General features: G+C 73.3%; 54 protein-coding genes and 1 tRNA gene (1 of these 55 cut by a window edge). 28 read left to right on the top strand and 27 right to left on the bottom strand.

Translation table 11 applies throughout. The features are described 5' to 3' along the window. Nucleotides 1-81 precede the first annotated feature (81 nt). Nucleotides 82-390, bottom strand: coding sequence for a hypothetical protein (locus ACPFP2_RS22410; RefSeq protein WP_424091130.1), 309 nt, complete (start codon nucleotides 388-390; stop codon nucleotides 82-84). Between the two features lie 706 nt (nucleotides 391-1,096). On the opposite strand from ACPFP2_RS22410, the gene ACPFP2_RS22405 reads away from it, so the two are divergent. Beyond that, nucleotides 1,097-1,909 carry a helix-turn-helix domain-containing protein gene (locus ACPFP2_RS22405; RefSeq protein WP_424091129.1) on the top strand — a complete coding sequence of 271 codons (813 nt, stop codon included), beginning with the start codon at nucleotides 1,097-1,099 and terminating at the stop codon, nucleotides 1,907-1,909. After that, a complete protein-coding gene (locus ACPFP2_RS22400; RefSeq protein ID WP_424091128.1) occupies nucleotides 1,900-2,082 on the top strand; it encodes a DUF397 domain-containing protein in 183 nt (60 codons plus the stop codon). The genes ACPFP2_RS22405 and ACPFP2_RS22400 overlap by 10 nt, the downstream gene beginning before the upstream one ends. 157 nt (nucleotides 2,083-2,239) lie before the next feature. On the opposite strand, the gene ACPFP2_RS22395 is transcribed toward ACPFP2_RS22400, so the two are convergent. Continuing rightward, nucleotides 2,240-2,902, bottom strand: a complete 663-nt coding sequence (locus ACPFP2_RS22395; RefSeq protein ID WP_424091127.1) for an HAD family hydrolase — start codon at nucleotides 2,900-2,902, stop codon at nucleotides 2,240-2,242. A 63-nt stretch (nucleotides 2,903-2,965) separates the two neighbouring features. Between ACPFP2_RS22395 and ACPFP2_RS22390 the strand changes: the two genes are divergently transcribed. Further along, nucleotides 2,966-3,544: a GNAT family N-acetyltransferase gene (locus ACPFP2_RS22390; RefSeq protein ID WP_424091126.1), complete on the top strand. Its 579-nt coding sequence runs from the start codon at nucleotides 2,966-2,968 to the stop codon at nucleotides 3,542-3,544. On the opposite strand, the gene ACPFP2_RS22385 is transcribed toward ACPFP2_RS22390, so the two are convergent. Continuing rightward, nucleotides 3,504-4,049, bottom strand: a complete 546-nt coding sequence (locus tag ACPFP2_RS22385) for a CGNR zinc finger domain-containing protein (RefSeq protein ID WP_424091125.1) — start codon at nucleotides 4,047-4,049, stop codon at nucleotides 3,504-3,506. The genes ACPFP2_RS22390 and ACPFP2_RS22385 overlap by 41 nt on opposite strands. An 84-nt stretch (nucleotides 4,050-4,133) precedes the next feature. Between ACPFP2_RS22385 and ACPFP2_RS22380 the strand changes: the two genes are divergently transcribed. The 3 genes from ACPFP2_RS22380 (at nucleotide 4,134) to ACPFP2_RS22370 (ending at nucleotide 7,563) form a co-directional block, all read left to right on the top strand. Next, a complete protein-coding gene (locus ACPFP2_RS22380; RefSeq protein ID WP_424091124.1) occupies nucleotides 4,134-5,093 on the top strand; it encodes an EamA family transporter in 960 nt (319 codons plus the stop codon). Nucleotides 5,094-5,106: 13 nt separating this feature from the next. Then, on the top strand, nucleotides 5,107-5,799 hold the full coding sequence (locus ACPFP2_RS22375; RefSeq protein WP_424091139.1) for an HAD family hydrolase: 693 nt from the start codon (nucleotides 5,107-5,109) through the stop codon (nucleotides 5,797-5,799). 84 nt (nucleotides 5,800-5,883) lie between these two features. Then, on the top strand, nucleotides 5,884-7,563 hold the full coding sequence (locus ACPFP2_RS22370) for a S8 family serine peptidase (RefSeq protein WP_424091123.1): 1,680 nt from the start codon (nucleotides 5,884-5,886) through the stop codon (nucleotides 7,561-7,563). A gap of 140 nt (nucleotides 7,564-7,703) precedes the next feature. On the opposite strand, the gene ACPFP2_RS22365 is transcribed toward ACPFP2_RS22370, so the two are convergent. After that, entirely contained in the window at nucleotides 7,704-8,144 is a 441-nt protein-coding gene (locus tag ACPFP2_RS22365; protein ID WP_424091122.1) for an endonuclease domain-containing protein, read from the bottom strand. 902 nt (nucleotides 8,145-9,046) lie between these two features. Further along, on the bottom strand, nucleotides 9,047-9,694 hold the full coding sequence (locus ACPFP2_RS22360) for an IclR family transcriptional regulator (protein WP_424091121.1): 648 nt from the start codon (nucleotides 9,692-9,694) through the stop codon (nucleotides 9,047-9,049). Between the two features lie 63 nt (nucleotides 9,695-9,757). On the opposite strand from ACPFP2_RS22360, the gene cysS reads away from it, so the two are divergent. Then, complete coding sequence (cysS, locus tag ACPFP2_RS22355) at nucleotides 9,758-11,173, top strand: cysteine--tRNA ligase (RefSeq protein WP_424091120.1); 1,416 nt, start codon at nucleotides 9,758-9,760, stop codon at nucleotides 11,171-11,173. Then, complete coding sequence (gene rlmB / locus ACPFP2_RS22350; RefSeq protein ID WP_424091119.1) at nucleotides 11,173-12,309, top strand: 23S rRNA (guanosine(2251)-2'-O)-methyltransferase RlmB; 1,137 nt, start codon at nucleotides 11,173-11,175, stop codon at nucleotides 12,307-12,309. The genes cysS and rlmB overlap by 1 nt, the downstream gene beginning before the upstream one ends. Before the next feature lie 66 nt (nucleotides 12,310-12,375). Here the strand turns inward: rlmB and ACPFP2_RS22345 are convergent, their stop codons facing one another. After that, nucleotides 12,376-13,467: an ABC transporter ATP-binding protein gene (locus tag ACPFP2_RS22345; RefSeq protein WP_424091118.1), complete on the bottom strand. Its 1,092-nt coding sequence runs from the start codon at nucleotides 13,465-13,467 to the stop codon at nucleotides 12,376-12,378. Nucleotides 13,468-13,834: 367 nt separating this feature from the next. On the opposite strand from ACPFP2_RS22345, the gene ACPFP2_RS22340 reads away from it, so the two are divergent. After that, nucleotides 13,835-13,911 (top strand) — tRNA-Thr (locus ACPFP2_RS22340). 61 nt (nucleotides 13,912-13,972) lie between these two features. On the opposite strand, the gene ACPFP2_RS22335 is transcribed toward ACPFP2_RS22340, so the two are convergent. Further along, nucleotides 13,973-14,128: a hypothetical protein gene (locus ACPFP2_RS22335; RefSeq protein ID WP_424091117.1), complete on the bottom strand. Its 156-nt coding sequence runs from the start codon at nucleotides 14,126-14,128 to the stop codon at nucleotides 13,973-13,975. A gap of 165 nt (nucleotides 14,129-14,293) precedes the next feature. Continuing rightward, complete coding sequence (locus ACPFP2_RS22330; RefSeq protein ID WP_424091116.1) at nucleotides 14,294-14,695, bottom strand: DoxX family protein; 402 nt, start codon at nucleotides 14,693-14,695, stop codon at nucleotides 14,294-14,296. A gap of 193 nt (nucleotides 14,696-14,888) precedes the next feature. Here ACPFP2_RS22330 and ACPFP2_RS22325 point away from each other — a divergent pair, with 193 nt between their 5' ends. Continuing rightward, on the top strand, nucleotides 14,889-15,884 hold the full coding sequence (locus tag ACPFP2_RS22325) for an LPXTG cell wall anchor domain-containing protein (protein WP_424091115.1): 996 nt from the start codon (nucleotides 14,889-14,891) through the stop codon (nucleotides 15,882-15,884). Here the strand turns inward: ACPFP2_RS22325 and ACPFP2_RS22320 are convergent. From ACPFP2_RS22320 to ACPFP2_RS22305, 4 genes are all read right to left on the bottom strand, one after another. Continuing rightward, a complete protein-coding gene (locus ACPFP2_RS22320; protein WP_424091114.1) occupies nucleotides 15,841-16,305 on the bottom strand; it encodes a carboxymuconolactone decarboxylase family protein in 465 nt (154 codons plus the stop codon). The two genes, ACPFP2_RS22325 and ACPFP2_RS22320, sit on opposite strands and share 44 nt — an antisense overlap. A 172-nt stretch (nucleotides 16,306-16,477) precedes the next feature. Continuing rightward, nucleotides 16,478-17,890 carry an FG-GAP-like repeat-containing protein gene (locus tag ACPFP2_RS22315; RefSeq protein ID WP_424091113.1) on the bottom strand — a complete coding sequence of 471 codons (1,413 nt, stop codon included), beginning with the start codon at nucleotides 17,888-17,890 and terminating at the stop codon, nucleotides 16,478-16,480. A gap of 101 nt (nucleotides 17,891-17,991) precedes the next feature. Next, complete coding sequence (locus ACPFP2_RS22310) at nucleotides 17,992-18,252, bottom strand: hypothetical protein (protein ID WP_424091112.1); 261 nt, start codon at nucleotides 18,250-18,252, stop codon at nucleotides 17,992-17,994. Then, nucleotides 18,252-18,434 (bottom strand): hypothetical protein, encoded by a 183-nt coding sequence (locus ACPFP2_RS22305; RefSeq protein WP_424091111.1) that lies wholly within the window; start codon nucleotides 18,432-18,434, stop codon nucleotides 18,252-18,254. The genes ACPFP2_RS22310 and ACPFP2_RS22305 overlap by 1 nt, the downstream gene beginning before the upstream one ends. A 261-nt stretch (nucleotides 18,435-18,695) precedes the next feature. Here ACPFP2_RS22305 and ACPFP2_RS22300 point away from each other — a divergent pair, with 261 nt between their 5' ends. The 7 genes from ACPFP2_RS22300 to ACPFP2_RS22270 all read left to right on the top strand — a co-directional run bounded on the left by ACPFP2_RS22300 (nucleotide 18,696) and on the right by ACPFP2_RS22270 (nucleotide 23,386). Continuing rightward, a complete protein-coding gene (locus ACPFP2_RS22300) occupies nucleotides 18,696-19,667 on the top strand; it encodes a LuxR C-terminal-related transcriptional regulator (protein ID WP_424091110.1) in 972 nt (323 codons plus the stop codon). Nucleotides 19,668-19,869: 202 nt separating this feature from the next. Next, the gene (locus ACPFP2_RS22295; protein ID WP_424091109.1) at nucleotides 19,870-20,751 is read left to right on the top strand and encodes a sigma-70 family RNA polymerase sigma factor; all 882 of its coding nucleotides are present in this window, start codon (nucleotides 19,870-19,872) and stop codon (nucleotides 20,749-20,751) included. A 29-nt stretch (nucleotides 20,752-20,780) separates the two neighbouring features. Then, nucleotides 20,781-21,149 (top strand): helix-turn-helix domain-containing protein, encoded by a 369-nt coding sequence (locus tag ACPFP2_RS22290; RefSeq protein ID WP_424091138.1) that lies wholly within the window; start codon nucleotides 20,781-20,783, stop codon nucleotides 21,147-21,149. 35 nt (nucleotides 21,150-21,184) lie between these two features. Beyond that, nucleotides 21,185-21,604: a VOC family protein gene (locus tag ACPFP2_RS22285; protein ID WP_424091108.1), complete on the top strand. Its 420-nt coding sequence runs from the start codon at nucleotides 21,185-21,187 to the stop codon at nucleotides 21,602-21,604. A gap of 11 nt (nucleotides 21,605-21,615) precedes the next feature. Then, nucleotides 21,616-22,257, top strand: coding sequence for a DUF998 domain-containing protein (locus tag ACPFP2_RS22280; protein WP_424091107.1), 642 nt, complete (start codon nucleotides 21,616-21,618; stop codon nucleotides 22,255-22,257). Nucleotides 22,258-22,322: 65 nt separating this feature from the next. After that, a complete protein-coding gene (locus ACPFP2_RS22275; RefSeq protein WP_424091137.1) occupies nucleotides 22,323-22,937 on the top strand; it encodes a histidine phosphatase family protein in 615 nt (204 codons plus the stop codon). A gap of 29 nt (nucleotides 22,938-22,966) precedes the next feature. Then, nucleotides 22,967-23,386, top strand: coding sequence for an ASCH domain-containing protein (locus ACPFP2_RS22270; protein ID WP_424091106.1), 420 nt, complete (start codon nucleotides 22,967-22,969; stop codon nucleotides 23,384-23,386). A gap of 28 nt (nucleotides 23,387-23,414) precedes the next feature. On the opposite strand, the gene ACPFP2_RS22265 is transcribed toward ACPFP2_RS22270, so the two are convergent. The 4 genes from ACPFP2_RS22265 to ACPFP2_RS22250 form a co-directional block, all read right to left on the bottom strand. Beyond that, the gene (locus tag ACPFP2_RS22265) at nucleotides 23,415-24,014 is read right to left on the bottom strand and encodes a hypothetical protein (protein WP_424091105.1); all 600 of its coding nucleotides are present in this window, start codon (nucleotides 24,012-24,014) and stop codon (nucleotides 23,415-23,417) included. Between the two features lie 50 nt (nucleotides 24,015-24,064). Further along, entirely contained in the window at nucleotides 24,065-24,661 is a 597-nt protein-coding gene (locus tag ACPFP2_RS22260; RefSeq protein WP_424091104.1) for a TetR/AcrR family transcriptional regulator, read from the bottom strand. Continuing rightward, the gene (locus ACPFP2_RS22255; protein WP_424091103.1) at nucleotides 24,658-26,232 is read right to left on the bottom strand and encodes a succinic semialdehyde dehydrogenase; all 1,575 of its coding nucleotides are present in this window, start codon (nucleotides 26,230-26,232) and stop codon (nucleotides 24,658-24,660) included. The genes ACPFP2_RS22260 and ACPFP2_RS22255 overlap by 4 nt, the downstream gene beginning before the upstream one ends. Before the next feature lie 241 nt (nucleotides 26,233-26,473). After that, nucleotides 26,474-27,136 (bottom strand): type 1 glutamine amidotransferase domain-containing protein, encoded by a 663-nt coding sequence (locus ACPFP2_RS22250; protein WP_424091102.1) that lies wholly within the window; start codon nucleotides 27,134-27,136, stop codon nucleotides 26,474-26,476. Between the two features lie 72 nt (nucleotides 27,137-27,208). Here ACPFP2_RS22250 and ACPFP2_RS22245 point away from each other — a divergent pair, with 72 nt between their 5' ends. Then, nucleotides 27,209-28,093 (top strand): LysR family transcriptional regulator, encoded by an 885-nt coding sequence (locus ACPFP2_RS22245; RefSeq protein WP_424091101.1) that lies wholly within the window; start codon nucleotides 27,209-27,211, stop codon nucleotides 28,091-28,093. 4 nt (nucleotides 28,094-28,097) lie between these two features. Here ACPFP2_RS22245 and ACPFP2_RS22240 read toward each other — a convergent pair whose 3' ends face one another. Next, on the bottom strand, nucleotides 28,098-28,589 hold the full coding sequence (locus ACPFP2_RS22240) for a hypothetical protein (RefSeq protein WP_424091100.1): 492 nt from the start codon (nucleotides 28,587-28,589) through the stop codon (nucleotides 28,098-28,100). A gap of 208 nt (nucleotides 28,590-28,797) precedes the next feature. Between ACPFP2_RS22240 and ACPFP2_RS22235 the strand changes: the two genes are divergently transcribed. The 3 genes from ACPFP2_RS22235 to ACPFP2_RS22225 all read left to right on the top strand — a co-directional run bounded on the left by ACPFP2_RS22235 (nucleotide 28,798) and on the right by ACPFP2_RS22225 (nucleotide 33,732). Then, the gene (locus tag ACPFP2_RS22235; protein ID WP_424091099.1) at nucleotides 28,798-31,188 is read left to right on the top strand and encodes a M4 family metallopeptidase; all 2,391 of its coding nucleotides are present in this window, start codon (nucleotides 28,798-28,800) and stop codon (nucleotides 31,186-31,188) included. 114 nt (nucleotides 31,189-31,302) lie between these two features. Beyond that, complete coding sequence (locus ACPFP2_RS22230; protein ID WP_424091098.1) at nucleotides 31,303-32,076, top strand: enoyl-CoA hydratase/isomerase family protein; 774 nt, start codon at nucleotides 31,303-31,305, stop codon at nucleotides 32,074-32,076. A 105-nt stretch (nucleotides 32,077-32,181) separates the two neighbouring features. Further along, nucleotides 32,182-33,732, top strand: coding sequence for a protein kinase domain-containing protein (locus ACPFP2_RS22225; RefSeq protein ID WP_424091097.1), 1,551 nt, complete (start codon nucleotides 32,182-32,184; stop codon nucleotides 33,730-33,732). A 7-nt stretch (nucleotides 33,733-33,739) separates the two neighbouring features. Here the strand turns inward: ACPFP2_RS22225 and ACPFP2_RS22220 are convergent, their stop codons facing one another. Then, nucleotides 33,740-34,333, bottom strand: coding sequence for a peroxiredoxin-like family protein (locus ACPFP2_RS22220; RefSeq protein ID WP_424091096.1), 594 nt, complete (start codon nucleotides 34,331-34,333; stop codon nucleotides 33,740-33,742). A gap of 68 nt (nucleotides 34,334-34,401) precedes the next feature. Between ACPFP2_RS22220 and ACPFP2_RS22215 the strand changes: the two genes are divergently transcribed. Continuing rightward, nucleotides 34,402-35,013: a TetR/AcrR family transcriptional regulator C-terminal domain-containing protein gene (locus ACPFP2_RS22215; protein ID WP_424091095.1), complete on the top strand. Its 612-nt coding sequence runs from the start codon at nucleotides 34,402-34,404 to the stop codon at nucleotides 35,011-35,013. 84 nt (nucleotides 35,014-35,097) lie between these two features. Here ACPFP2_RS22215 and ACPFP2_RS22210 read toward each other — a convergent pair whose 3' ends face one another. Then, nucleotides 35,098-35,541, bottom strand: coding sequence for an HNH endonuclease (locus ACPFP2_RS22210; protein WP_424091094.1), 444 nt, complete (start codon nucleotides 35,539-35,541; stop codon nucleotides 35,098-35,100). Nucleotides 35,542-35,768: 227 nt separating this feature from the next. Next, on the bottom strand, nucleotides 35,769-36,941 hold the full coding sequence (locus ACPFP2_RS22205) for a hypothetical protein (RefSeq protein ID WP_424091093.1): 1,173 nt from the start codon (nucleotides 36,939-36,941) through the stop codon (nucleotides 35,769-35,771). 198 nt (nucleotides 36,942-37,139) lie between these two features. Between ACPFP2_RS22205 and adhE the strand changes: the two genes are divergently transcribed. Then, nucleotides 37,140-39,728: a bifunctional acetaldehyde-CoA/alcohol dehydrogenase gene (adhE, locus tag ACPFP2_RS22200; RefSeq protein ID WP_424091092.1), complete on the top strand. Its 2,589-nt coding sequence runs from the start codon at nucleotides 37,140-37,142 to the stop codon at nucleotides 39,726-39,728. Between the two features lie 54 nt (nucleotides 39,729-39,782). On the opposite strand, the gene ACPFP2_RS22195 is transcribed toward adhE, so the two are convergent. Beyond that, a complete protein-coding gene (locus ACPFP2_RS22195; RefSeq protein ID WP_424091091.1) occupies nucleotides 39,783-41,312 on the bottom strand; it encodes an FAD-dependent oxidoreductase in 1,530 nt (509 codons plus the stop codon). Nucleotides 41,313-41,351: 39 nt separating this feature from the next. Then, nucleotides 41,352-41,843, bottom strand: a complete 492-nt coding sequence (locus ACPFP2_RS22190) for an MSMEG_6728 family protein (protein ID WP_088976355.1) — start codon at nucleotides 41,841-41,843, stop codon at nucleotides 41,352-41,354. Nucleotides 41,844-41,930: 87 nt separating this feature from the next. On the opposite strand from ACPFP2_RS22190, the gene ACPFP2_RS22185 reads away from it, so the two are divergent. Further along, a complete protein-coding gene (locus ACPFP2_RS22185) occupies nucleotides 41,931-43,763 on the top strand; it encodes a potassium channel family protein (RefSeq protein WP_424091090.1) in 1,833 nt (610 codons plus the stop codon). Between the two features lie 10 nt (nucleotides 43,764-43,773). Here the strand turns inward: ACPFP2_RS22185 and ACPFP2_RS22180 are convergent, their stop codons facing one another. Both ACPFP2_RS22180 and ACPFP2_RS22175 read right to left on the bottom strand, forming a co-directional pair. Continuing rightward, on the bottom strand, nucleotides 43,774-45,009 hold the full coding sequence (locus ACPFP2_RS22180) for an APC family permease (RefSeq protein WP_424091089.1): 1,236 nt from the start codon (nucleotides 45,007-45,009) through the stop codon (nucleotides 43,774-43,776). A 10-nt stretch (nucleotides 45,010-45,019) separates the two neighbouring features. Continuing rightward, the gene (locus tag ACPFP2_RS22175; protein ID WP_424091088.1) at nucleotides 45,020-45,787 is read right to left on the bottom strand and encodes a phosphatase PAP2 family protein; all 768 of its coding nucleotides are present in this window, start codon (nucleotides 45,785-45,787) and stop codon (nucleotides 45,020-45,022) included. Between the two features lie 115 nt (nucleotides 45,788-45,902). Here ACPFP2_RS22175 and ACPFP2_RS22170 point away from each other — a divergent pair, with 115 nt between their 5' ends. Continuing rightward, nucleotides 45,903-47,114 carry a DUF4032 domain-containing protein gene (locus ACPFP2_RS22170; protein ID WP_424091087.1) on the top strand — a complete coding sequence of 404 codons (1,212 nt, stop codon included), beginning with the start codon at nucleotides 45,903-45,905 and terminating at the stop codon, nucleotides 47,112-47,114. Between the two features lie 546 nt (nucleotides 47,115-47,660). On the opposite strand, the gene nagA is transcribed toward ACPFP2_RS22170, so the two are convergent. From nagA to ACPFP2_RS22155, 3 genes are read right to left on the bottom strand one after another with little or no spacing between them, the layout of a single operon-like run. Further along, nucleotides 47,661-48,770, bottom strand: a complete 1,110-nt coding sequence (gene nagA / locus ACPFP2_RS22165) for an N-acetylglucosamine-6-phosphate deacetylase (protein ID WP_424091086.1) — start codon at nucleotides 48,768-48,770, stop codon at nucleotides 47,661-47,663. 2 nt (nucleotides 48,771-48,772) lie between these two features. Next, a complete protein-coding gene (locus tag ACPFP2_RS22160; RefSeq protein ID WP_424091085.1) occupies nucleotides 48,773-49,711 on the bottom strand; it encodes an ROK family protein in 939 nt (312 codons plus the stop codon). Next, nucleotides 49,708-50,637, bottom strand: a complete 930-nt coding sequence (locus tag ACPFP2_RS22155) for an SIS domain-containing protein (RefSeq protein ID WP_424091084.1) — start codon at nucleotides 50,635-50,637, stop codon at nucleotides 49,708-49,710. Before ACPFP2_RS22155 ends, ACPFP2_RS22160 begins: the two co-directional genes overlap by 4 nt. A 199-nt stretch (nucleotides 50,638-50,836) precedes the next feature. On the opposite strand from ACPFP2_RS22155, the gene ACPFP2_RS22150 reads away from it, so the two are divergent. The 3 genes from ACPFP2_RS22150 to ACPFP2_RS22140 form a co-directional block, all read left to right on the top strand. Further along, complete coding sequence (locus ACPFP2_RS22150; protein WP_424091083.1) at nucleotides 50,837-51,622, top strand: DeoR/GlpR family DNA-binding transcription regulator; 786 nt, start codon at nucleotides 50,837-50,839, stop codon at nucleotides 51,620-51,622. 142 nt (nucleotides 51,623-51,764) lie between these two features. After that, the gene (locus ACPFP2_RS22145) at nucleotides 51,765-52,775 is read left to right on the top strand and encodes an ATP-binding cassette domain-containing protein (protein WP_424091082.1); all 1,011 of its coding nucleotides are present in this window, start codon (nucleotides 51,765-51,767) and stop codon (nucleotides 52,773-52,775) included. Beyond that, nucleotides 52,772-52,863, top strand: the 5' end (the start) of a protein-coding gene (locus ACPFP2_RS22140) for an ABC transporter permease subunit (RefSeq protein ID WP_424091081.1). 922 nt of this gene lie beyond the right edge of the window; the window shows 92 of its 1,014 coding nt (coding positions 1-92); the start codon lies at nucleotides 52,772-52,774; its stop codon lies off the right edge, out of view. Before ACPFP2_RS22145 ends, ACPFP2_RS22140 begins: the two co-directional genes overlap by 4 nt.

The raw sequence follows: 52,863 nt of genomic DNA, 5'->3' as shown, positions 1-52,863 counted from the left end.
TGTTGTTTTTTGTCTTTTTTGTTTTTTTGTTTTGTTTTTCTTTGGCTGTACCCCCCCCCCACGCCGCATTCCGGGGCGGGGTCAACGGTCCTCCGGTCCGGCGCGGAGGCGCGGCACCCAGGCGAGGAAGCGCCGGAAGAGGGCCGTCGGGTCGGGGCCGTCGTGCGGATTGAGCCGGTACAGGTCCCCGGCGGCGTCGTGCAGCACCGCGCAGAGGTAGACGCTGAGCGCGACCCGGTCGTGCGCGTACTCGGCGACCAGGGCGAGACGTGCCGTCGCGCAGGGCCACGGCAGGGCGCAGCTCCGGCAGAGCCAGATGGGGCGTAGCGGCAGGTGCGGGCGCGGCTCGCCGTCGCGCCCCGATCCGCCGGGCCAGGGGCCGGGGTTCACCAACGGCCGCCGTTGGCCCGCCACTGCTGCGCCGGCGTGAGCCAACCGGCACGCCCCACCCTCGGGTACGCCACGGTGACGTCGGCCCAGGCCGGACGGCTCGTAACGGGCGGGCCGGCGACCGGTTCGGTCGGGACGGTGACGTGCCGGGAGGGGCAGCTGTGCCACCGCAACCCGCACGAACACCACCGGCGAAGACCACGCCAGGTCCGGCGATGGCAGGGCGCGAGCGGTACTGGCGGAGGCGGGGGCGGTGCCGGCGTTCGGCGGTGGTGGGACGTGGGCGGTGCCGGCGTCCGGCGGTGGTGGGGTGTGAGCGGTAGCGGACCTCGGTTGCGGGCGGGGTCCTGCCACCCGCCCGAGTGACGGCGGTCCAGCAGGGCCGGCGCGGGCCGCTCGGTGGGTCGGGACAGGACAGGCTGGTGTCGCCGGGTGGGCCGGGGCATCTCGTCGTCTCCCTCGAAGCTGGTCGGTGGCGTCGTCTCCCCCGGCTGGTGGGACCGCCGGCCGGGGGAGCGGGCGGTCCCACCGCGACACCGCGCCGGCCGGAGGGTGGGCCGGGTGCTGTCGCGCTTCACAGTGTGGTGACGACACCACTACGGTGTGAAGGGTCCGCGCCCGCTGCCCGAGACGCCCTGCGATCACGGCTCGTCGGATCGGCGCGGCGCTGGAATGGACCACCCGGGGCGCTGGAGGACGGCTGGAGATGGCGGACGGGCGGATGACGGCGGCGGCCTTCCTGGTCGCCGAACTGCGCCGGGCGCGGACGCGCCGGGGCCTGAGCCAGGACGAGCTGGCCAAGGCGGTCAACTACTCGGCGTCGATGGTGAGCGCGGTCGAGCTGGGCCAGCAGCAGCCCACCGCGAAGTACCTGGAGCTGGTCGACCGGGCCCTGGACACCGGCGGCATCTTCGGCCGCATGCTCACCGAACTGGTCGCCCTCGACACCGCACAGGTGTGGTTGCGTGGCTGGCGGAGGATCCTGGCCGAGGCACGGATGCTCCGCTGGTACGAGTCGCGTTACGTGCCGGGCCTCTTCCAGACGGAGGCTTACGCCCGAGCGGTGTTCGAAGCCGGTGACCTGCTCGACCAGCCAGAGGTCGAGCGTCGGCTCGCCGAGCGGATGGAGTTTCAGGACTGCCTCTACGGTGACCGGGTTCTGAAGGTCGTCGCAGTCCTGGACGAGGGGGTGTTGCGCCGCTGCGTGGGCGGTCGCAAGACGATGGCCGACCAGGCTCTGCATCTCGCGCGGATCGCCACCGAGCATCCGCATGTCCGGTTGCAGGTGGTGCCGTTGTCGGCCGGGGAATACCCGGGCCTCGGCGGACCCTTCATCCTGGCGGCCCTGACCGACGACAGTGAACTCGGCGTCATCAGTGGGCAGGGGCGGGGCGAGGAGCTGCACGATCCGGCCAATCTCCGCCGGCTGCAACAGGTCTGGGAAGTTAGCCTTGGTGCGGCCCTGCCGGCGCAGGAGTCCGTCGAGCTGCTGAGGGAGATTGCCGAGTCATGGATCTGACCGGCGCCGTGTGGCGGAAGAGTAGCCGTAGTGACCAGACGACCCAGTGCGTCGAGGTGGCGATCAACCTGCCCGGGGTGGTCGGGGTGCGGGACAGCAAGGACCCGGCCGGGCCGGTGCTCACCTTCGACCCGTACGCCTGGCGGGCCTTCCTGGCCGCGCCGCCGCGCTGACCCGACCGGCCCACCTGCCGCGGACCTCTCCGCCTGTACCTGCCCGTGCCGCCAGTTCCGGCCGGCACACCGCCAGTGCGCGGTCAGTGCACGCCAGTGCTCCGCCAGTCCGTACCCTCGTGCCGCCAGTGCTCGGCCGGCCATGACGGAGTGCCGATCAGCGGATGATCGCGGCCAGGCCGGTCAGGTCGGTGATCTCGTGGCTGACCGGGGCGCCGGGCGGTGCCGGCCGCCCGTGCCGGTTGACCCACACCGCGCGGATGCCCGCCGCGTGCGCCCCGGCGACGTCGGTACGCAGCGAGTCGCCGACGTGCAGCACCTCGTCGGCGGCCAGTCCCAGCGCGGCGAGCGCCCGGCGGAACATCGCACCATCCGGCTTGTACGCTCCGACGTCCTCACTGGTCACCACGGTGGTGAAGGTCAGGCCGTGGTGAGCGACGACGGCCGCCAGGTCGGCCCGGTCGGCGTCGGAGACCACGCAGACCGGCAGTCGGAGGCCGGCGAGGAACTCCCGGGTGCCGGGGCGCAGCGGTGGTGGTCCCCAGCGGGCCGTCTCGGCCGCGTGGAGCGCCGCCGGGTCGCCGGGGCAGCCGAACTCGGCCATCACCCGGGCCAGGCTCGCCGGTGCGCTGTCGCGCAGCAGCCGGAACGGCGGGCCCTCCGCGACCCTGGTGTACTCCCGCATCCACGCCGCCGCGACGGCCTCGGCGGTGACCGGTGTGCTTGCCTCGGCTGCCACCCGGGCGGCGATCGCGGCCACCGCCGCGTCGTCGTCCTCCACGACGGTGCCGTAGAAGTCGAGCAGCAGGCCCTTGACCACGGCCGCAGTGTAGGCCGGATAACCCGTGGAGCGGCCGGCCCGGGTGCCGGCATGATCCGGGGCATGACCGGATCTGACGGGGTGCTGCTGGAGACCGCGCGGCTGCGACTGCGCCGGTTCACCGCCGACGACGTGGACCACCTGGTCGCGCTGGACGCCGACCCGGAGGTCATGCGCTTCCTGACCGGCGGGGTGGCGACGCCGCGCGAGACGGTCCGCGACGAGCACCTGCCGCGCATCCTCGCCCGGTACGACCACACCCCGGGCCTGGGCCGCTGGGCGGCACAGGAGCGGTCGACCGGCGAGTTCCTCGGCTGGTTCGCGCTCGACCCGTCCGACGACGGCACCGAGGCCGAGCTGGGCTACCGGCTGCGCCGTGCCGCGTGGGGGCGGGGCCTGGCCACCGAGGGCTCCCGCGCGCTGGTGCGGCACGCCTTCGACACGGTGGGCGTGCGGCGGGTGTGGGCGCAGACCATGGCGGTCAACGTCCGGTCCCGCGCGGTGATGGAGAAGGCCGGCCTGCGGTACGTGCGTACCTTCCACCCGCACTTCGACGACCCGATTCCGGGCACCGAGCACGGCGAGGTGGAGTACGAGCTGCTCAGGACCGACCGGCCGCCTTCCGCGCCCGGTACGCGGTGACAGCTGCCCGGTTGCCGCAGCCCGCGTCGCAGAACCGGCGGGACCGGTTCTTCGACAGGTCGACCAGCACGCTGTCGCAGTCGGCGTCGGCGCAGGTGCCCAGTCGGGCCAGCTCCCCGCCGCGTACCAGGTCGGCGACGGCCATCGCCGCCTCGACCGCCATCCGGGTCGCCAGCGGCGCGTCCCGGGGCACCGCGTGCAGGTGGTACGGCTCGTCGTCGTGCCGGACGAGCTGGGGCAGCGCGTGGGACTCGCGCAGCAGCTCGTTGACGATGGCGACGATCTCGTCGACGTCGGCGTACCAGATGCGGCGCAGCCGGGGCCGCAGCGCGCGGACGGCGCGCAGCTCGGCCTCGGTCCGTTCGTGCCGACCGGTCCAGCCGTGGGTGACGAGGAAGTCGCCCAGCGCGTCGACGTCCGGCAGCCCCTCGCCGTCCCGGCTGTCGGTGTTGACCAGGGCGGTCGCGGCGATCAGCCCGGCCTCGGTGTCATGAGCGAAAAGCAACTTGACTCCTGTCTCGACCGGCCGTTAGCGTCACCAGCATAAGCGCAGTTCGCTCATGACGACCACGCCGGCGAGGAGAGCCCGATGCACCAACGATCCACCGGCGTCGGCCTCGGCCTGGCCCTGCTGTCGGCCGTCACCTTCGCCACCTCCGGCACCTTCGCCCGCTCGCTGATCGAGGCCGGCTGGTCCGCCGAGGCCGTGGTCGTCGCCCGGGTCGGCAGCGCCGCCCTGGTGCTCGCCGTGCCGGCCGTGCTGTCCCTGCGCGGCAAGGGGGCGTTGCTGCGCCGCACCCTCGGTCCGGTCGGCGTCTTCGGCCTGCTCGGCGTCGCCACCGCCCAGGCCTGCTTCTTCAACGCCGTGCGCTACCTGCCGGTCGGCGTGGCCCTGCTGCTGGAGTACCTCGGCATCATCCTCGTGGTGGCCTGGATGTGGCTGGTGCACGGGCAGCGGCCCCGGCGGCTCACCGTGGTCGGCTCGGTCGCCGCGCTCGCCGGGCTGGCCTTCGTGCTCGACCTGGCCGGTGCCGGGCGACTCGACCCGGTCGGCGTGCTCTGGGGCCTCGGGGCGGCCGTCGGCCTCGCCGGGTACTTCGTGCTCGCCGCCCGGGTCGACGCCGGCCTGCCGTCGGTCGCCATGGCCAGCGGCGGCATGGCCGTCGGCGCCGCCGTGCTCGCCCTGCTCGGACTCGCCGGGGTGCTGCCGCTGCGGGCCACCTTCGGCGAGGTCGACTTCGCCGGGCAGCGCACCAGCTGGCTGGTCCCCATCGTCGGGCTGTCCCTGGTGGCGGCGGTGGTCGCGTACCTGGCCGGGATCGCGGCCACCCGCGTTCTCGGCGCCCGACTGGCGTCGTTCGTGGGGCTGACCGAGGTGATGTTCGCGGTGCTCATCGCCTGGCTGATGCTGGGCGAACTGCCGACCCTGGTGCAGCTGCTCGGCGGCGCGCTGATCGTCGCCGGGGTGGCGCTGGTCCGCCTCGACGAGCTGCGCGGCGTCCGGGTCGAACCGCTCACCGAGCGGACGGACGAACCGGCCCTGACGTGAGACGGTGTCCGTCGTGCTGAACGTGGTGGTGTTCGACGCCGACGAGACCCTGCTCGACCTGCGCCCGGCAGTCACCGGCGGGCTGGTGGGCGTACTGGAGGAGATGCGGCGGCTGACCCCGGCGGCGGCCGGCGTCTCGCTCGCGGACCTGGAATCCGACTGGGGTGCGGTCTTCGGTGCGCTGTCCGCCGCGCCGGTGGCGGAGATCCGGCGGGCGGCGCTGGCCCGCTCGCTGGCCCGGGCCGGGCTCACCGACCACCTCGACGAGCTGGCGGCGCTCTTCTTCGCCCGGCGGTTCGCGCTGACCCGGCCGTTCGCCGACGCGCTGCCCGCGCTCGCCGCACTGCGGCCGGGGTACGCGCTCGGCTACGCCACCAACGGCAACAGCCGCGCGGAACGCTGCGGCCTGGCCGGCGAGTTCGCCTTCGAGTTGTACGCGCACGACGGCGGCCTGCTCAAGAAGCCCGCGCCCGAGTTCTACGCCGCCGTGGTCGAGGCCGCCGGGGTGCCGGCGGAGCAGATCGCGTACGTCGGGGACTCGCTCGCCCACGACGTGGTCGGCCCGCAACGCGCCGGCCTGCGGGGGATCTGGCTCAACCGGGCCGGCCTGCCGTGCCCGCCCGAGGTACGCCCCGACGCCGAGCTGTCCACACTGGCCGAGCTGCCCGCCTTGCTACGTCAGCTGCAAACCGCGAGTACTGGATAACCGGCTCTTTCGGACTTCCACTGGCGCAATTCCTCCGGGTGCGGTCTGATGCTGCCACGTCCCTCAACGAGAGGATCTGATGTGGTGAGCAAACGCTTCACCGCCGGAGCCGTCGCGACCGCGGCGGCTCTGGCATTGACGGTCACCGGCACGGTGGCTCCGGCGAACGCCGAGCCGACCAGCAGCCGGATCTTCACCGTGGTGGCCGAGGACGGAGTGTCGGCAGACGCGGCGATCGCCGCGATCCGGGCGGCGGGCGGGACCGTCGTCTCCCGCACCGACGACGTCGGCCTGTTCCGGGTCACCAGCGACCGGGCCGACTTCGCCAGCCGGGCGACCGCCGCCGGCGAACTGATCGGTACGGCCGAGCAGAAGGCCATCGGCCGCAAGCCGAAGCTGGACCGGGTCGAGCAGGAACACCTGCTGACCCAGGCCAAGGGCATCGCCAAGGGCAAGGGCAAGAAGCTCGACCCGCTGGACGACAAGCTGTGGGGCCTGGACATGATCCGCGCCGACAAGGCCCGCAAGATCGAGCCCGGTGACAAGCGGGTGACCGTCGCCATCCTCGACACCGGTGTCGACGCCAGCCAGCCGGACCTCGCGCCGAACTTCAACTGGTCGCTGTCCCGCAACTTCGCCCCCGACATCGTCGACATCGACGGCCCGTGCGAGGTGGCGAGCTGCCTCGACCCGGTCGGTACGGACGACGGCGGGCACGGCACCCACGTCGCCGGCACCATCGGCGCGGCAGCCAACGGCTTCGGGCTCTCCGGCGTCGCCCCGAACGTCTCGCTGGTCGAGCTCAAGGGCGGCCAGGACTCCGGGTACTTCTTCCTCGACCCGGTGGTCAACTCCCTGGTGTACGCCGGCAAGGCCGGTATCGACGTGGTGAACATGTCCTTCTACGTCGACCCGTGGCTCTACAACTGCACCGCCAACCCGGTGGACTCCCCGGAGGCGCAGGCCGAGCAGCGGGCCATCATCAAGGCCATGAAGCGGGCCCTGAACTTCGCCCACCGCAAGGGCGTGACCCTGGTCGGCTCGCTCGGCAACAACCACGAGGACCTCGGTGCGCCCCGGACCGACGTCTCCAGCCCGGACTACGGCTCCGACCCGTACCCGCGGCCCATCGACAACGAGACCTGCTGGGACTTCCCGGTCGAGGGTCCGCACGTGATCGGCGTCTCCGCCGTCGGCCCGTCCGGCAAGAAGGCCGACTACTCCAACTACGGCACCGAACAGATCTCGGTCGCCGCACCGGGCGGCTGGTTCCGGGACGGCTACGGCACCGACACCTTCCGCACCGACGCCAACATGATCCTCTCCACGTACCCGAAGAAGGTGCTCCAGGAGGAAGGCTCGGTCGACGAGAACGGCGACATCGTCGCGGGCTTCGAGGAGTCGGTGTTCAAGCAGTGCACCACCAAGGGTGAGTGCGGGTACTACACCTACCTGCAGGGCACCTCGATGGCCTCGCCGCACGTCAGCGGCGTCGCCGGGCTGATCGTCAGCAAGCACGGCAAGAAGCAGGGGCGCAACGGCTTCGGCCTGGCGCCCGAACTGGTGGAGCAGCACCTGTACCGGACCGCCGCCGAGCACGCCTGCCCGGAGCCGCGCCTGCAGAGCTACACCGACGAGGGCCGTTCGGTCGAGTTCGACGCGTACTGCGCCGGCTCGCTGAACTTCAACGGCTTCTACGGCTACGGGATCGTCGACGCGTATGCCGCCGTGAAGAGCCCGCTCAAGCCGCACGTCCAGCCGTAACACATTTCCAGGGAGGGCCCGGGCGACCGCCGTCGCCCGGGCCCTCTGGCGTCCGGGGCGCTGTCCACTCGCCGTTTGCGGCGTGTCGCGGTATCCGGGGTGGGTGGATGCCGCGACACGCCGCAAACGGTGGCGCGCCGTCACCGCCGCCAGCCGCGGGAGGCGAGGGCGGTTCGGACCTCGCGGAGGACTGCCGGGAAGTCGCCCCGGAGGCGGCGGCTCGTCACGTGCAGCACGAGCCAGCCGGCGGCCACCATCTGGTTGAGTCGTCGACGGTCGCGGTGCAGTTGGTCGGGGTCGGCGTGCCACTGGCCGTCGTACTCCACCGCCACCCGGAACTCCGGCCAGGCCAGATCGGGGTGCAGGACCAGGCCGGACGACAACCGGACCGGGTGCTGGGTGACCGGTCGGGGCAGGCCGGCGAGGATCAGGCGTACCCGCAGGTGGGACTCCGGCGGTGACTGTGCTCCCGGGTCGGCCAGCCCGAACACACGGCGGGCCCGCCGACCACCGGGACGGTCGGCGAAGCGGTCGGCCACCTCGGCGAGGGCAGCCAGGTCGGTCAGACCGCCGGCCAACAACGAGTCGACGATGCCGACCGCCCGGAGCGGATCGAGCCAGGCTCCCGATTCCCAGGCGGCGACGGCCGGCTGCGACCAGGGCGAAAGGCCGCCCGCACGAAAGGACGGTGCGCCGCTCGGCGGAGATCCATCGGGCGGCATGGGCAGGCCGTCGGTCACCGCATCCTGCGTGGCCGCGCCGGTCGTCACATCCGGCGCTGAGTCGTCGCCCGAGTCGACCTGACGCGACGGCGTCGCCCGCCCGCCGTGGTGACAGCGTCGTGTGGACCCGTACGCCCCGCTGGCTGCGGACGCTCGTCGCCCACGGGGCCAGGACGTGGACGTCGTCGACGAATACCGCCGCGTGCTCGACGCCGTGCAGGTACGCCGCCGACGGTCCGGCGAGCACCGTCCCGGCCGGCATCCGTAGGGACACTGCCCGGCAGGCCAGCCGGTGGTCCCGGTCGAGGCGGGAATCGGCGTAGACGTCGCGACCCAGCCGCACCCAGGCGGCGCTGCGCAGCTGATGGGGGCTCAGCAGCCCGTGGCGGATCGCATCCGAGCCGCGGAATACCTGCCAGGCCAGCATGCTGGGCCGGTGCGCGAGAGGAGGCATGCCGGTCAGCGTGGCGACGACGAAGCCCCCGGCGGCACCCCCTGTGGACAGCCCACGCGCCGCCCGCCGGACCCCTTGTGGAAAACCCCCACCCACCACACCCGCTCTGCTAGGGGCCATTCCTCGGTCCACTTGCTTTGCGGCGTGTGGTGGGGGTTGGGGAAAAAAGAAAAAAAGAAAAAACACAAAAAAAGGCCTTTTTTTTTTTTTTTTTTCGTTTTTCCCACCCCCCCAACCCCCCCCCCCCACGCCGCAAACGGAGTCGATCGCGGCGGGGCGGCGGGGCGGAGGGGCGGTGGCGGCCCGGTCAGGAGAGGGCGGCGGCGATCGCGGTCGCGGCGGCGGCGACCTGAGGGCCGACCGTGTCGACGTCGAGCGGGGCCAGCGCCACCACGCCGACGCTCGCCTCCAGCCCGGGCACCCCGAGCACCGGCGCCGCCACCCCGTACGCCCCGGACTGCAACTCCCCGGCGCTGCCCACCGGGCGCGCGTCGCCGGAGCGGCCGGCGAGGATGGCCCGCCCCGCCGCCCCCCGCTCCAGCGGATGCCGCGCCCCTGTCCGGTACGCGACGTGGAACGACGTCCAACTCGGCTCGACCACGGCCAGGGCCACCCCCTCGCCGCCCTCGACCACGGTGAGGTGCGCGGTCGCGCCGGCCTGCTCGGCGAGCCGGCGCAGCGCGGGCAACGCCCCCTCGGCGAGCAGCGGCTGGGCCCGGCGGGCCAGGTGCAGCACCCCGGCGCCGAGGCGCAGCCGCCCGTCGCCGTCCCGGCGGATCATGCCGTGCCCGGTCAGCGCGCCGACCAGCCGGTAGACCGCCGCCCGGCCGATGCCCAGCCGGTTCGCCGCCTCGGTGACCGTCAGGCCGGACGGGGCGTCGGCCACCAGGTGCAGCAGGCGCAGGCCCCGGTCGAGGGTCTGCGCCGTCTCTCCGCCGCGCGCCTGCGTCTCCACGACAGGCAGCGTACGGCCCGGCTCCGGCCAACCACGAAATGCGGGGACGGCTACCCTTGTACGGTGACGCTACGCCTGTATGACACCGCCACCCGATCGGTGCGGGACTTCGTCCCGCGGGAAGCCGGCAAGGTGGGGGTCTACCTGTGTGGTCTCACCCTCCAGGCACCCCCGCACATCGGCCACCTTCGCTCCGGCGTCAACTACGACGTGCTGCGCCGCTGGCTGGTCGCCGCCGGCTACGAGGTCCGGTTCATCCGCAACCTCACCGACATCGACGACAAGATCCTGATCAAGGCGCAGGAGCAGAACCGGCCGTTCTGGTCCATCGCGTACGCCAACGAGCTGATCCTGGCCGAGTCGTACCGGGCGTTGAACGTGCTCGCGCCGACGTACGAGCCGCGCGCCACCGGGCACATCCCGGAGATGCACGAGCTGATCGCCAAGCTGATCGCCGACGGGCACGCCTACCCGGCCACCGACGGCTCCGGCGACGTCTACTTCGACGTGCGTTCCTGGCCGGCGTACGGGTCGCTGTCCGGTCAGTCGCCCGACGACATGCAGTCCGCCGGGGACGCCCCCGACCGGGGCAAGCGCGACCCGCGCGACTTCGCGCTCTGGAAGGGCGCCAAGCCCGACGAGCCGGCCGACGCGTACTGGCCGTCGCCGTGGGGCCGGGGCCGTCCCGGCTGGCACATCGAGTGCTCGGCGATGTGCTGGCGCTACCTCGGCCCGGAGTTCGACATCCACGGCGGCGGGCTCGACCTGACCTTCCCGCACCACGAGAACGAGATCGCCCAGTCGCAGGCCGCCGGCCTGCCCTTCGCCCGGTACTGGGTGCACCACGGCCTGCTCAGCATCGGCGGGGCGAAGATGGGCAAGTCGCTCGGCAACACCCTCGACCTGACGTACGTGGACTCGCTCGGGGTGCGCCCGGTGGAGCTGCGCTACTACTACGCCGCCGCGCACTACCGCTCCCGGATCGACTACTCCGAGGACGCGCTGCGTGAGGCCGCCGTGGCGTACCGGCGGATCGAGGGCTTCGTGCAGCGCGCCGTCGAACGGGTCGGCGGTGGCCAGCTCGGCGACCTGCCCGCCGGCTTCGTCGCGGCGATGGACGACGACCTCAACACCTCCGCCGCCCTCGCCGTGCTGCACGAGGTGGTCCGGGACGGCAACACCGCCCTGACCGCCGGCGACGATGTGACCGTCCGCACGACCCTCGCCTCCGCCCGGGCCATGCTGGATATCCTCGGCGTCGACCCCCTGGACCCGGCCTGGACGGGCGGCGACCGCGCAGACGACCTGCGCGGCGTGGTGGACTCCCTGATCGCGCTCGCCCTGGAGCAGCGCGCCCAGGCCCGCAGCCGCAAGGACTGGGCCGCCGCGGACGCCGTACGCGACCAGCTCAAGCAGGCCGGCGTGGTGGTCGAGGACACCCCCCAGGGCCCCCGTTGGACTATTGGAGAGCAGGACTGATGGCCGGCAACTCGCAGCGCCGTGGCCGGCGACTGACGCCGAAGGCGGGCGCCCCCAAGGGCTCCGGTGGCAAGAACAAGGACTCCCTCGCGGGCCGGGGCCGGACCCTGCCCGCCGACGAGCGACCCTGGCACAAGGCGTACTCGGGCACCGAGAAGCTGCCCCAGCGCACCGCCTGGAAGCAGGACAAGGAGCGCCGCGCGGCGGCCGAGGAGGGGCGCGCCCCCAAGATCGGTCAGCCCGGCAGCAAGGACACCACCTGGGGCAAGGGCACCCGGGGTGTCCCCGCCGGTCGGGGCGGCGGGGGCGGCGCGGGCGGCCGGGGCGGCAAGCCCACCGGCCGCACCGGTCCCCGGGTCGCGCCGGGGCGCAAGTCCAACCCGGCGAAGGACACCCCGGAGCTGCTGGTCGGCCGTAACCCGGTGCTGGAGTCGCTGCGCGCGCACGTGCCGGCGACCGCGCTCTACACCGCGCAGGGCATCGACGCCGACGACCGGGTCAACGAGATCGTCCGGACCGCTGCCGACCGGGGCATCGCCATCCTGGAGATCAGCCGCGCCGAGCTGGACCGGATGACCGGCGGGGTGCTGCACCAGGGTGTCGGCCTCCAGGTGCCGCCCTTCGCGTACGAGCCGTTCGAGGACCTCGTCGCCGCCGCGCTGGAGCAGCCGGCCCCGCTGCTGGTCGCGCTGGACGGGGTCACCGACCCGCGCAACCTGGGCGCGGTCATCCGGTCCGCCGCCGCGTTCGGCGCGCAGGGTGTCTTCGTACCGGAGCGGCGGGCCGCCGGGATCACCGCGACCGCCTGGCGCACCAGCGCCGGCGCGGCCGCGCGGGTGCCGGTCGCCCAGGTCACCAACCTGACCCGCTCGTTGAAGGCCTGCCAGGACGCCGGCTTCATGGTGGTCGGCCTCGACGCCGACGGCGACACCGACCTGTACGACCTGGAGGCCGCGGTCGGCCCGCTGGTCGTGGTGGTCGGCTCCGAGGGGCGCGGGCTGTCCCGGCTGGTCGGCGAGACCTGCGACCTGACCGTCAGCATCCCGATGATCTCCGACGTCGAGTCGCTCAACGCCAGCGTCGCCGCTGCGGTCACCCTCGCCGAGGTGGCCCGCCGCCGCGCCGCCGAGGTCTGACCCGACCCCGGGCACACACGAAAGGGGCGGTCCGCCGTAGCGGACCGCCCCTTCACCGTACGTACGTCAGATCCGGCTGCCGGTGGTGGCGTGGAAGACGTGGGTGCGGCCGGGGCGCGGCTTGACGAACACGGTGTCACCCATGTTCGGCATGGTGCGACGGTCGGTGCGGACCACGAAGCGCTCGTTGTGGCCCTCCAGCGCGGCGTGGCCGTAGACGTTGGCGTCCGAGCCGAGGTCCTCGACCAGCTCGACCACGACCGGCATGCCGCCCTCGGTCGGGCTGACCAGGTCGCAGTCCTCCGGACGGAAGCCGACGGTCACCTTGCCGTTGCTGCCCTCGGCGCGGGCCGCCGCGGCCTGCTCGCGGGTCAGCGGGAGGAGCAGCTCGGCGAAGGCCGCGCCGTGCTCGGTCAGCGGCACCGTCTTGATGTTCATGGCGGGGGAGCCCATGAAGCCGGCGACGAAGACGTTGGCCGGGGTGTCGTAGAGGGCGCGCGGGGTGTCCACCTGCTGGAGGACGCCGTCGAGCATGACCGCCACCCGGTGACCCATGGTCATGGCCTCGACCTGGTCGTGGGTGACGTAGACCGTGGTGATGCCGAGCTTCGCCTGCAGCGAGGCGATCTGGGTACGGGTCTGCACGCGGAGCTTGGCGTCGAGGTTCGACAGCGGCTCGTCCATGAGGAAGACCTGCGGCTCGCGGACGATCGCGCGGCCCATGGCGACCCGCTGGCGCTGACCGCCGGAGAGCGCCTTCGGCTTGCGGTTGAGGTACTCCTCCAGCTGGAGCAGCCCGGCCGCCTCCTTGACCCGACGGTCGATCTCGTCCTTCGGGGTCTTGCGCAACTTGAGCGCGAACGCCATGTTCTCGTACACCGACATGTGCGGGTAGAGGGCGTAGTTCTGGAAGACCATCGCGATGTCGCGGGCCTTCGGCGGGAGGTGGGTGACGTCCCGGTCCTCGATGTAGATCGCGCCGTCGTCGACGTCCTCCAGACCGGCGAGCATCCGCAGGCTGGTGGACTTGCCGCAACCCGACGGGCCGACCAGGACGAGGAACTCCCCGTCGCCGATCTGCAGGTCGAGCTGGTTGACCGCGGGGCGTTCGGTGCCCGGGTAGATCCGGGACGCCTTCGCGTAGGTGACCGTAGCCATGGTGGTGCGCTTCCTTTCACCGGCAGGAACGTGCCGGACGATCCGAGTGAAGGAGCAGCCGGCACCGCGTCGGCGCCGGCCCACGGACGCCGCCCCGTGGGCGGCCGGAGCCGGGCGGGGTGTCGCACGTGTCACTGCACGGTAAACCGCTTTCCGCACCGTGCCAAGACGAGAGACAACGGATGGGACGGGCGGCATACACATTCCGGGCAGTCGGGCACGGCGAGGCATCAATCCCCACGACTGCCGGTCGGTGTGAGCGCCCGCCGGTCGGTGGGCCGGTCGGGAAATTGACGTTTTCCGTGCTCGGGACCCCTGCCGAGCGGGAATTCCGGACGTCAGTCGCTATGCTGACGTCGTCACACGCGCCCCTGTAGCTCAGCTGGCCAGAGCACTCGCCTTGTAAGCGAGATGTCGCCGGTTCGATCCCGGCCGGGGGCTCCAATTCCATCAGGCGTTCTGCGACGGGCGCTGCCGTGAGTCGCCGGGCCGACAGCAGCGCGGGTCACGCCAGCTGCCCGTCGAGGTTGGCGTGGGCGTAGCCCTTGAACGTGCCTTTGACGTCGGCGTGCCGGGCGATGGCCTGCACGACGTGCGGCGGTACGCCCAGATTCAGCACTTCGCCGCCGACCCCGCTGGCCGCGAGGTTGGTGGGCTCCATCGGGGTGCCCCGCTGAGAGGAAAAAGCTAGGAGACGTCGAAGAGCCGGAGATCGTCGTACTCGGCGAAGTCGGCGTAATCCTGCCGTTGAAGGTCGCCAGCGGTCGACGGACTCCTTGGCGTCCGGTGCGCCCGTCGACGACGCCTCGCTGCCGGTCTGCCGGTCTCAGGACGTGGTGGGGGCGGCTCTCCCCGGCAACTCGTGGCGACGCAGGAGCAGGACGGCCAGCGCCACGGCGGCGAAGGCGAGCGCGCCGAGCGGACCGGTGTCGAGCACGGCCACGTTGACGACGGCCGCGCAGAGGAGCAACAGCAGCAGGCCGAGTGCGGCCAACGCGCGGACACGGGGGACCAGCAGGCCCACCCCGCCCGCCACTTCGAGTGCCCCGACCACGAAGCGCAGCCACTGGCCGGCACCGATGTCGTCGAACATCTCGACCATGGTCGGATCGCCGGTGAGCTTGAGCAGCCCACCCCCGGCGACGGCGAGGCCGAGCAGGATCTGCAGCACCCAGGCGGTGATCGTGGCGGCCCGAAGGCTTCCCAGGAGTGTGGTCGGTCGTGACATGGCTCGTCCTGTCCGCTCTGCGGGCATCTCGGTGGCGCCCGTCAGTAGAGACGTCGAGGTCGGCGGCCCGTCCCGGACATCCGCTCCCCCGCGCCGGTTTCATCCGGCCCCGTCCACTGTGTCCGGCGGGTGCCACGCCGGAGATGTCGATCTGTATCGTGTCGTGGCCATCTACCACGGGGGATCACCACACATGACTCTGCATCCGTACGCCCGGCTCGCCCTGGGCGCCGCGATCCTCGGCGTCGGGGTCGTCGCCGCGCCGGCCGCCGCCGTCGCGTCGTCCACGCCCGAGACCGCGAAGCTCGCCGCCGTCACCGAGCAGGACCCGGACACCGGCCGGAACAAGAAGTACCTGGTCGGCCCGGACGAGGTCGCGCCCGTCGTGCTGGGCGTGACGAACATCGACGAGAAGCCGGTCGACGGTGTCGTCGTGCAGGTCCGGGTCTTCAACGACCTCGACCTCACCAGGCGGTACGACAACTGCTGGTACTCGACGTGGACCAACCAGGACGCGGCCTGGTGCGAGTTCAGCGACGTTCTGGAGGCCGACGCCACGCTCGCGTTGACCGCGTCGATCGTCAGGACCGCGCCGAACGCCCGAGCCGACCAGATGCCGGCGGTCGTCTTCCGCTGGGCCAGCAAGGAGTGGGCCGACGCCCGGGGTGGTGTCGAGGCCCTGGCGAAGGCGGACGCACTTCCCGGCACCGAGGTCGAGCGCGGCACGGACGGCACTCTGCGGTTGGAGCCCCGTTCGCTGCCGTTGCCGGAGACCCCCCGCCCGATCAACTTCGCCTACGTCGGGCTGACCACGCCGTCGCCCGAGCCGACCGGGTCCCCGACCGCCTCGCCCACGGCCGTGCCCACCGGCTCGCCGTCGGCCCCCGCCACCACGACCCCCAGCGCCGGCCCCACCGTCCCCGGCGGTGAGGACGGCGGCGAGGGCGGCGGGCTGCCGGTGACCGGCGCGGGCACCGCCACCCTGGCCGGTGTCGGCGCGGTGCTGCTGCTCCTCGGCGGCGGGGGCTTCCTCGTCGCCCGTCGTCGGCGGACCCGTTTCGTCGCCTGCCGCTCCTCCCGGCGGCCCCCCTTTCCCCCCGTGTGGCCGGGGGCGCTGCACGTCCCGGGGCCCGGACCTTCGGTCCTCAGCCCCAGTTCTGCGGGGCCTGCTGGCGGGTGGCGACGTTGAGCCGGTTGAAGAAGTTGGTGGTCGCCACCCAGAGCACGAGGGCGGCCATCTCCTTCTCCTCGAAGTGCCGTGCCGCCTCGGCCCAGATGGCGTCCGGCACCGCGTCGGCCCGGTCGGCGAGCCGGGTGGCCGCCTCGGCGAGCGCGAGCGCCGCCCGCTCCGCCTCGGTGAAGTACGGCGTCTCCCGCCAGGCGGCCAGCGCGAACAGCCGCTCCTCGGTCTCGCCGGCCTTGCGGGCGGCGCGGGCGCCGGAGTCGACGCAGGGGCCGCACCCGTTGATCTGGCTGGCCCGCAGGTGCACCAGCTCCAGGGTGCGCCCCGGCACGCCGGCCGAGTGGGCGGCCTTGTAGAGCAGGTTGACCGCCCCGGCGATGTCCGGCAGCACGGCGGCGGGGTTCTGCATGCGCGGTTCGGTGGTCATTCGATCCGTCCTCTTCATGTCGGGCTGGCCGGCGTCGTCGCATCGCGTCGCCGTGGTCCGTCACCGGTATGTCGACGGCCAGCCGGACGGCGTGACAGATGTGACGGTGGTCACGGATCCCGGACAGCGCGACGCGCCCGGCCGAGGCCGGGCGCGCCATCCGTTCATGCTGCTAGATGATGCTGTTGAAGCCGTTCCAGCCGCTGCCGATCTGCTTGGCGGCCGAGTACGGAACGCCGTTGTCGCGGACGATGTTGTTGGCGTACATCCAGAGGGTGCCGTCGGTCTTGCGGGCGACCAGGTCGGTGAAGCCGTCCCCGGTGACGTCGGCGCCGACCAGGGTGTCGAAGCCGTTCCAGTTGCTGCCGATCTGCTTGGCGGCCGAGTACGGAACGCCGTTGTCGCGGACGATGTTGTTGGCGTACATCCAGAGGGTGCCGTCGGTCTTGCGGGCGACCAGGTCGGTGAAGCCGTCGCCGGTGACGTCGGCGCCGACCAGGGTGTCGAAGCCGTTCCAGCCGCTGCCGATCTGGCGGGCGTCCGGGCTGCTGTAGGGGACGCCGTTGTCGCGTTCGATGTTGTTCGGGTACAGCCAGAGGGTGCCGTCGGTCTTGCGGGCGACCAGGTCGGTGTAGCCGTCGCCGGTGACGTCCGCTCCGACGATCCGGTCGAAGTTGCCCCACCCGCTGCCGACCTGCCGGGAGGCGGAGCTGCTGTAGGGAGCGCCGTCGTCCCGGACGATGTTGTTCGAGTACAGGATCATCGTCCCGTCGGACTTGACGAGCAGCACGTCGGTGAAGCCGTCACCGGTGACGTCGGCGTTGACGATCCGGTCGGAACCGCTCCAGCCGCTGCCGATCTGGCGGGAGGAGGCGCCGCTGTAGGGGACGCCGTTGTCGCGTTCGATGTTGTTCGAGTAGAGCCAGAGGGTGCCGTCGGTCTTGCGGGCCACCAGGTCGTGGTAGCCGTCGCCGGTGACGTCGGCGACGCCGGGGTCCTTCACGGGGGCCTCGCTGCTGGTGCTGATGTTGTTGTACCGGCGTGCGACGTAGTCGCTCGCCGGGTGCGAGTCGATGCGCCCGTCGGAGCCTCCGGTGAGGGTCTCCGTCGCCATCTTCACCGGCGTCGAGCCGAAGGCGTAGTACTCGAAGGTGCCCGTCGACTTGTCGATCCATCGCTTGAAGAGGATGACGTGTTGGCTGGCGATGTTCAGCACGTCGCCCGGCTGGAGGTCGTTCTTACTGATCTGCTTCGACACCGTGTACATGTTGTGGGTGGTCTTCGACGTCGAGAGGTGCCAGGCCATCGAGACGAACCCGGAGCAGTCGGTGCGGTAGTTCCTGCCGTCCTGGTCGGGGTAGTAACCCCCCTGGTTGTACGGGATGCTGCCGCGGTTGTCGTACCAGAATTTGGCGCGGCTGAGCACTTCCGTCGGGGTTATCTGCCCACCCACGGTGGATGCGGCGAAGGCCGCCTCAGGGGCGCTCGTGACCACGGTGGCGACGCCACCGGTGAGGCCGACGCCGGCGGCGAGGGCCGCCCCGAGTGCCAGGCTGGTCAGTCGTCGGATCGCGGTGCTCTTCATGGTGAGCCCTTTCAGGGTTGGTTGTCGGGCAGGTTCGGCCGGCCGTCGGGCCACCCTCGGCGGGGACCCGACCGGCAATTGACACTTATCGGTGAAATGGGTCAGACGATCCGCCACGTCCGCAGCAGCGGCGTGCTGGCGATCACCTTGTGGACGAGGCGGTGCAGGGCTTCGGCGGCCTCCTCCGGGTCGTCGCTGTCGAGGAACGCCAGGATGTCGACGCCGTGCGGACCGGCGCGGATCCGGACATGCTCCACCGCGGCTGCCGGCGTCGCCTGGGCGTAGATCAGGTCTCGTAGTTCCGACTCGTCCAGTTTGGAGGTGGAGGTGAGGGACGCGATGCGGATGTGCGTGGCGACCATCAGGGCTGTCCCGGGGTGCTCACCGGAGCCGGTGCGCCCCAACCGAATCCGTCGGCCATGATCTGGGCTGCGGGCCCGTTCGAGGTGGAACTGCCCCAGCCGAATCCCTCGGCGAGCGTGGTCAGCGCGCTCTGTCCGGCGGTCAGGATGATCATGAGCGCGACAGCGAGGGCGGCGATCACGGCCAGCAGGCGATTGGCATTTATAAATGCAGACATTTCGATTTTTTCCCCCGTGTTGATGTTCGTGCCGTTGGTGTGTGGATCGCGGGATCCGTATCCGTCGTCCCGCTGAAGAAAGCATCGCGGGCCTGGTCGGCCTTGTCACCGACTCTCGCCTGGCGTGAGCCCGCCCGGCGTAACCACGCCAGGTGCCGGCGGGGCCACGGAAGCGGTCGGTCAGCGGCAGAATACGAAGCGTTGGTCCTACTCGGGGGAGGGGCTGTGTTCGATCTGCTGGGGCTGTCCACGCAGCACGAAGTGATCTACCGAGCCATGTTGCAATGTCCGGACCTGGACGTCGCCGGCCTGGCCGAGCACCTGGGTGTCCCACGGGACCAGGTCAGCGAGGCGCTTGACGTGCTGGCCGACCTCGCCCTGGTCCGGCTGGCTCCGCAGGGCGACCAGGCCCGGGCGGTCCGACCGCAGGCCGGGTTGACGGCACTCCTGGCCAAGGTGGAGGCGGAGGTTGCCATCCGGCAACGGCAGGTGGAGGAGACCCGGGTCGCCATCGCCGCCATCGCGACCGCCCACGACGAGTGCCACCAGGTGACGGAAGGCCGAGTGCTCGACGGGGTCGACAGCGTCCGGGACCGGCTCGTCGAGCTCGCCCACTCCGCCCGCAGCGAATGCCTCTCGTTCACCACGGGTGCCGCGCAGAGCCCGGACACGATGGAGGCGGAGGCACCGCTCAACCAGCAGGTGCTGCAGCGCGGCGTCCGCATCAGGAACGTGTACCAGGAGAGCTTGCGCAACGATCCCGGCACGTTGGCACACGCGCGGTGGATGACGACACTGGGTGGCCAGTCCCGCACCACACCGACCCTGCCGATGCGGATGGTCATCGTGGACCGGGCGATCGCGCTCGTTCCCCTCGATCCGGGCAACCCACGGCAGGGCGCGTTGGAGCTGCGCAGCCCCGGCGTCGTCGCCGGCCTGATCGCGCTCTTCGAGCAGGTGTGGCTCAACGCCACGCCGTTCGGTGAACAGGCGACGGCCGACGAGCAGGGGCTCACCCCTCAGGAACGCGAGTTGCTGCGTCTGCTCTCGGCCGGACACACCGACGAGTCGGCGGCCCGCAAGCTGGCCGTCTCCCTCCGAAGCGTGCAGCGCATGATGACGTCCCTGACCGAGCGCCTCGGTGCCGCGAGTCGGTTCCAGGCGGGCGTACGGGCGGCCGACCGCCGTTGGGTGTGAGGATCGGCCGCCACCGACCGCCGCGCCCGGCAGCCGGCGACGCAGCGTGCCCCACGCGGTTCGCGGGCCGTCCGGTCAGACCCCTGCTTGTTAGTCTGGCGGGCGTCCGTCCGCCTGTGCGTGGGTCCCGGTGGGCCAAGGGGCAGGCCGGCGGGAGCGCGACAGGCGTGACGGCGGTCACACCAGGCCCGGGTGGGGGACCATGAGCGATGTCGACCAGTTGGCCCGGCGGTTCGAGGAGCACCGGTCCCGGCTCTGGGCGGTGGCCTACCGCATGCTGGGCTCGCGCACCGAGGCCGAGGACGCCGTCCAGGACACCTGGCTGCGACTGAGCCGCGCCGTCGACGGCGAGATCGACAACCTGGCCGGCTGGCTGACCACCGCCGTCGGCCGGGTCTGCCTGGATCGGCTGCGGTCCCGCACGACCCGTCCCGAGCAGCCCTGGGACGACACCGGTGGTGAGCCGGAGGCCACGGACGTCGACACGGTCGACCCCGAGCGGGAGGCGGTGCGTACCGAGTCCGTCGGCCGGGCGCTGCTGCTGGTCCTGGACACTCTCGGCCCCACCGACCGGTTCGTGTTCGTGCTGCACGACATGTTCGCCGTCTCGTTCGACGAGATCGCCGGCGTGGTCGACCGCACCCCGGCCGCTGTCCGGCAGATCGCCAGCCGGGCCCGCCGTCGGGTGCAGCAGGCCGAGGCGAGCCCGGAGACGGACCCGGCCCGCCAGCGGCGGGTGGTGGAGGCGTTCCTCGCCGCCGCCCGGGAGGGTCGCTTCGACGACCTGGTGGCCATGCTCGACCCGCACGTGGTGATGCGCGCCGACGCGGCGGCCGTACGGATGGGCGGCACCGCCGAGGCGCGGGGCTCGGCTGTCGTCGCCGGCTTCTTCAACGGCCGGGCGCAGGGCGCGGTGCCCGCGTACGTCGACGGGGCGCCCGGCGCCGTGGTGGTCCTCGGCGGGAAGGTCCGCATCGTGCTCACCTTCGTCGTCACCGACCGGATCCTGGCCGTGGAGACGGTGGCGGACCCGGAGGTGCTGGCGGCGCTCGACCTCGACGCGGCGGAGGTGGACGCGCGGTGAGCCGGGCGACCGAGGAGTCCAACCGGGCCATGCTCCGGGCCCGGGACGCGATGGACCGGTCGTACGCCGAGCCGCTGGACATCCCCGCGCTGGCCCGGATCGCGCTGGTCTCCGAGGCGCACTTCATCCGGACCTTCCGCGCCACCTTCGGCGAGACGCCCCACCGCTACCTGCAACGGCGTCGGGTGGAGCGGGCCATGGCGCTGCTGCTGGAGAGCGACCTCGACGTGACCGAGATCTGCTTCGCGGTCGGCTTCAACAGCCTCGGCTCGTTCAGCCGTACGTTCCGGCAGATCGTCGGGGAGTCGCCCAGCGAGTTCCGGCGCAACCGCACCGCCGCGCAGGGTGTGCCGAGCTGCTTCAGCAAAGCCTGGACCAGACCAAGCAGTTTTGGATAAGCAGCAGGTCAGGGGGCATCTCTAGCGTCTTCGGCATGACGATGAACGCGATTTCCCGCTCCCAGATCTATGTGCTCGACCAGGACGAGGCGCTCGACTTCTACGTCGGCAAGCTCGGCATGGAGGTCAACACCGACGCCGATCTCGGCTTCATGCGTTGGCTGACGGTCAACCTGCCCGGCGACCCGGAACGCGAGATCCTGCTGGAGAAGCCGGGCCCGCCGGCCCTGGACCCGGCCACCGCCGAGCAGGTCCGGGAGCTGCTCACCAAGGGCGCGCTGGGCGGCACGCTCTTCCTGACCACCGACGACGCGTACAAGACGTACGAGGAACTGGTCGCCAAGGACGTGGAGATCACCGACGAGCCGACCAAGCGGTCGTACGGGATCGACTTCGGCATCCGCGACCCGTTCGGCAACAAGATCCGTATCGGTCAGATGTTCCCCCGGGCCTGAGAGAGGCGGACATGTCCGATGCGATCGCTCTTCCCGGCGTACGACCGGCTGCCGTGGGCCGGGACCGGGCGCTGCTGGCCGGCGGCGTCCTGGCCGGCCCGATCTTCGCGGTCTCCGCGCTGGCCCAGGGCCTCACCCGGGACGGCTTCGACTTCCGAAGGCACCCGGTCAGCATGCTGAGCACCGGCGAGCTGGGCTGGATCCAGGTCGCCACCTTCCTGGCCACCGGGGCGCTCTGCGTCGGCGCGGCGTCCGCCCTGCGGCACCGGACCGGTTCGGTGTGGCTGCCCCGGCTGCTCGTGCTGTGGGGGAGCGGCCTGATGGCGGCGGGGATCTTCAGCGCCGATCCGGCCGACGGGTTCCCGGCCGGCACGCCGCGCGGTCCGGGGGAGATCAGCTGGCACGGCGGGCTGCACTTCCTCGCGGCGGCGGTCGCCTTCGTGTCGCTGATCGTGGCGACGGTGGTGGCCGCACGTCGGGCCAGCCGGGCACGGGCGGCCGTCGACCTGGCCGTCGGGGCGTTCTTCGCGGTGGCCTGGGTGGCGCTGATCGTCCGCCCCGGGCCGGTGGCCATGGTCGGGTTCGGTCTCGCGGTGACCGCGGGCTGGGCCTGGGTCTGCGTCACGTTCGCCGGGGCGCTGCGCCGGGGCTGAGCGGGACGGACATGATCTCCAGGCGCGGGTTAGCATCGCGCCTGGAGATCATCTGTGAGGTGACGATGGGCGTCCGCCTGCTCTACCTGGCCCGGCACGGCGAGCAGGAGCACGCCGAGGTCGAGTCGGCGGAGGCGGGGCTCTCCGCGCGGGGCCGCCGGCAGGCGACCCTGCTCGGCGAGCGGCTGCGCGGCCTGCCGTTGCGCGCCGTCCACCACGGCCCGCTGCGCCGGGCCACGGAGACCGCCGAGCTGGTCGCCCGGTCGCTGCCCGACATCCCGGTGTACGCCTCCGAGCTGGCCGGCGACCATCTCCCGCACGACACCGACCCGGCCGGCCTGCCGCCGTCGTACGCGAATCTGCTGGCCGGCTACTCGGCGGCCGAACGGGTCGACGGGCCCCGGGTGACGGCGGCGGCCGTGGCCCGGTTCGCCACCGCCCCGGCCGACGGCGACGTGCGGGAACTGGTCGTCACGCACGCCTTCCTGATCGCCTGGCTGGTCCGGCACGCGCTGGGCGCGCCGGAGCGGCGCTGGCTCGGGCTCAACCCCCACAATGCCGGGTTGACGGTGATCCGTTACAGCACGGCGGGGCCGCCCAGCCTGATCGCCTTCAACGACGTCGCCCATCTGCCGCCGGAGCTGCGGGGGACCGGCCTGCCCGCCGATTACCGGATGTGAGCGGTGACGGACCCGGCTACCGTCGGCCGGTGACGTCACCCGACCTGCCCCGGTTCGAGTTCGCCTTTCCCGGCCCGCTGCGTGACCAGTTGGTGGCGGCCGTGCTCTCCGGGGCCAAGACCTCCACCACCGGCCTGCTGCAGGACTACGAGCGCGACGGTGAACCGCTGGAGGTGGTCGGGGCCCGCGCGGTGGTGGTCGACTCCGCCGACCGCCCGGTCGCGGTGATCGAGGTGACCGGGGTGCGGATGGTCCGGCTCGGCGACGTCGACCTCGACCACGCCCGCGACGAGGGCGAGGGGTACGCCTCGGTGGCCGCCTGGCGGGCCGGGCACGAGCAGTACTGGCACGGCCCGGACTACCGGGGCTGGCTGGGCGACCCGGAGTTCACCGTGGACGACGACACCCCTGCGGTGCTGGAACGCTTCCGCGTGGTCGACCACCTCTGACACCGCACCCGGGGCGGTGCGTCCGGGCTCAGTCGACGGTGCCGTCCAACGTGTCGCGGATCGCGTAGAACTCGGTGTTGAGTTCGAGCTGTTTGCGGGAGGAGACGAAGGCGACGACCCCGGCGGTCTGCGGGTCGGCCCAGCCGCACACGGTCAGGTAGCCCCTGTCCTCGGTGCGGCCCCGACCGCACCGGGCCTCGCCGGCGAAGCGGCCGTACTCCACCGTCCGGAAGATCTTCACCGGGTACGGGCTGAGTACCCGGGTCAGCGCCCCCTGCGGATCGGTCACGGTGCCCGAGACGCCGCTGACCACGACCGCGTCCGCGTTGCGCGCCCGCCCCGCGTACGCCCCGTCGACGGTGCTGGTCGGGTCGGTGACCTCGGTCCGCAGCCGGTCCAGGGGCGACCGGGAGAGCTGGATCAGCTCCGGCCTCGTGGAGGGCGGAAGCCCGAGCACCGTCTCCGGCAGGGCCAGCTTCCGGGGAGCCGTCGCCGTGGGGGCCGGTGTCGCCGTACGGTCGCCGCCCACCGGGGCGCAGCCCGAGGTCAGCACGGTCACGCCGGTGGTCACCAGCGCGCCGAGCAGGGCAGCGGACCGCCGCACGCCGCTGGGACGTCTCTTCGCCATGGTGCTCCTCGACGGCATCGCAGCGGTACGTTACCCGGCGAAGGTGACGCTCAGCCGTCCAGTCCGGTGAGCAGCGTGTCGACCAGCGCCTCCGCGTCGGCCGTCGACAGCGGACGGTGGGTCACCACGGCCCGCAGCCAGACCGGCCCGAGCAGCAGGTCCGCCAGCAGAAGGTCGTCGACCGTGCCGGTCAGCTCGCCCCGGGCGCGGGCCCGGCCGGTGATCTCGGCGACGTGTGTGCTGTGCTGGCCGAGTAGTTCGTCGGCGAGCCGGGCCAGCTCCGGGTCGGCGCCGGTGTGCGCGAGCACGTCGGAGGCGAGCCGGCCCGGCCCCTCGCCGAGGAACGCCGCCTTCGACCGGACCAGGGCCACCAGGTCGCCGCGGAGCGAACCGGTGTCCGGCACCGGCAGCTCCCGGGCCACGGCGTACCGGAACGTCGCCGCCACCAGCGCCGGCTTCGACGGCCACCAGCGGTAGAGGGTGGTCTTGTTGACGCCGGAGCGCCGGGCCACCCCCTCGACGGTCAGCCCGGCGTACCCCCCAGTGGCCAGCAGGTCGAGCACGGCGGCGTGGATGGCTGCAGCGCCGCGCGGCCCGCGCGTCGCCCGCCCACCGGTGTCCGCCGGGGGCGGGCCGACGGCGGTCATCGGCCGGTGCGCCGCAGCAGGCGCAGCGCGGTGCTCATCCGGCGGGTCCAGGCCGCGGTCTCCGCGCCCGGCCGGTGGTACGCCGGAGCGAGGTCGAGCCCGCGCTGCCGGGCGACGGTCTTGACCCGGGTGAACCGGAGCAACCCGTCGACGCCGTGCCGGCCGCCCAGCCCGGAGTCCTTCCAGCCGCCCATCGGGGCGTCGATGCTGCCCCAGACGGCGGAGTAGCCGTCGTTGACGTTCACGCCGCCCGCCTCGATCCGCGCGGCGACCGCCTCGCCGCGCGCCCCGGAGCCGCTGACCACGCTGGCGTTCAGGCCGTACGGGGTGTCGTTGGCCAGGGCCACCGCCTCGTCGTCGGTGTCGAAGCGGTACACCGCCACCACCGGTCCGAAGGTCTCCTCCGCGTACATCCGCATGCCGGGGGTGACGCCGGTGAGCACCGCCGGCTCGAAGACGTACGGCCCGATGTCGGGGCGGTGCCGGCCTCCGGTGTGCAGGGTGGCCCCGCGCTCGACGGCGTCCGCGACGTGCGCGGTGACCGTGTCGAGCTGCCGGGCGGAGGCCAGGGAGCCGAGGTCGGCGTCGAAGTCGCCGCCGATGCCCAGCCGCAGCGCGGCGGTACGCGCCACGAACCGGCGCAGGAACTCGTCGTGCAGCCGGTCGGCGACGTAGACCCGCTCGATCGAGACGCAGAGCTGCCCGGCGCTGGCGAAGCAGGCCCGGATCGCCACCTCCACCGCCCGGTCCAGGTCGGCGTCGTCGAGGACCAGCAGCGGGTTCTTCCCGCCCAGTTCCAGCGAGGTGGGCACGAGCCGGCGGGCGGCCTGGGCGGCGACCTCGCGGCCGACCCGGGTGGAGCCGGTGAAGCAGACCATGTCGGCGTGCTCGACGACCAGCGGCCCGACGTCGGCGCCCTCACCGGCGACGACCTGCCAGAGCGCGGGCGGCAACCCGGCGCGGACGGCCAGGTCCCGGACCCAGAGGGCGGTGAGCATGCTGGCCGGGTCGGGGCGGTGCACCACCGCGTTCCCCGCCATCAGGGCCGGCAGCACCTCGGCCACGGCCAGCGAGAGCGGGTAGTTCCAGGGGGAGATCACCCCGACCACGCCGAGCGGGAAGCGCAGCTCACGGGTCCGCGTGAGCACCGGCAGCGCGCCGGCCCGACGGCGGGGGCGCAGCAGCCGGGCGGCGGTGCGGGCGTAATGGCGGGCGTTGATCGCCACGTCGAGGACCTCCTCGACGGCGTGGCGGCGGGCCTTGCCCGATTCGAGCTGGACCAGGTCCAGCCCTTCCTCCTGCCGGTCGAGCGTGAGGTCGTGCCACCGCAGCAGCACGGCGGCACGGCGGGCCACCGGGAGGGCCGCCCAGGCCCGCTGTGCCTCGGCGGCGTCGGCGAACGCGGCCGCCACGTCGGCCGGCCCACTCGACGGTACGACCACCGTCACGGCGTCGGTCAACGGCGACCGGGCGGTGAACGGCGCTCCACTGCCCCGCACCCCGGCCACCAGCTCGGCGGCCGCTGCCGGCAGCGCAGGAGCCCGCCCGCCCGCAGCGGGATTACCGGTCACGGCGGAAACGGTGGAAGCACTCATCCCCCCACGCTAACGCAACGCAACGTCGCGTTGCAATGCCGCCCCCTCCCCTCGCCCCGCCACCTCCCCACCCCTCCCTGCCCCCGCCTATAGCCGTTGATCATGAAGTTATTGCGGGTGGAAGGCGCTCTCCAGGGCAATAACTTCATGATCAACGAGCTGTGGCCGGGCGGGAGTGGGTGGGTCGGGGTGGGTGGGGGTGGGGTGGGGGGGTGGGTTAGGCGGGGTGGGTGGCCTGGACCACGGCTTCGGCGAGGGCGCGGGCGGACTGGGGGTTCTGGCCGGTGACCAGGCGGCCGTCCACCACCACGTGCTCGGTGAAGTCGGGCGCGGGTACGTGGACGGCGCCGGCCTCGGTGAGCCGGTCGGCGAGGAGGAAGGGGACCGTGGCGGTGAGGCCGACGGCGTCCTCCTCGGCGTTGGTGAAGCCGGCCACCCGCTTGCCGGCGATCAGGCGCGAGCCGTCGGAGAGCTTCAGGTCGACCAGGGCCGACGGGCCGTGGCAGACTGCCGACACGACGCCGCCGCGCTCGTAGATGTCGGCCGCGATGCGCGCCAGGTCCGGGTTGTTCGGGAAGTCCCACATGGTGCCGTGGCCGCCCGCGAAGACGATCACGTCGTACCGGGACGGGTCCACCTCGGCGGCCTTCGCGGTGTGCGCGACGCCGGCCGTGGCCAGGAAGTCGTTCTGGGTCTTGTCGCTCTCGTCCCGGCCGTCCAGCGGCGGCTGGCCGCCGGCCACCGAGGCCAGGTCGACGTCCCAGCCGGCGGCCCGGAAGACCTCCCACGGCTCGGCGGCCTCGCCGACGTAGAAGCCGGTCTTGCGGCCGGTGTCGCCGAGCTGGTCATGGCTGGTCAGGGCGATGAGTGCACGAGTCATGCCCACCATGCTGGCTCGCGGATCCATAGCTGACCAATAGGCGAACGACACAGCGGCGATAGGTTTGCCGATGTGAAGGTGTCGCTCGACCTGCTCCGCAGCTTCCTCGCCGTGCACCGGTCCGGATCGATCACGGCGGCGGCGGAACTGCTCGGGCTGGCCCAGCCGACGGTCACCGCCCAGATCAGGGCGCTGGAGGCGGCGGTCGGGCGGCCGCTCTTCGACCGGGTGCCGAGGGGCGTGCTGCCCACCCCGGCCGGCGACGAGCTGGCCCGCCGGGTCGCCGAGCCGCTGGACCGGCTCGACGCCGTGCTCGTCGACGACACGGTCACGCCGTACCCCCGGACGGTCTTCCTCGGCGGGCCCGCCGAGTTCCTCGCGGAGCTGGCGCTGCCGGCGGTGGCCGGGCTGGTCGCCACCGGCCTGGAGCTGCGGGTCACCGCCGGGCTGCCCGACCAGTTGCTGGACGACGTGGCCGCCGGGCGGCTCGACCTCGCGGTGAGCAGCGTGCGGCCGAGGCGGCGGGGGTTGACCGCCGAGCCGCTGTACGACGAGGAGTTCGCCCTGGTCGCCGCGCCGGGCTGGGCCGACCGGCTGCCTGACCCGGTGACCCCGCAGGCGCTGCGCGACGTGCCCCTGGTCGCGTACGGGGAGGAGGCGCCGATCCTGCGCCGCTGGTGGCGCACCGTCTTCGACACCCGGCTCACCCGTACGCCGAGCCTGGTCGTCGCCGACCTGCGGGCGGTACGCGCCGCCGTGCTCGCCGGCGCGGGGGTGAGCGTGCTGCCGACGTACCTGTGCCGGGGCGAGCTGGCCTCCGGTGCGCTGCGTCCGCTGCTCTCCCCTGCGGTGCCCCCGCTCAACACGCTCTTCCTCGCCGCCCGGCCGGCGGCGGTCGGACGGCGGGAGGTGCAGGCGGTGCGGCGGGCCCTGCTCGCCGGGGCGGCCGGCGGGTAGGCGCTCAGCCGGTCGTCGTGGCCTGGAACAGCAGTCGGGCCGTCGCGGCGGCGGCGGGCGGCGGCTGCGGACCGGTGGGGCAGTCGGTCCACTCCACGCTCCCTGTGGGGACGGTGAGCCGGTAGGTGAAGGCGTCCGCGCAACGGGCGTCGGGAGTGCCCCGGGTGCCGCCCGTGGTCGCGGTACGCGCCAGCGCGCGCAGCCGGTCGAGGTCGGCGGGGGAGAGCCGGCCGCTGCGGGTCGCGTCGCCCCGGACGGTGGCCGTCCACCGGCCGTCCGGCTCGACGATCACGGTGTCGCTGCGACCGGCGATGCCGCCCGAGCGGGTCACCACGACGCGCGAGTCCGTCGGACCGGTCGCCGTCCCGCCCGGGGTGGCGGTGCCGGGCGCGGTGGCGTCCGGGGTGGCGCTGCCCGTCGCGCCGGTGGACGCGGTGGGGGTCGGGGCGGGTGAACCGGTGTCGCTCGCCGAGCAGCCGGTCAGCAGTCCGGCCACAGTTACGATCTTGACAATGGCCAGGGCGGATGATCTCATGCCGTTCGGACGTGCACCGTCGCCGCCCGGTTCCCTCACCAGGCTGCCCTCCACCGTTCGGTCAGTGTCGAGGTCGGTAAGCGCTCTCCCTCTTCCGCTTTCGAGGATGTATCGCTATATCTACATGCGTGACTACCCCCGTCACAACTTTCCCTTGTCAGGAGGGCACGTGAGAAGACCCCTCGCCGCCGTCAGCACAGTGCTGCTCACCAGCGGCATGCTGACCTGCGTCGCCACCGCAGCGCAGGCGGCCCCCACCGCCCCGGCCCCGGACACCGCACCCGCAGCTCGTGCAGAGAGCCTGCTCCGCAGCAACCCCGGCGCCGTCCAGGGCGTCAGCGGAGAGTCGTACCAGGCGGTCCGCACGAAGGTGGACGGCAACGGCGCGGCGCACACCCGCTACACCCGCAGCTACAAGGGCCTCCGCGTCTACGGCGGTGACTTCGTCATCCACACGGCGCCCAACGGCGCCTACGCCGGTGCGTCGGTCGGCCTGGCCGCCCCGCTCACCCTCGCCACCGCCCCCAAGGTGACGGCGACCTCGGTCAAGGCGACCGCCAAGAAGCAGTTCGAGGGCAAGCTGGAGAACGTCGGCAGCCCCGAGCTCTTCGTCGACGCCAGCTCCGGCACGGGTCGCCTCGCCTTCGAGACGGTGCTGACCGGCTGGCACACCGACGGCCAGACCCCGTCCCGGTTCCACGTCATCACCGACGCGGTCACCGGCAAGGTGATCGGCTCGTACGACGAGATCGAGATGGTCGCCGGCACCGGCAGCAGCGTCTACTCCGGCACGGTCACCATCGACACGACGCTCTCCGGCAGCACGTACTCGATGGTCGACCCGGCGCGCGGCAACGGCTCCACCTGCGACATGAACAACGGCACGTCGACCTGCACCACCTTCACCGACGCGGACAACAGCTGGGGCAACGGCACCACCTCCAACCGGCAGTCCGCCGCCGTCGACGCGCACTTCGGCGCCGCGAAGACGTTCGACTACTTCAAGAACGTGCACGGCCGCAACGGCATCTTCGGCGACGGCCGGGGCGTGCCCAGCCGGGTGCACTACGGCAACAACTACGTCAACGCCTTCTGGGACGGCTCCCGGATGACGTACGGCGACGGCTCCGGCAACTCGCGGCCGCTGGTCTCGCTCGACGTGGCCGGCCACGAGATGGCCCACGGCGTCACCGAGAACGTGGTGCCCGGCGGTCTGACCTACTCCGGTGAGTCCGGCGGCCTGAACGAGGCCACCAGCGACATCTTCGGCTCGATGGTCGAGTTCTACGCCAACACCACCGCCGACCCGGGTGACTACCAGATCGGCGAGAAGATCAACATCAACGGCAACGGCACGCCGCTGCGCTACATGTACGACCCGGCGCTGGACGGCTCGTCCGACCGCTGCTGGACCACCAGCACCAAGAACAAGGACGTGCACTACTCGTCCGGCCCGGCCAACCACTTCTTCTTCAACCTCGCCGAGGGCACCGGGGCCACCCCGTACGGCACCTCGCCGATCTGCGGTTCCGCCCCGGCGGTCACCGGCATCGGTCGCGCCAAGGCCGAGAAGATCTGGTTCCGCGCCCTGGACGTCTACTTCACGTCGAACACCTCGTACGTCAACAACACCACCCCGTCGAACACCGCGCGGGCCTACACGCTGCGCGCGGCGACCGACCTGTACGGCAGCTGCTCCACCGAGTACAAGGCCGTCCAGGCGGCGTGGACCGCGGTGGCCGTCTCCGGCAACGACGCGCCCTGCTCCACCGGCAACGACTTCTCCGTGTCGCTCTCGCCGACCTCCGGCGCGGTCAACCCGGGCAGCTCGGTCAGCACCACCGTCGGCACCGCCGTCACCAGCGGCAACGCGCAGACCGTGGCGCTGTCGGCGTCCGGCCTGCCGACCGGCGCGACCGCCTCGTTCAACCCGTCGTCGGTGACCGCCGGCGGCTCGTCCACCCTCACCATCGCCACCACGGCCAGCACCCCGCCCGGCACCTACACGGTCACCGTCACCGGTACCGGCACGGTGACCAGGACGGCGACCTACACGCTGACCGTGAACGGCACCGGCGGCGGCTGCACCAGCCCGGGCCAGAAGCTCGGCAACCCCGGCTTCGAGTCGGGCACCACCCCGTGGGCCTCCACCTCGGGCGTCATCGGCTCGTTCACCGGGCAGCCGGCCCGTACCGGCACCCGTAACGCCTGGATGGACGGCTACGGCAGCAGCCACACCGACACGCTCTCCCAGGCGGTGAGCCTGCCGGCCGGCTGCACGACGTACAACTTCACCTTCTGGCTGCACATCGACTCGGCGGAGACCACCACCGGCACCGCGTACGACACGCTGCGGGTGCAGGTGCTCAACTCCTCCGGGACGGTGCTGGCCACCCTGGCGACCTACTCGAACCTGAACAAGGCCGCCGGGTACTCGCAGAAGTCCTTCTCGCTGGCCGCGTACAAGGGCCAGACCGTCACCCTGAAGTTCACCGGCGTCGAGGACTCCTCGCTCCAGACGTCCTTCGTCGTCGACGACACCGCGGTCAACGTCTCCTGACCTGACCACCGTCGGCGGGCCCGACGGCCACCCCTCGCGGGTGGTCGTCGGGCCCGCGCCGTTATGGTCGCCGGACCGGGCCCGGCACGGGCCGGGGTCGGTGCGGAAGGGGTGGTGGCGGTGTCGGACGCGGAGCTGACCGTCGAGGTGACCGGCGCGGTGGCGACGGTGACGATCCACAACCCGGCGCGACGCAACGCGATGACGCCCGGGATGTGGCGCCGGCTCCCGGTGCTGCTCGACGGCCTGGAGGCCGACCCGGCGGTGCGGGCCCTGGTGCTCACCGGCGCGGGCGGCACCTTCTGCGCCGGCGCCGACCTCGGCGACCTGGACGAGCTGCTCGACGCGGGCGACCACAGCATCGCGGTCGCCGCCGAGGAGCGGCTGGCCGCGTTCGCCAAGCCGACGGTCGCCGCCGTGCAGGGCGCCTGCGTCGGTGGCGGCTGCCAGCTCGCGGTCGCCTGCGACCTGCGGATCGCCGCGCAGGACGCCCGCTTCGGCGTGCCACCGGCCCGGCTCGGCCTGGTCTACCCGGCCCCGACCACCCGGCGGCTGACCCGGCTGGTGGGGCCGTCCACCGCGAAGTTCCTGCTCTTCACCGCCGAGCTGATCGACGCCGAGCGGGCGCTGCGGGTCGGCCTGGTCGACGAGGTGCTGCCGGTCGACGGGCTCACCGCCCGGGTGGACGCGATCACCGCCGCCATCGCGCAGCGCTCGCAGCTCAGCGTCGCGGCGGCCAAGGAGATCGTGGACGACCGGGCGGGACCGGCCCGGATCGCCTGGTGGCACCGGAAGGTGCGGGACAGCGGCGAGGCCCGCGAGGGCGTCGCGGCCCACCACGAGCGCCGCCCCCCGAACTTCACCTGGACCCCGTCCGACCGGCACTGAGCGCTGCCGGCGACGGCGGCACGCCGGGCGGGGCGGCGACCGGCGCGATCGGCGATTCTCGATCACCGGTTGGTGCGGAGCGGCCGGTACTGGCAGGCTGTGCCGGTGCAGATCGGTCAATTCCTCAACGGTCGGTACCGGCTGGGAGATCGCATCGGCAAGGGCGGCACGTCGGTGGTCCACCGGGCCTACGACGAGCTGCTCGAACGCGAGGTGGCGGTCAAGTTGCTGCTCGGTTCGGACCGGGCGGCCCGCCGGCGTATCCGCGCCGAGGCGAAGGCTGCGGCCCGGTTGTCCCATCCGAACGTCACCAGCGTGTACGACTACGGCGAAGCGGTCACCCTGTCCGGCGAGTTCGCGCCGTTCGTGGTGATGGAGCTGCTGCCCGGCCCCACCCTGTTCCGGCGGCTCGCCGACGGGGCGCTGCCGCCGGTGGAGGGGCTGCGGATCTGCGCCGAGGTCGCTGCCGCGCTCGCCGCGGCGCACGCACAGGGGCTGGTGCACCGCGACGTCAAGCCGGCCAACGTCATGCTGACGCCGTCGGGGGCGAAGGTGGTGGACTTCGGCACCGCCGCCGCCGTCGGCCAGCCGGAGATCGACTTCGACGGCCAGTTGCTCGGCACCCCCTCGTACCTCGCGCCGGAGCGGCTCGACGCCGGTGAGGTGGTGCCGGCCTCCGACGTCTACGCGCTCGGGCTCCTCGTCCACCTCGTGCTCACCGACCAGCTGCCCTGGGAGACCGACACCCCCACCCAGATGTTGCGGGCCCACGTCTACGTCGAGCCGAAGCCCCTGCCGCCGGTCGACGGCGTGCCGGCCGAGGTGGCCGAGCTGTGCCGGCGCTGCCTCGCCAAGGACCCGGCCGATCGGCCGTCCGCCGAGGAGGCGGCCACGGTACTTGCGGCGGTGGTCACCCGGATGCGGGCCGCGCAGGCGTCCGGCCCCGAGGCTTCCCCCGCCGGGCCGGTCGGCACGGCCGGCGAAGGGCCGGGCGGCGCACGCGAGGTGGCGACGGCGGCCGGTCCCGGTGTCGTGGCGGGCCCCGCGACGCCGGCCCGGCGTCCGTACCGGACCCTGCTCGTGGTCGGCGGCGCGGTGGCCATCGCCGTGGCGGCGGCCGGGTCGCTCGCCGACTCGTCGCAGCCGCGGCGGTCCGGCTCGGCCGTCCTGTCGGCGTCGGCGGTCCCCTCGGCCGGCAGCTCGGTCGCCTCCGTCGGCGTCGGCCCGCCCACCGCCGCCGTCGACCTCCCCGGCGGGGGCGCCGGCTCGGGCCGGCCCGGCGAGCCGGTACGCACCCCCGGTCCGGCCGGCGTGGACGCCACCGCCCCGGCCCCGCCGACCTCCGGTCAGCCGGTGCCGCCGCCGGCGTCCCCGCTCCCGTCCTCGCCCGCGCCGGAGCCCGACGACACTGCCGAGCCGCCTCCGTCCGGTGTCCCGGTGCAGGCGCGCGGCGGCGCCGTGCGGGTCGCCTGCGACGGTCAGGTGGCGGAGGTGGTCGCCACCGCGCCGGCCGCCGGCTACCGGATCGAGGAGTACCGGCCGGGGCCCGACCGGCAGGTGCGCGTCGTGTTCGGCTCCGACGCCCACGCGAGCGCCGTCACCGCCAGCTGCGCCAACGGCAGGCCCGTGCCGAGGGTGCGGGAGACCGACCGCTGACCGGCGGTCAGGCCGTCGCCGACCCGGTGGGGGTCCGGTCGGCGGTCCGGCCGGCGAGGTCCAGCAGCTCGTCCACCGACCACTGGTCGTAGGCGTGCTCGCCGTACTTCGCGGCGAGCACGCGGCCGTCGGGTGCGATGAGGAAGTCGGCGGGGAGCCCGAGGCGCCCGCCGTGCGGCACCGTCGAAGGTGCGCGTTCCCGACCCCGCAGCAGGCCCCACGAGCTGCGCGCCACCGCGCGCAGGATCGGCAGCCAGGCGCGGGGAGAGAGCACCGACCAGCGGGACGACTCGACGCCGAACTCGCGGTAGAGCCGCTTGTCCGGGTCGGCGACGACGGCGAACGGCAGCTCGTCGGTGTGCTCGCGCAACTCGTCGGCGGGGGAGTGGAAGACCACCACCTCGCGGACGCCGGCCGCCTCGATCTCGGCGTGCCGGCGGACGATCGAACGCAGGTGCAGGTTGCACACCGGGCAGCCGGCGAAGCGCCGGAACTGGAGGTGGATCAGTCGGTCGGGGGCGGGCACGGCGACCGGGGCGCCGACGACCGGGGTGAGGTGCCGGCCGGTCAGGGTCGAACCGGGGGTGACATGGCGGGGCACGGGGCCTCCCGTCGTAGGTTTACAGCGTACTCCTACAGGGTAGGCGTACGCTGTAAGCTGTCAAGACCATGCCTCGTCCCCGCTCCCTGAACCCGATCCAGATCGCCTCGGCCGCGCTCGCCGTCATCGACGAGGGCGGGCTCTCCGCGCTCACCATGCGCGGCGTCGCCAAGGAGTTGAACGCCACCGCCATGTGCCTCTACCGGTACGTCGCCGACCGCGACGAACTGGAGGCCCTCGTCGTGGAGCAGGCGTTGGCCGGCGTCGACGTCACCGCCCCGGTGGACGGCGACTGGCGCGACCGGGTCGCCGTCCTGGTCCGGCGGATGCGGGTCGTGATCGGCTGCCACCCGGCCGTGGTGCCGCTGCTCCCGGTGCACCGGCACCGCTCACCGACCGTGCTGCGCTGGACCGAGAGCCTGCTCGGCGTCCTCACCGAGGCGGGCCTCGACGGCACCCGCCGGGCGGTCGCGCTGCGCGCGCTGCTCGCGTACACCGTCGGCGCGATCCAGCTCGAACATCTCGGGCCGCTCTCGGGCGGCGGCACCACCACCATGGCGGCGCTGTCCCCGGCGGAGTTCCCGCACCTGGCGGCCACCGCCGCCGACGCCGTCCGGGTCGACCCGGACGCCGAGTTCGACGGTGGGCTGGAGATCCTGCTGCGCGGGCTGGCCACCTGAGCCGGGTCACCGCGGAGGGGACCGGCGGGCGCCGCGCCGGAGGCGTACCCCCGACACGGCCCCCTGTGCCCGCCGGCCGGCCCGTCACCCCGCGGCGAGCGACGCCCAGCTCGGGACGACCGGGTCGCGCCGCAGCGGCATGCCCGCCTCGGCCGGCGTCCGGTCGCCCTTGCGCTGGTTGCACGCGTAGCAGGCGGCGGTGGTGTTCCTCCAGGAGTTCCGGCCGCCGCGCGAGCGGGGCAGGACGTGGTCGATCGTGCCGGCCGGGCCGCCGCAGTACGCGCAGCACCGCCCGTCGCGGCGCAGCACGCCGGCCCGGGACCAGGCCGGTCCGGCGCTGAACCGCCAGCGGGTGACGACGTACCGGACGAGGCGGACCACCCGGGGGACCGGGAAGATTCCGATCACCTGGTCCGGCTCGGCCTCGTGGATCTCGGCGACCCGGCGGCAGAGCATCCGGATCGCGTGCTGGACGGTGACCCGGTGCAGCGGGCCGAGGTCGGCGTTGATGACGAGGACGGCGTCCACCGGGCTCTCCCTTCACGATCGGCGGTGGACCGGGCCGGGCAGCGAAAAGCCGCCCGGTCCGGCGGGGGACGGGCGGCTGGGCGGCGTGCTTACGCAGGCGCGTCAGTCGGGGCTCCCGTCCCGGGGACCTTCGGCTCGGCGACCGTCGGCGGGCAGCGTGGACCACGCGCACGTCACGTGCGACAACGACATGGCTCGCTCCCGGCTGACTGGTCGACCTTGCGCGATCACGGTAGGTCGGCCCCGGAGCGGGGAGCAACGTATTTCGATCCACCCTCGTCGCGGTGGGGCCGCCGCTGTCGCCCGGTGCGGGCGGCGGCCCGCGCGGCCGTCAGCGGCCGGTTGATCCGGACGGCCATCTGCATGGTCAGCTCGCTGTCCAGCAGTGGCCGGTTGACCTCGGCGGCGACGGTGAGGGCGGGGCCGGAGACCGAACGCCAGATGGCGGTGAGCCCGGCGCCGAGACCGACCAGGGCCACGGCCGCGCGGGTGGTGGGCGAGCCGGCCGCCGCGGCGGCGCTCACCCCGACCACCGCGCCGAGCACCGCCAGCAGGGGTACGAGCACCGGCCAGAAGATGCCGCGCGCCGCCTGCACCACGAGCTTGCGGTCCCGGATGATCAGGTTGCGGGCCACCACCGCCCAGTTCTCCTCGTCGAGCAGGTCCTTCGGGTGCAGCCCGCCGGTGAGCACGCCCCGCCACAGGTCACCCTGGTTGCGCAGCTCCCGGGCCAGTTCGGCCGGGCCGGCCTCGGCCGGGTCGCCGACGGTGGCCCGGGTGACCGCCGCCGCCCACTCGGTCAGTGACCGGCGCACCACCCCGGCCGAGTACGGCGGCAGCACGGTGGCCAGCTCGTCCAGCCACCGGCTGAGCTGGATCTGCCGACCGTCGAACCGGCGGATCAGCAGGTCGGCGTCACCGTGGCGGACGGTGTCGGCGAGGGAGCGCCCCAGCCGGTACGCCAGCCCGACCCGGTGGTTGGTGGCGGTCGACCAGCGCAGCACGTCCACGTTCAACTCGTCGAGGGCGAGCAGGAGCGGGTCGCCGCCGGTGCGCTCGTGGGCGGCGGCGGCGGTGGACGGGCCGGGCCGGTCGGTGGCGGTCAGCTCGGCGATCTGCGCCATGGCCACCTCCACCGCGTCGAGGTACAGCCGCATCCGGTGCCGGCCGGACATCTCGGTGAGGTTGGTCAGCTTGGGCGGGGCGGTGACCGGCCGCTCGTCCGGGCCGGTCAGGTCGGCGGTCCGCGCGTGGTGGTACGCGTCGGCCATCCACCAGCCCAGCCGCAGCGCGGTGACGACGCAGGCCCGCTCGTCGCGGAGCAGCCCGTACGCGTCGTCGCGGCCGCCCTCGGCGGTCTCCGGCACGGTGTCCACGGTGGACCGGCGCAGTGGCGACACCCTCCTCGACCTCCCGTGCCGGCGGCTCGCCGGCGTCGACGGACGTGAGTCGAGGGTAGATCAGCGGTGCGGGGGATTTGTCCGAATCAGCGAACGGGACCTTCGGCCACCGCGGAACGGGTCCTTGCGCACCACCGCCCGCGCCCCGGCGGGCCGATGCTGAAGATGCCCCTGACGCCGCAACCGCCGAGGTGAAGCATGTCGACCGAACTCACCGCCAGGATCGACGCACTGGTCGCCGACGGCCTGAAGGCCCTGGCCGACTACGACCGGTTCGACCAGGAGCAGATCGACCACATCGTCCGCAAGGCGTCCGTGGCCGCGCTCGACCGGCACGCCGCGCTCGCCCAGTTGGCCGTCGAGGAGACCGGACGGGGGGTCTTCGAGGACAAGGCGGTGAAGAACATCTTCGCCTGCGAGCACGTCACGCACAGCATGGCGACGACCCGCACGGTCGGCGTGATCAGCCGCGACGAGATCAACGGCATCGTCGAGATCGCCGACCCGGTCGGCGTCGTCGCCGGCATCACCCCGGTCACCAACCCCACCTCGACCACCATCTTCAAGGCGCTGCTCGCGTTGAAGACCCGCAACCCGATCGTCTTCGCCTTCCACCCGTCGGCGCAGCGGTGCAGCGTCGAGGCGGCCCGCACGGTCCGGGACGCGGCGGTCGCCGCCGGCGCCCCCGCGCACTGCGTGCAGTGGATCGAGGAGCCCTCGGTCGAGGCGACCAGCGCGTTGATGCACCACCCGGGCATCGCGACGATCCTCGCCACCGGCGGCAACAGCATGGTCCGCGCGGCGTACTCGGCGGGTAAGCCGGCACTCGGCGTGGGCGCCGGCAACGTGCCGGCGTACGTGGAGGCGAGCGCCAAGCTCAAGCGCGCGGTCAACGACATCGTGCTCTCCAAGTCGTTCGACAACGGCATGATCTGCGCCTCCGAGCAGGCGGCGATCGTCGACGACGCCGTGTACGACGCGGCGCTGGCCGAGTTCCGGCGGCTGCACGCGTACCTCGCCACGGCCGAGGACAAGCGCAAGCTGGAGACGCTGCTCTTCCCCGCCGGGAAGCTCAATCCCGACGTGGTCGGGCGGACCGCCGAGTGGATCGCCGAGCGCGCCGGGATCACCGTGCCGCCGCGTACCTCGGTGATCCTGGTCGAGGTCGACGGGGTCGGCCCGGACGAGCCGCTGACCCGGGAGAAGCTCTGCCCCGTCCTGGCGCTGCTCCGCGCCGGCACCCGCGAGCAGGGCCTGCGCTACGCCGAGCAGATGGTCGAGTTCCACGGGCTCGGGCACAGCGCGGTCATCCACACCGAGGACGAGGCGCTGGTGGAGGAGTTCGGGCAGCGGGTCAAGGCGGTCCGGATCATCTGGAACTCGCCGGCCTCGCAGGGCGGCATCGGCGACATGTACAACGCCTTCCTGCCGTCGCTGACCCTCGGCTGCGGCAGCTACGGCCGCAACTCGGTCTCGAACAACGTCTCGGCGGTGAACCTGATCAACATCAAGCGGATCGGCCGGCGGAGCAACAACATGCAGTGGTTCAAGGTCCCTTCGAAGATCTACTTCGAGCCGAACGCGATCCGCTACCTGGCGGAGATGCCGGACGTGCACCGGGTCACCGTGGTCACCGACGAGACGATGACCCGGCTGGGCTTCGTCGACCGGGTCAATCGGGTGCTGCAACGGCGGGCGGGGAAGGTCGCCCTCCAGATCATCGACGACGTCGAGCCGGAGCCCAGCGTGGCGACCGTCGACCGGGGCGCGGAGCTGATGCGGTCCTTCCAGCCGGACACCATCATAGCCCTCGGCGGCGGCTCGGCGATGGACGCGGCCAAGGTGATGTGGCTGCGCTACGAGCACCCGGACGTGGTCTTCGAGGACATGCGGGAGAAGTTCTTCGACATCCGCAAGCGCGCCTTCGCCTTCCCCACCCTGGGCGAACGGGCCCGGCTGGTCTGCGTACCGACCACCTCGGGCACCGGCGCGGAGGTCACCCCGTTCGCGGTGATCACCGACCACCGGACCGGCAAGAAGTACCCGCTGGCCGACTACGCGCTCACCCCCAGCGTGGCGATCGTCGACCCGGTGCTGACCGCCAGCCTGCCCCGGGCCATCGCCGCCGACAGCGGCTTCGACGCGCTCACCCACGCCATCGAGGCGTACGTGTCGGTGTACGCCAACGACTTCACCGACGGGCTGGCGCTGCACGCCGTCCGGCTCATCTTCGCCAACCTGGAACGCTCGGTGGTCGACGCCGACGGCGAGGCGCGGGAGCGGATGCACAACGCCGGCACCATCGCCGGGATGGCGTTCGGCAGCGCCTTCCTCGGCATCGTGCACGCCATGTCGCACACCCTCGGCGCGACCTTCCACATCGCCCACGGGCGGACCAACGCGGTGCTGCTGCCGCACGTGATCCGCTACAACGGCAGCGTCCCGTCGAAGCTCTCCGGCTGGCCGAAGTACGAGAGCTACCGGGCGCCGGAGCGGTTCGCCGAGATCGCCCGGATGCTCGACCTGCCCGCCGCGACGCCGGAACAGGGCGTGGCGTCGCTGGCGGAGGCGGTGGAACGGCTGCGCGACGCGGTCGGCATCGAGCCGTCCTTCGCCGCGATCGGGGTGGACGAGGCGGCGTTCGAGGCGGCGCTGCCGCAGCAGGCGCTCAACGCGTACTCCGACCAGTGCGCGCCGGCCAACCCGCGGATGCCGATGCTCGACGACATGCAGCAGTTGATGCGGGCCGCGTACCACGGCACCCGCTGGGACGGGGCGAGCCGCTGAGACCGGCCGGCCGCCCGCCCGGGTTCCACGTCCCCGGGGCGGGCGGCCGGCTCGTCAGCGTCGCCCGGCGAGCAGGCCGCGCGGCCGGATCGAGCGCACCGGCTCGGCCGCCCCGCCCGCGGCACGCAGGATGTGGTTGGCGGCGATGATCCCGGTCGCCGCCGACCGTTCCATCAACGCGCTGGGGAACTCGGTGGAGATGCCGTCGCCGGCCAGGTATAGACCGTCGGCGTCGGTGCGTACCCCCGGGCGGGCGGCGTGGCTGCCCGGGGTGAAGGCCGGGGCCTGCGCCTCGACCCGGGCCCGCAGCTCGCGTACCCGCAGGTCGGCGGCCTCCGGCCAGAGCCGGCACAGCTCGACCCGCATCCGCTCGGCCAACTCGTCGGCGGGCACACCCTCGTCGCAGGCGTACGCGTGCAGTTCGACCACCGAACCGCCGGTGCGCTGCGCCCAGCGACGGGACTCCTGCTCCAGCCGGTGGTAGAGGGTCACCGAGTCCAGGGTGGGCTGGCGGGACACCCCGCTGAACACCGCCCGGTCGGCGCGCACGTCCCCGTCCATCCAGTAGCGCGCCACCGCGTACGGCGGTCCGGCCTGACCGAACGCGGGCATCCGTGCCACCAGCCGCGGCGCCGCCGCGACCAGGCCGGGAGAGGCCGCGACCAGCGCGGCGAGCGCCGGCGGGTCGACGGCGAGCACCACGTGCCCGGCGCGGTACGACGTGCCGTCGGCGGCGGTGACCCGCCAGCCGTCGGGCCCCCGGTCCAGCCGGGTCGCGGCGGCCCCGGTGACCACCCGGCCGCCGTGCTTCTCCACGTGCCGGGTCAGCGGCTGCCAGATCGCCGTCGCGTAGTCCTCGTCCGGGCAGTCGAAGGCCAGCCCCTCCGGGTTGCCGAGCAGGTAGAAGTGGAACTGGGCGATCATCTCGGCGGCCGACATCTCCGCCTCGTGGTTGAAGAACGAGTGCGAGAAGACCTCGAAGAGCATCGCCCGGGCCCGGTCCGGCAGCCGCAGCGAGGTGAGCAGTTCGTCGGCGGTGGTGTCGTCGAACTCGGCGTAGGTACGGGCCGGGTCGTAGCTGAGCAGCGGCAGCGCGGCGTCCCGGTCCATCTGCCGCAGATCGGCCAGGCGCAGGCTGGGGCTGCGGGCCAGCAGCGCGAGCAGGTTCATCGGCGGGGCCGGGGGCAGCCGGCCGAACTCCTCGGTGGGCCACTGCTCGCTCAGGATCGGGTAGCCGGGGATCGGCCGGAGGAAGCCCAGACGCGGGTCGACCCGGCGCAGGATCGACCGCCAGTTGTAGTACTGCCGGAAGAACGCGTGGAAGCCGTGCTCGTTCATCTGGGTGCCGTCGGCCAGGGCCTCCGGCCATGCGCCGAGCCGGCCGCCCAGGGTCGGCGCGGCCTCCAGCACGGTCACGTCCACCCCGCGCTCGGCGAGGACCACCGCCGCCGACATGCCGGCGATCCCGCCGCCGACCACCACGGCCGCGACCGGTCGCGGCACGCGGGGGGCGCCACCGCCGCCGGGGTCCACCACCTGCTCCCGTACGCCGATGAGCCGGCCCACCACCTGCGACAGCGTCATGTGCACCCTCCCGCCCGAGCGAGCCTCCAGTCTGCCCGCTCAGCCGTCCGACGGCAGCAGACAGCGCCGCTCGCGGTCCGAGGCGGGCCAGACGTACTCCAGGTCGGGCGGGACGTCGCCGAACTGCGGGCCGTAGTGCCCGGGATCCTTGCGCAGCAGCGAGGAGCGGTGGCTGCGGTGCAGGTCCTCGCGGCCCAGCCAGGGCGGCAGCTCACCGGCCGAGGCCAGCTCGGCCTGGGTGCGTACGGTGGTCAGGCCGCAGGCGGCGGCCAGGTCGGTGACCATGGTGGCGGCGCAGGTGTCCGCCCGGCCCGGTTCGCACCAGACGGCGCACACGTCCAGCCCGTACCGGGTGAGCGCCTCCTCGTAGCCGGCCCACATCTTCACCGCCGGGTGGTTGCGCCAGCCGTAGTCGGGGCGGGTCAGCCCGCGCAGCACCTGGATCGTCTCCACCCGCTGCTTGCCCAGCCGCTTCTGGTCCAGCGTCCGGGCGCTCGCCAGGAAGTCCGGATACGGGAGGAACGTCTGCATGGGCCTGCTCTACCCGCCGCCGGGCCCGACATGCCTCCATGATCCACGGGGCTGCGCCCGGCGCGACCGGCTGACTACGATCCGGTCATGGCGGACCCCCAGAACGAGCGCCTGCGCCGTCCCGCCGGGCTCCGGCTGTGGCGCGGCAACGACGACCGCCCGCACTACGTGATCTGCGGGCACGATCCGCTGTCGTTCTGGGTGGCGCGGGCCCTGCTCGTCCCGGAGCTGGCCGCCGGTCGGGTCCGGATCACGCTGATCGTCCCCGAACGCCGCCGTGGCGACGGGCCGGACGGCCGTGAGCTGGACGGGGTGCAGGTCGTCCGGGCCGACCGGCTGGACGAGGCGACCTTCCGCCGGGCCGGCCTGGCCGGGGCGGCCGGGCTCGCCCTGCTGCACCAGGACGACGTCGGCAACATGCACGCCGCGCTCTGCGCCCAGGAGGTCGAGCCGAGGCTGCGGCTGGTGGTCCGCATGTTCAACACCAGCCTCGCCAACGGCCTGCGCGAGTTCTTCCCCGACTCGGCGGTGCTCTCCGACGCCTCGATGGCCGCCCCGGCGTTCGTGGCCGCCGCGCTCGGCGAGGTCGCCCCGACCCACTTCCGGCACGCCGGCCGTACCCTGTACGTCGCCGAGCGCGACGACGTACGCCCCAAGGACGTCGTCTGCGGACTGGCCGTGACCACCGACCCGGACCTGGTCCGGGTGCTGCCCGCCGACGAGCAGGCGGCCGACGTGGTGCTCGCCGAGGCGACCGGCCAGCCGGCCGGCACCGAGCTGGCCGCCCGCCGGCTGGTCCGCGCCCGGCGGCGGCGACAACCCCTGGCGGTGCTGCTGCGGGCCGTCCGCAGCTTCGCCACCCGCAAGATCGGGATCGCGGTGATCGTGCTGCTCGCGGTCATCGCCGGGCTCGGCTGGCTCAACGCCCGCGCCACCGACGTGAGCTGGGCGGAGGCGCTCTACCTGACCCTGGTCACCACGCTCAGCGGCCAGGACCCGGACGTCAACAAGCCGGCCGCCGCGCAGGTCATGCAGGTGGTGCTCAACCTCGCCGGGCTGGCGCTGATCCCGCTGATCACCGCCGTGGTCGTCGACGGCATCGTCAACGCCCGGCTGGCCCTGCACGCCGGCCGGATCCAGCCGGACCGCACCGGGCACGTCGTGGTGGTCGGGCTGGGCAACATCGGCACCCGGGTGATGGCGCAGCTGCGGGACTTCGGCGTCGAGGTGGTCGCGATCGACCGGCACGCCGAGGCGCGCGGCGCGTCGCTGGCCCGGCGGCTGGGCGTACCGCTGATCGTCGGCGACGCCGCCCGGGAGGAGACGCTGCGGTCCGCCTCCGTCGAGCACTGCCAGGCGCTGGTGGTGGTCTCCACCGACGACGGGGCCAACCTGCGCGCCGCGCTGAACGCCCGGGCGCTCAACCCCGAGCTGCGGATGGTGCTGCGCCTCTTCGACGGCGACTTCGCCGAGCGGATCCAGAGGGCGTTCGACATCGGCGTCTCGCGCAGCGTGTCGTACCTGGCCGCACCGGCGTTCGCCGCCGCGCTGCTGGACCGGGCGGTGATCGCCACCATCCCGGTCGGCCGGCACGCGCTGCTGGTGGTGGAGGTGCCGGTGGTGGCCGGCGCGCCGCTGGACGGTCGTCCGCTCTCCGCCGTCGCCCGCCCCGGGGAGGTGCGTCTGCTCGCCCACACCCCGGCCGGGCAGCGGACCGACTGGACGGCCGACCCGCGGATGGTGATCTCGGCGGGGGACCGGCTGACCGTGGTGGCCCGCCGGGCCGGGCTGAGCGCCCTGCTGCGCGAGACCACCCCGGTCCCGCCGCCGGCCCCGGCATCGACGTCGACCGGCACCCCGAGTCCGGCCCGGGGCCGGGGTCCGGCCGGTGCCCCGGCGCCCCGCCCGCCGGAGCAGTGAACGCCGCCGCTCAGCGGCGGGGGCGCAGGGCGTACCAGAGCGCGCCGAGGGCGAGGACGCCGAAGCCGGCGAGGACGCTGGCCGGCGGCAGGCTGACCGCGAGCAGCAGGCAGCCGACCAGCCCCGCCACCGCGAGCGCCCGCACCGGCAGTTTGCGACCCGGCTCGCCGCCCAGGGTCAGCGCCGAGGCGTTGGTGATCGCGTAGTAGACCAGCACCGTGCAGCTGGAGAAGCCGATCGCGCCGCGCACGTCACCGAGCGCCACCACCACGACCACCACGGCGGCGACCGCCAGCTCGGCCCGGTGCGGCACCCGGTGCACCGGGTGCACCGCGGCCAGCGCCGCGGGCACGTCCCGGCGGCGGGCCATCGCCAGCAGCGTCCTTCCGACCCCGGCGAGCAGGGAGAGCAGTACCCCGGTCACCGCCACCGTCGCGCCGGCCCGGACCACCCAGGCCAGGCCGGGCAGCCCGGCGGCGGTCACCACGTCGACCAGGGGCGCGGCGGACGAGGCCAGCCGGTCCGCGCCGAGCACGCCGACCGCGACCACGGCGATCACCAGGTAGATCGCCAGCACCACGCCGAGCGCCAGCGGGACGGCCCGGGGGATGGTCCGCGCCGGGTCGCGGACCTCCTCGCCCAGGGTGGCGATCCGGGCGTACCCGGCGAAGGCGAAGAAGAGCAGGCCGGCGGCGGTCAGCACACCGCCGACAGAGCCACCGCCCGCGCCGAGCCGGTCGAGCCGGACGTCACCGGAGACCAGCCCGCTCACCGCGACCAGACCCAGCACGACCAGCACCACGACCACCAGGGCGGTCGTCGCGGCGGCGGTCTTGGCGATGCCGCGCAGGTTCACCGCCGTCACCGCGACCACGGCGGCGACCGCCACCAGCCGGGCCTGACCCGGCCAGAGGTACGCCCCGATGGTCAGCGCCATCGCCGCGCAACTGGCCGTCTTGCCGACCACGAATCCCCAGCCGGCCAGGAACCCGGCGAAGGGGTTCAGCCGCTCCCGCCCGTACACGTAGGTGCCGCCGGACTCCGGGTAGCGGGCGGCGAGCCGGGCCGAGCTGGTCGCGTTGCAGAACGCGATGAAGCCGGCCAGCGCCAGCGCGACGAGCAGCCCCGCGCCCCCGGCCGACGCCGCGGCCGGCGCGAAGACCACGAAGACGCCCGCGCCGAGCATCGACCCGAGCCCGATGAGCACCGCCTCGGGTACGCCCAACCGCCGCCGGAGTTGATCCACGAGCGGCACCCTAGAGGGTCGAGGTGAACGGCCGGTCCCAGTCCCGCAACCGGCCGGGCAGGGGCACGTCGTCCCAGGGGATCCGGTGCAGCAGCCGGTCCAGCAGCAGGCCGAGCAGCAGCCCGGCCACCGAGTCGGTGAGCCAGTGCCAGCCCAGGTAGGTGGTGGTGGTCAGTACCACCAGCGGCGGCACCACCCGTACGACGGTGACCAGCCGGGGCGGCATGTTCCGGCCGGCGGTGCGCAGCAGGGGGGCGAGCAGCAGCGCGATCACGCCGTACCAGACGATGGCGTTGGCCACGTGCCCCGACGGGTAGGACTGGGCGAACCGGACCGGCAGGTCGTCCTGGAACAGCGGCAGGGTCTGCTCGGGCGGCAGGAAGGGTTCCTTGACGCTCGCGCTGGGCGCCGGACGCGCGGTCCACACCTTCAACGGGCCGATGGTCAGGTAGGTCAGGGCGAAGGCGAGCACCGGGGGCAGCATCGGACGCACCGAGCGGAGCCGGACCGCCAGCAGCACGCCCAGCCCGGCGGCGAGCAACGTCAGCGGGGTGCCCTGGCCCAGGTAGTTGAAGACCACCGCCGTCCAGTACGCCGCCGTCGGCCGGTGGTCGGCCGCCCAGTCGGCGACCGCCCGGTCGATCCCGAACAAGTGGCCGGTGGCCAGCGCCACGGTCAGCCCGACCAACCCGGCCAGCAGCAGCGCGTCGTACCACCAGCCGGCGGGGCGCACCGGCCGGAGTCGCGCGCCGCCGCGTACCGTCGTGGTCTCCCGCACGCGATCACGCTACCGGCCCCGGGCTGCGGCCGAGCGGCGCGGGCCGGGGGCGGGTGATGTGTGCCGAGCCACGAAGGGAAGCGCTCCGCAGGGGGCACCCTTCACACTTGTCCCCGTGCGGATCACCTCGGCCCTCGTCGACCCGGCGCTGCTCGACCTCCCCTGGTCGACGCCGCTGGAGCAGTGGCCTGCGCACCATCTGGTCGCGCTGCCGCAGGGCATCTCCCGGCACATCGTCCGCTTCGTCCGCCTCGGCGACTACGTGTACGCGTTCAAGGAGACTCGCGAGCGGATCGCCGAGCGGGAGTACGACCTGCTCCGGGCCCTGGAGCGGATCGACTTCCCGTCGGTGGAGGCGGTGGCGATCGTGGCCGACCGGCAGACCGAGGACGGGGAACCCCTCGAGTCGGTGCTGATCACCCGGCACCTGCAGTTCTCGCTGCCCTACCGGGCGCTCTTCTCCCGTACGCTGCGCCCGGAGACCATGGGCCGGCTGCTGGACGCGTTGGCGGTGCTGCTGGTCCGGATGCACCTGACCGGCTTCTTCTGGGGCGACTGCTCGCTGTCGAACACGCTGTTCCGGCGGGACGCGGGCGCGTTCGCCGCCTACCTGGTCGACGCGGAGACCGGGGCGCTGCACCACACCCTCTCCAACGGCCAGCGCGGCGAGGACCTGGAGATCGCCCGGGTCAACATCTTCGGTGAGGCGCTGGACCTCCAGGCCGCCGGGCTGCTGCACGAGTCGATCGACCCCGAGGTGGTCTGCGAGGAGGTCGTGCAGCGCTACGAGCGGCTGTGGCACGAGATCACCTACGAGCAGGCGGTCGAGCGGGAGGCCCGGCACGACATCGAGGGCCGGATCCGCCGCCTCAACGAGATGGGCTTCGACGTGGCCGAGGTGGCGATGTCGACCGCCGACAACGGCCGCTACCTGGTCCGCCCCAAGGTGGTCGACGCCGGCTACCACACCCGGCGGCTGATCCGGCTGACCGGTCTGGACGCCGAGGAGAACCAGGCCCGCCGGCTGCTCAACGACCTGGACGCCTACCGGGTGGAGAGCGACCTGACCGACGAGCAGCAGGCGGCGCACCGCTGGTTGACCGAGGTCTTCGAGCCGGTCGTCCGGGCGGTGCCGGCGCACCTGCGCCGCAAGCTGGAGCCGCAGGAGTTGTTCGCGCAGATCATCGAGCACAAGTGGCTGCTCTCCGAGCGTGCCGGCCGGGACGTGGGCATGGGCCCGGCGGTGCAGTCGTACCTGTCGGAGGTGCTGGTGCACCGCCCGGACGAGCAGGCCGTCCTCGGCGTCGAGGTCCCCACGGCCGGCTGACCGCCGGTGTCGGCTCCGCCCGGGGCTGGTGCTGCGTCGGCGTGCCGGGCTGGCTCGTGCCTGCGTCGGCATGCCGCCGTTGCGGTGCGCGAGGTGCGGTGGTGCGCCCGTAGCGTCGGGATCGCACCTGTGCGGTGTGCGGGGGGCGTCGCCGGTGCGGTGTGCTGGCCCCACTGATCGTGACTCTCCGAAGTCGACCGGATCTGGTTACTCCTGGTGACCGGGCTGCTGGGGTGCCGGTCCGGTGGTGCGCCGCTTTGCTCTGCTGCCACCACCGCACCACCACCCTGAGCTGGTGTTCCTGGTCTAGGCTCCAACGCGGTGGTGCGGCACCCATTGACGGTGAGTGACTGGTGCGTGGGTGTATGCAGAGCAAAGCGTCCGCACATGGGATGGGCCGTCCCGCCGCCGGGGCGGCCTTGCCGGGTGCGGCGGCCCTGCGGCGTGCGGTGGCCCTGCCGGTGCGGCGACCCTGAGGCCCGGGGCGGCCCTGCCGGAGGGCGGCTGCCTCCGTGGGCCGGGGAGTCGCGGGGCCGGCCCCGACCGTCACTCCACCCAGGAGCCGCCGCGCATCACCCGCACCACGTCCAGGTCGTCGTCGAGGACGACAAGGTCCGCGCGGAGGCCGACCTGGAGTGCGCCGACCTTGTCGCCGAGACCGATCGCCCGGGCGGGGGTGGTCGCCACCATGCGGACCGCGTCGGCGATCGGGATGCCGGCGGTGACGGCGTGCCGCAGCGCCGCGTCCATGGTCAGCGTGCTGCCGGCGATCGCGCCGTCCCGGGCCAGCCGGGCCACCCCGGCGGAGACGACGACGTCCTGGCCGCCCAGCTCGTACGTGCCGTCGGGCATGCCGGCGGCGGCCATCGCGTCGGTGATCAGGGCGGCCCGCTCCGGTCCGGCGGTCGAGGTGGCGAAGCCGAGCATGCCGTCGTGCAGGTGTACCCCGTCCGCGACCAGCTCGCAGACCACGTTCGGGGCGTCCAGCAGGGCCACCACCGGACCCGGCTCGCGGTGGTGCACCGGCCGCATCCCGTTGAACAGGTGGGTGGCGACGCTCGCGCCGGCCGCCACGGCGGCCCGGGTCTCGTCGTACGTGGCGTCGGTGTGACCGACGGCGGCGATCACCCCGTGCGAGGTGAGCAGCTTGATCGCGTCCAGCGCGCCGGCCCGCTCGGGAGCCAGGGTCACCATCCGGACCGCGCCGCCGCCCAGCTCGATCAGCTCGGACAGCTCGTCGGTCGACGGGTCGCGCAGGTGGTCCGGGTTCTGCGCGCCGCACCGCGCCGCCGACAGGTACGGCCCTTCGAAGTGGACGCCGGCCAGCACCCCTTCGCCCACCAGCGGGGCGAAGGCGGCGGTGGCGTCGCGCATCAGCGGGAACGGGGAGCTGACCAGGCTGGCCAACAGCGTGGTGGTGCCGTGTCCCAGGTGGAACGCGGCGGCCTGCCGGGCGGAGTCGGCGTCCCCGGTGGTGAAGGTGTGCCCGCCCCCGCCGTGGGTGTGCATGTCCACGAAGCCCGGCACGATCCAGTGCCCGTCCCGCTTCGCCGGGTACTCGGCCACCGCCGTGATCCGGTCGCCGTTGATCTCCACGCACCCCTGCCGGAGCACGCCGGTCGGGGTCACCACCTTGCCGGTCACCCGCAGGGCCATTGTCACTCCAGACTGTCGAGGGCGAACAGGGCGGCGCCGAGGCAGCCCGCCTCGTCGCCGAGGGCCGCCGCGACCAGGCGCGGCTCCCGGTGGAAGGTGATCCGCTCCCGCAGCGCCGCGCGCAGCGGGTCGAACAGCTGCGCGCCGGCCCGGGCAAGCCCGCCGCCGATCACCATTGTCTCCACGTCGAAGAGCGCCTGGGCGGTGGCCAGGCCGTCGGCGAGCGCGTCGACGGCCTCCTGCCAGACCCGCCCGGCCAGCTCCTCCCCGGCCGCCGCCCGCCCGGCCACCTCGGCGGCGGTGACCAACGCCCCCCGGGCCAGCTCGGTGTACCGACGGCCGATCGCCGAGGCGGACGAGACCGCCTCCAGGCAGCCGGGCCGCCCGCAGCCGCAGCGCGGGCCGCCGGGGCGTACCAGGATGTGGCCCAGCTCGCCGGCGGCGCCGTGCGCCCCGGTGGTGGCCGACCCGCCGACCACGTGGGCGGCGGCGATGCCGGTGCCGACGGCGACGAAGAGGACGTGCCCGACGTCGCGGCCCGCGCCGAGCCGGGTCTCGGCGAGACCCCCGACGCGCACGTCGTGGCCGAGCGCCGTGGGGAGCCCGAGCCGGGCGGCGGCCAGGTCCCGCAGCGGTACGTGCCGGAAGCCGATGTTGGACGACCAGACCGCCACCCCGGCGGCGTCGTCGACCAGCCCGGGCACGCCGATGCCGCAGGCGATCGGGGTGAGACCGTCGGAGCGGGCCTTGCCGGCCAGCCCTTCGGCCACGTCGAGGATGGTGTCGACCACGGCGGCGGGGCCGCGCTCCGCGCCGGTGGGGTGCCGTTCGGCGTGCACGACCTCGCCGTCCGGGCGGACCAGGGCGCACTTCATCCCCGTGCCGCCGACGTCCAGCGCGACGACGACCGGCTCACCGCGCCCGGCGGGGGCGTCGGTCACGCGAGCACCACGGACCGGCTGAGGTGCCGGGGCGCGTCCGGGTCGAGGCCCCGGCTGGTGGCCAGCGCGACCGCGAAGCGCTGCGCCAGGATCAGGTCGGCCATCGGGTCGACCGGGGTCCGCCCCGCCGCCCAGCTGCCCAGCACCGCCCGGCAGCCGTGGTGCCGGCTGTGCACGAACGCCGCGCCGGTGGCCGCCACGTCCTCGGGCAGCCCGTCGGGCAGTTCGCCGAACGCCCAGACCAGCCGGCCGGGGCCGGCGATCGAGATGGGGCCGTGCCGGTAGTCCATCGCCGGGTACGCCTCCGCCCAGAAGGTGGCCGCCTCCCGGCACTTCAGCGCGGCCTCCTGGGCCAGCCCGACCGTCCAGCCCCGGCCGAGGAACGTGGCCTGCCCGATGGTCGCAGGGTCGATCGGCAGCGGGGCCCGGACGGCCACCTCGGCGTCGGCGGCGAGCGCCTCGACGTTGTCGCCGAGGTGGGCGCGGAGCAGCGCCAGCGCCGTGGTGGCGAAGCGGGTCTGCACCACCGACCGCTCGTCGGCGAAGGGCATGGTCACCGCGGCGTCGGCCAGTTCGACGGCGGGGGAGTCGGGGTCACCGACGAGGACCGTGGTGGGCACCCGGCCGCGCAGCGCGGCGAGCAGGTCGAGCACCTCGGTGGTGGTGCCGGAGCGGGTGATCGCGATCAGCCGGTCGTAGCGGCGGCCGGCCGGGAACTCGCTGGCCTGGAAGGCGTCCGTCTCGCCGTGGCCGGCGCGCTCGCGCAGCCCGGCGTACGCCATCGCCATGAACCAGGACGTGCCGCAGCCGACGACGGCGACCCGTTCGCCGGGGCGGGGCAGGTCGGCGGTGACGGTGCCGGCGAGTCGTGCCGCCTCCCGCCAGCAGTCGGGCTGGCTCGCGATCTCCGCGTCGACGTACGCCATGAGAACTCCTCGTACGGGGAGGTGGTGCGCAATACGGCTCGTTACAGCCTACTTTCGCGCGTCATTCTGCGCGTACGGGGGTGGCCGTGGCAACCGGCTCCCACATCGCGCAGGCCGAAGTTTTGCGCCCTCGTAGTTTCGCGCACTACTGTGCACGCAATCAATCACCGAACGTGCAGAGTCAACGGAGGCCCCCGCGGTGGACCGGTACGCCAGATGGAACGCTCTGCTCGAGATGCTGACCGACAGCGGCCGGGTCAGCGTCGAGGAGGCGGCCGAGCGGCTGGACGTCTCCCAGGCCACCATCCGGCGTGACTTCGACCAGCTCGCCCAGCAGCAGATGATCACCCGCACCCGGGGCGGCGCGGTCGCCAACGGCGTCTCGTACGACCTGCCGCTGCGCTACAAGACCGCCAAGCACTCCGCCGAGAAGCAGCGGATCGGCGCGGCCGCCGCCGCGCTGGTCTCCCCGGGCACCGTGGTCGGCCTCAACGGCGGCACCACCAGCACCGAGGTGGCCCGGGCCCTGGCCGTCCGCCCCGACCTGAACACCAGCGCCGAGGGCGCCCAGCTCACGGTCGTCACCAACGCCCTGAACATCGCCAACGAGTTGCTGGTCCGGTCCCGGATGAAGGTCGTGGTGGCCGGCGGCGTGGTGCGGCCGAAGTCCTTCGAGCTGGTCGGCCCGCTGGGTGGGGCGTTGCTGCGCGAGGTCACCCTGGACGTCGCCCTGCTCGGGGTGGACGCGGTCGACCCGCAGCTCGGCGCCGCCGCCCACCACGAGGGCGAGGCGGCGATGAACAACCTGATGGTGGCCCGGGCCAAGCGGGTCGTCATCATCGCGGACTCGTCCAAGCTGGGCGGGCACGCCTTCGCCCGGATCTGCCCGGTCGACCGGGTGGAGACGCTGGTGACGGACTCCGGCGCGTCGCCGGACGTGGTCGAGGCGTTCCGGGCCGCCGGGGTCAACGTCATCTGCGCCTGACCGGGCCGCCGCCCGCGCCACCGCCGTCACTTGGCGTCACCGGGACATCAGCCGAACCACCGATGCATACCGGGTATTGCCGTGCCGGGTATACCGAGTATGGTGACCGTCGTCATCCAGCCACCATCGGGGGAGGCACAGCTTGTCAGCTGTCCTGGAGATCGAAGGTCTACGTAAGACGTACAAGAGCCGCCGGCGGGGCACCCGCAACGCGCTGGACGGCTTCGACATGCGGGTCGAGGCGGGCCAGGTGCACGGCTTCCTCGGCCCGAACGGGTCGGGCAAGACCACCACCCTGCGGACCCTGCTCGGCCTGATCCGGCCGGACGGCGGCCGGATGGCCGTCCTGGGGCACGAGGTGCCGGCCGCGCTGCCCACCGTGGCCGGGCAGATCGGGGCGATCGTGGAGAGCCCGCAGTTCTTCCCGCACTTCTCGGCACGGGACACCCTCTCCCTGCTCGCCGGCGCCGGCGAGGTGCCCGCCGAGCGGGTGGACGAGGTGCTCGAACTGGTCGGGCTGCGGGACCGGGCCGGCGAGCGCGTCAAGACGTACTCGCTCGGCATGAAGCAGCGGCTCGCGGTCGCGTCCGCCCTGCTCAAGAACCCGAAACTGCTGATCCTCGACGAGCCGGCCAACGGCCTGGACCCGGGCGGCATCCGGGAGATGCGCACGTTGATGCGTGATCTCGCCGCGTCCGGGATGACCGTGCTGCTCTCCAGCCACATCCTCGGCGAGATCCAGCTGATCTGCGACTCGGTCACCATCATCTCGCTCGGCCGCCGGGTCGCCTTCGGGCCGGTCGACCAGGTGCTCGCCGCGCACTCGCACGGCGCGGTACGGGTCCGGCTGGACGCCGCGGAGGACCTGGCCGCCGCCGCCGAGGTGCTCGGACGCGCCGGCGTGCCGGTCACCCGGCAGCCCGACCACCTGATGCTCAGCGGCGTCGACAAGCCGGCCACGGTCAGTCGGCTCCTCGCCGAGCACCACCTGTACGTCAGCGAGCTGGCCTCGGTCGCGGTCGACCTGGAGAGCGTCTTCCTCGAACTGACCAACACCGCGCCGGTGCCCGGTCAGCACCGCCAGGTCGACGAGTCCGCGAAGGTCGGCGGGACGGGTCAGCCCGGCGTCGCCGGAGGGGGTTGGGGAGCATGAGTCTGTACGTCACCGAGCTGCGCCGGCTGACCAAGCGCCGGCTGACCCGGATGCTGCTGGTCCTGCTCGTCGTCGGTCTGGCCGGCAT

The organism is Micromonospora citrea (genome assembly GCF_049629545.1).
GTDB classification, from domain to species: domain Bacteria; phylum Actinomycetota; class Actinomycetes; order Mycobacteriales; family Micromonosporaceae; genus Micromonospora; species Micromonospora citrea_A.
The sequence above is the reverse complement of the archived record's forward strand: the minus strand, read 5'-3'. Positions and strand labels throughout refer to the sequence as shown.

What these genes read in the sequence shown, in the direction of transcription:
- ACPFP2_RS22260 (WP_424091104.1), bottom strand. Translation starts at nt 24,661, where the DNA reads ATGACCGCCGTCGGCCCGCCCCCGGCGGACACCGGTGGGCGGGCGACG.
- ACPFP2_RS22380 (WP_424091124.1), top strand. Translation starts at nt 4,134, where the DNA reads ATGCACCAACGATCCACCGGCGTCGGCCTCGGCCTGGCCCTGCTGTCG.
- ACPFP2_RS22285 (WP_424091108.1), top strand. Translation starts at nt 21,185, where the DNA reads ATGACGATGAACGCGATTTCCCGCTCCCAGATCTATGTGCTCGACCAG.
- ACPFP2_RS22405 (WP_424091129.1), top strand. Translation starts at nt 1,097, where the DNA reads ATGGCGGACGGGCGGATGACGGCGGCGGCCTTCCTGGTCGCCGAACTG.
- ACPFP2_RS22335 (WP_424091117.1), bottom strand. Translation starts at nt 14,128, where the DNA reads ATGGAGCCCACCAACCTCGCGGCCAGCGGGGTCGGCGGCGAAGTGCTG.
- ACPFP2_RS22265 (WP_424091105.1), bottom strand. Translation starts at nt 24,014, where the DNA reads ATGGCGAAGAGACGTCCCAGCGGCGTGCGGCGGTCCGCTGCCCTGCTC.
- ACPFP2_RS22295 (WP_424091109.1), top strand. Translation starts at nt 19,870, where the DNA reads ATGAGCGATGTCGACCAGTTGGCCCGGCGGTTCGAGGAGCACCGGTCC.
- ACPFP2_RS22330 (WP_424091116.1), bottom strand. Translation starts at nt 14,695, where the DNA reads ATGTCACGACCGACCACACTCCTGGGAAGCCTTCGGGCCGCCACGATC.
- ACPFP2_RS22320 (WP_424091114.1), bottom strand. Translation starts at nt 16,305, where the DNA reads ATGACCACCGAACCGCGCATGCAGAACCCCGCCGCCGTGCTGCCGGAC.
- ACPFP2_RS22345 (WP_424091118.1), bottom strand. Translation starts at nt 13,467, where the DNA reads ATGGCTACGGTCACCTACGCGAAGGCGTCCCGGATCTACCCGGGCACC.
- ACPFP2_RS22310 (WP_424091112.1), bottom strand. Translation starts at nt 18,252, where the DNA reads ATGGTCGCCACGCACATCCGCATCGCGTCCCTCACCTCCACCTCCAAA.
- ACPFP2_RS22290 (WP_424091138.1), top strand. Translation starts at nt 20,781, where the DNA reads ATGCTCCGGGCCCGGGACGCGATGGACCGGTCGTACGCCGAGCCGCTG.
- ACPFP2_RS22155 (WP_424091084.1), bottom strand. Translation starts at nt 50,637, where the DNA reads ATGGCGTACGTCGACGCGGAGATCGCGAGCCAGCCCGACTGCTGGCGG.
- nagA (WP_424091086.1), bottom strand. Translation starts at nt 48,770, where the DNA reads ATGGCCCTGCGGGTGACCGGCAAGGTGGTGACCCCGACCGGCGTGCTC.
- ACPFP2_RS22185 (WP_424091090.1), top strand. Translation starts at nt 41,931, where the DNA reads ATGGCGGACCCCCAGAACGAGCGCCTGCGCCGTCCCGCCGGGCTCCGG.
- ACPFP2_RS22250 (WP_424091102.1), bottom strand. Translation starts at nt 27,136, where the DNA reads ATGACTCGTGCACTCATCGCCCTGACCAGCCATGACCAGCTCGGCGAC.
- ACPFP2_RS22400 (WP_424091128.1), top strand. Translation starts at nt 1,900, where the DNA reads ATGGATCTGACCGGCGCCGTGTGGCGGAAGAGTAGCCGTAGTGACCAG.
- ACPFP2_RS22390 (WP_424091126.1), top strand. Translation starts at nt 2,966, where the DNA reads ATGACCGGATCTGACGGGGTGCTGCTGGAGACCGCGCGGCTGCGACTG.
- ACPFP2_RS22280 (WP_424091107.1), top strand. Translation starts at nt 21,616, where the DNA reads ATGTCCGATGCGATCGCTCTTCCCGGCGTACGACCGGCTGCCGTGGGC.
- ACPFP2_RS22195 (WP_424091091.1), bottom strand. Translation starts at nt 41,312, where the DNA reads ATGACGCTGTCGCAGGTGGTGGGCCGGCTCATCGGCGTACGGGAGCAG.
- adhE (WP_424091092.1), top strand. Translation starts at nt 37,140, where the DNA reads ATGTCGACCGAACTCACCGCCAGGATCGACGCACTGGTCGCCGACGGC.
- ACPFP2_RS22325 (WP_424091115.1), top strand. Translation starts at nt 14,889, where the DNA reads ATGACTCTGCATCCGTACGCCCGGCTCGCCCTGGGCGCCGCGATCCTC.
- ACPFP2_RS22315 (WP_424091113.1), bottom strand. Translation starts at nt 17,890, where the DNA reads ATGAAGAGCACCGCGATCCGACGACTGACCAGCCTGGCACTCGGGGCG.
- ACPFP2_RS22215 (WP_424091095.1), top strand. Translation starts at nt 34,402, where the DNA reads ATGCCTCGTCCCCGCTCCCTGAACCCGATCCAGATCGCCTCGGCCGCG.
- ACPFP2_RS22275 (WP_424091137.1), top strand. Translation starts at nt 22,323, where the DNA reads ATGGGCGTCCGCCTGCTCTACCTGGCCCGGCACGGCGAGCAGGAGCAC.
- ACPFP2_RS22190 (WP_088976355.1), bottom strand. Translation starts at nt 41,843, where the DNA reads ATGCAGACGTTCCTCCCGTATCCGGACTTCCTGGCGAGCGCCCGGACG.
- rlmB (WP_424091119.1), top strand. Translation starts at nt 11,173, where the DNA reads ATGGCCGGCAACTCGCAGCGCCGTGGCCGGCGACTGACGCCGAAGGCG.